This is a genomic window from Pseudonocardia sp. Ae717_Ps2 (assembly GCF_001932475.1).
Taxonomy (GTDB): Bacteria; Actinomycetota; Actinomycetes; order Mycobacteriales; family Pseudonocardiaceae; genus Pseudonocardia.
Genome location: NZ_MCIS01000007.1, coordinates 1 through 57671 on the forward strand (window position 1 = coordinate 1; position 57671 = coordinate 57671).

Genomic DNA, 57671 nt, shown 5'->3' on the forward strand with positions numbered 1-57671 from the left:
CCTGGCCATGATCTTCCGCGCGGCGGCGATCATGGTGCTGATCGCGACCATCCCCATCGCCGCAGCCTGCCTGATCTCCGACTCGACCGCGTCGATGTTCTGGCGGGTGGTGCGCTGGCTGCTGGCCGCGGTGCTGATGAAACCCGCCCTCGCCCTGGTCGTGGTGATCGGCGTGAACATCATGTCCCGCACCGAGGGAGTGGCCGGGCTGCTGGCCGGCACGGCGGTGCTGTTGATCAGCCTGTTCTGCCCGATGGTGCTCTACCGGCTGCTGGCCTTCGCCGACCCCGGCACCGGCGCCGGGATGGCCGTGCGCTCCGCCGGCGGATCACGTTCCGCGGGTGAGCCGGGTGGCGACAACGGCACCAGCGAGATGATCAACAACGCGCGGGCCACACAGAAGGCCTACGACGTCGGCAGCGGCGGCTCCGGCGGCAGTGCGGCGGGCGGCGAGCTCGGCGGCAGCACCGCCGCGACCGGAGGCGCCTCCAGCGGCGCAGGAGCCGGTGCAGGCGCGGGTGCGGGTGGTGGGGCTGGTGGCGGCGCGGCTGCGGGTGGTGGGGCTGGTGGCGGCGCGGCTGCGGGTGGCGGCGCTGCCAGTGGTGGAACGGCTGCGGCCGGTGCCGGGGTCGCCGGTGGTGCGGTCGCCGCGGCAGTGGTCGGCGGCTACCTGGCCACCAAGGCCGCCGGACAGGCGGCGGGTGGCTACGGGTCGTCGCAGATGGCCCAGACCGGCATCGGCCACCCCGGCCCCGCCCCCGCCGCCGGGGCCAGCAGCGGGCAGATCAGCTCCGCCGCCGGCGGCGCCTACAGCGCAACGTCGAACCGGATCGCCCAGAGCTCGGGCGACGACAGCGGCCCGGGCGAACCCGGCGAATCCGGTGGCGGTGGTGATGGCGGTGATGGTCCGGAGCCGCCGCCGGTCGATCCGGGACCGCCCGATTCCGGCCCACCCGGCGGTGGCGGCGGGCCGCAAGACCCTCCTGAGCCCCCTCCGGTCAACGCCGGCACGGACGGGGCCACCACCACTGCGCCGGCCCCCGACCCCGCAGGCGCGTCCGCCCCTGGCCCGGCGCCCGAGCCCGCGCGTCCGGCCCAGCCGGGCGCCGACCGAAAGGACGACCGCTGATGCCTACCAGCGTCGTCGTCGGCACGACGACTACGACTACCCATGCCCTCACACAGCCCGGCGGTGATCTCCGATGACCACCAGCCCGTCCCCCGGCCCGCGGGTGTATCGGGGCCTCAACCACAAGGAAGGCATCGGCTGGATCGCCGGGATGACCCCGGTCCAGGCGTTCCTGCTGATCGGGGTCTGCGCCCCCGCGCTGATCGCGATGTCACGCAACCAGTGGTCGGCGGCCCTGTCCTGGGCGGTGTTCGCCGCGATCGTCGCCGTGCTGATCCTCATCCCGATCCACGGCCGCCCCGCGTTCCGGTGGCTGGCTGACCTGGTCATGTTCCAGACAGGAGTGCTCATGCGCTGGTCCCCGTGGCAGTCGCGCGCCGCCGTCGGCCTGGCCGGTGACCGCACCGAGCCCGACCTGCCCGGTGTGCTGGCCCGGTTGGAGTTCCCTGACGGCCCGGAGTTCCACGGTTCGCGGATCTGCCTGATCCACGACACCGCCGAAGGACGCTGGGGCGCCACCGCGAAGCTCACCCACTCCGGGGTCGGGATGCTCTCCGACGACGAGTGCGAACGCCTCGCCGCCCGCCTCGGCTCGATGCTGGTCGGTCTCGGGCACCGCGAGGTCATCGACCGGGTCTCCCTGCTCGTGCGCACCGTCCCGGACGACGGCACCGAGTACACGGTGTGGCGCGACCGCCACCAACGCCCCGACGCCCCCGCCCTGGCCCGGCAGGTGACCGCCGAGATCGACCGCGACGTCGCCTCCGTCTCCGTGCGCACCGAGCTGTTCGTGACCGTGTCCGGGACCGAGGAAGCGCTGCGCCGCCCGGCCAAGGCCGCCGGTGGTGGGATCGCCGGACGGGCCTATGCCTTGTACCGGCTCCTGGAGGGCGTCGCTGACGGGTTGCGTGGGCTGGGGGTGCAGTCGGTGACCTGGCTGTCCTCCACCGGTGTGGCGGAGGCGATCAAGACCGGGTTCAACCCGGCTGCGGCCGCGGGGCTGTCGTTTCGGCATCTGACCAGCCCGGATCCCGACGGCACCGTCGGGCTGCCGATCTCCCAGGCCGGACCCGCTCTCGCCCCGACCCCGGCGGCGCGGGCGTATCACCACGACGGCTACAGCTCCGTGGCCTACGCGGTGCAGCCCCCCGAATCAGGGACGATCTTCGGCTCCCTCGGCCCCCTGCTCGCAGTCCGGACCGCCGGGGAACGGCGGACCCTGCAGATCCACTACGAGATCCTCTCCGCCGCCGCCGGCGCCCGGGTCGTGAAGAGCGACCGGTTCCGCAACAACGTGCTCGTCGACGCCAAGGCCCAGCGCGGGTTCAACACCACCGCGATCGACTCGCGGCGCCAGCGCGGCGCGCGAGATCAGGAAGCCGCCGTCGCCGCCGGACACGCCGTCGTCCGGTTCACCGTCGCCTCCTCGATCACCGTCCCCGCCGACTGGAACGTCGAGGACCACGCCGCCCGCTGGAAAACGACGGCCTCCGCAGGTTTCACCTGCTTCGCCTGGAGCTGGCGCAGGACTCGGCGTTCGTCGCGGCCGCCCTGCCGGTCCGGGATCGGGCTGCCCCGGGAGAAGAGGGCCTTCGCTCATGAGCCGACTGTTCAACCCCTTTAACGGCGGCCGTGTGCACGGCGGGCCGAGCCGCGCAGCACCGGCGAGCTGCTCAGCCAGTTCACCGACCTCCAAGGAATCCCACTCACCACCCCGCCGGCCCCCGACACCGGGGACGACGAGACCAGCACTGGCCGCGGACGGCAGCGGGTCAACCAGGCCACCGCACCCCGCAAGGCCCGCGCGAGCCCGGCCGGGGCTGGGCCGCGGTCGACGCGGCCCCGGCGGGCTCCGGTCTACAAGGCCACCACCGCCGAGGTCGGTGGGCTGTTCCCGCTGCTGGCCTCCAACGGCGTCCCGGCGATCGGGGCGCGGCTGGGCTATGACACGCAGTCCGGTGGGCGTTCTACGTCACCCCACCGAGTGGGTGCTGCGCGGCATGGTCACCAAACCCGAACCTGGTGGTGTTCGGCGAACCGGGCCGCGGCAAGTCCTCCACCGTGGTCGCGCTGATGCTGCGGATGATGCTCTTCGGTGTCCGCTCCCTGATCTCCGGGGATGTGAAGGGCGAGTACACGCCGCTGCTGCGCTCATTGGGCATCACGCCGATCGCGCTGGGCCGGGGTAGCCCGCACCGGCTTAACGCCCTGGACCTGGGCCCGCTGCGGGCCCGCTGGAGCACCTGGGGTGCCGAGCGGCAGAACGAAGAGCTCACCGGGATCCTGGCCCGCTGGACCCGGCTGCTCACCGCTCTGGCCGAAGCCCAGGGCTACTCGCCGACCGTGACCGACGAACTCGTCATCTCCACCGTCCTGCGCGCCTGGTCGGCGCCGCCGACGGCTACTCCGAGCTGCGGCCCATCACCATCCCGCAGGTCGTGGCCCAGCTCGCCGATCCCGACGACGACCTGTGGCAGGCCACGCGGTTTGCCTCCCACGGCAGTTCGTCGATCACACCCGCCAGATCACCGACGCCCTCTCGAACCTGGTCGTCGGTCCCCTGAGTGGCCTGTTCGACGAGCCCACCAACTTCGACCTCGACTGGGACGCGCCGGTCCAGTCGATGGACCTGTCGCTGCTGCGCTCGCGTGGGGATCAGGCGATCGCAGTGGCGCTGACCTGCCTCGGGTCCTGGTCGTCGATGATCACCGACCTCCAGGATGACGGCGACGTCCGCATCGTCGTGCGCGACGAGGTCTGGCGCCAGATGCGCCTCGGCCTACGGGCGGTCCAGGCCGTCGACTCCGACCTGCGCCTCTCCCGCGCGGAACGCAAGATCCAGCTCCTGGTCATGCACAAGCCCTCCGACCTGCTTTCGGTCGGCGCCGCAGGCTCCCAGGAGGTCTCCATCGCCAAGGACCTCCTCGCGCTGTGCAGCTCGCGGATCCTGCTCGGACAGTCCACGAGGGTCGGCGACGAGCTCGCCGAAGAACTCGGCCTGTCCGAACGGGAACAGGCGGTCATCACCGGGTGGGCGATGGAAGGCCCGGGCCGGGCGCTGTGGAAGATGGAGAACGCACCCGGGATGAAGATCCAGACGGTGCTGTCCGCGACCGAGAAGTCGATCTTCGACACCAACGCCGGGCTCCGCGGAACGACCGATCTGCCTGCGGAAACAGACCTCGGCAAGGGTAGCGGGGCCGCGCCGCGGCTGGTGTCGGTGCCCGGGGCATCGGGTCCGGCCGAGCAGGTTCGGGCGTCGGCTGTCAACGGCTCGGCTCCGCACCGGTGAGCTGAACGGTGGATCAGAATAAGGGCACCATCGCCCTCGCCGCGGCCGCGGTGGTGCTGACGTTCCTCGCCGCGGTACTCAGTATGGGCATCGCGATGTTCTCCGCCGTCACCGACGGCCCCCTGGCCGGGGGCTGTGGCGGCGACGGCGGCATCGGCGGCGGCTCGCAGAGCATCGGTGGCACCGACTGGAACGCCGAACAGACCGAGAACGCCGCCACCATCGTCAACCGCGTCGTCGAACGACAACTCCCCCGCCGCGCCGCGGTCATCGCGATCTCCACGACGATCGTGGAATCACGGCTGGTCAACGTCGGCTACGGCGACCGCGACTCCCTGGGCCTCTACCAGCAGCGCCCCTCGCAGGGCTGGGGCAGCCCGGCGCAGGTGCTCAATCCGGTCGGGGCCACCGACACGTTCCTCGACCGTCTCGTCGAGCTGCCCGGCTGGGCGACCATGGCACCGGGTGAGGCGGCCCAGGCTGTGCAGCGCTCGGCGTTCCCGGATCGCTATGGCCCCGAGGAGGCACCGGCCGCGGCGCTGGTCGACCAGTTCTGGGTCGGCCCCGACAACCCCGTCCCCGCCCCCGCCACCCCGGGCGGGCCGAACGTGCAGCTGGCCTCGTCCGTGTTCGCCTGTCCTGATCAGGGCGGAGCGGGTGTTCCCCTCGCCCCGTCGAACATCGACCCCAAGCAGTTGCCGCCCGGATTCACTCCGCCCGCTGATCCGGCCCAGCGGGCCGCAGTCACCTACGCCCTGGCCCAGCTCGGCAAACCCTACGTCTGGGGCGCGAAGGGCCCCGACGGATTCGACTGCTCCGGGCTCATGCTCGCCGCCTGGGCCTCAGCAGGAGTGCCGATCCCAGCCGGGACGGTCAACCAGAAGAACGCCGGCACACCCAGCTCACCGGCCGCGATCGCCCCCGGGGATCTGGTGTTCATTCCGGGCTCGCTCGGCTCGCCGGACAACCCGCGCCACGTGGGGATGTATGTCGGCCAGGGCCTGGTGGTCAACGCCTACGACTCCTCCACCGGTGTCGTGCTGCAGCCGCTGTCGGACTGGGCCGCCGAGATCACCCACGTCCGCCACATCGCCGGCCCCGCAGGCCAGCCCGCACCGGCCACCGCGCTCGCCGAGGCCGCCCCATGACCACCCCCACCAGCGGTCGCGGTGCCGACCTGTATGCGGTGCTCGGCGTCGGCCCGGACGCCGACCGGACCCAGGTTCGGCGCGCGTACCGCCGCCAGGCCCTGGCACTGCACCCCGACCGCAACCCCGAACCCGACGCCACAGCACGGTTCCGGGCCGTCGCCGAGGCCTATGCGATCCTCGCCGACCCGGTCCGTCGCGACGCCTACGACACCGCCCGCACTCCACCAGGGCCCGGCACGGGTGGGCCCGGCCCTGCCCGCCCCTTCACGCCGCCATCGCCGGCGAAGGGGCCCGCACACACCACCAGCGCCATCGCGGACTACACCCCGGCCGGGGAACCGGTCGCCCACACCGACTATGCCCCGACCAGCGGCTATGCGCCCCCTCCCCCGCCGCCCGGTTGCCAGGCTCCGAGACCGGCTCAGGGTGAGCTGCTGCCGGCCGGATGGCCGGTCGGGCGGATCGACCACCGCCGGCTGGTGGGACGGCTCCTGCTCGGGGTGTGGCGCCTGGCGCCACTCCCGGCGGGCCGGATCGCCGCCGGTGCGGTCGTGGCGGCGACCCTCGCTGCCGCGGCGCTCGCGGTGACTTCCCGCAACGAGATGCCGCTGGAATCGCGGGTGATCGGCTTCCTCGCCGTCCTCGCGCTGGCCTGCTGGACCGTCCGGGCCCTGACCTTCGCCGTCCTGCACCTCCACCGCCGAGCCGCCGATTGGACACGCCGATGAAGCTCCGCCCCCGCCGTACCGCCACACCCCCGCCAGCACCAGCCATCCCCGTTCTCGCGCCCGGGCAGCTGTGGTGCACCAAGGACAAACTCACGATGGCCGAGCTCGCCGGGCTCGCCGAGCGGCGCTCGGCAGCGCGTCCGATGTTGGTCACCGACGTGGCCGGGCAGCACACGAGCACGTCGGTGGTCCAGCCGGCCGAGGCCATCACCAGCACACCTCGCCGTAGCGCCGTCCTAGTCACTGCCGTTGCCGTTGCTGTTCCCGCCGCTGCGCTGGCCCAGCTCGCCCTCCGCCACTCCAGTAGCAGCCGCATCGTCGGGCGGAGGCCTCGCTGATGGGGTTCCTCGCCCGGCGCACCACTCCGCCCGTTCCCACCCCGTCGCCCGGGGCGTCCCTGCCTGCTCCGGCCACTCCGGACGCTGCGCAGCAGGCCGCACGGATCCGCTGGCACCAGTCCGAGCAGGTCGGCTGGAACAAGCTCCCCGAACCGGCCCGCGACGCCCTGACCCGCGCCGGGCACACCACCGGTGAGCCGCTCGCCGCCGGGACCTGGGCTCCGACCACCCGCCGCGACCCGGCCGGGCGGTACTGGCGCGACACCGACGCCTGGTGGATCGAAGCCACCCAACTACTGGTCGTCCGTGCCCGAGAGGCACTCGCCCACCGCGGCACCGGCCGCGACGGGCGGCCACGGCTACGACGCGGCCGCGGCGGGCACGTACAGGCCACGACGCATCAGCTGAGCGGGCCGGCACCTACTGGGCAGCGCTGGAGCCGCCCCCAGAGCCCGCCGGGTTCCGCCGGACCGAGCGATCCGCCTGGAGCGCGGCTCACCGAGCGCGTCATCGAGGTCCTGCCCCACGCCGTACAGGCCGAACTCGGGCCCCCGACCGGGCAGATCGCGATCCGCCACTACCCCGCCCACGGCGGATACCACGACCAGGTCCTGGCCTTCCGCCGCATCTCGCCCACCGAGCTGATCGCCGTCGCCGCCGTCCGCGAGGCCGGCGCCTACCCCGACCCCGACACAGCGATCGACGCCGCGGACTGGCACATCACCACCTACCGCCCCCAGATCGGGCCACCCACGTCCACCGAGCTGCAGATGTGACCGCGCCACGGAACCACCCCAGCGACCTCGCTCACCTGCCGATTCGGAGCTCATTGTGGGTATCACCCGGCGTTCGTTCCTCACCCGCACCAGCCAGACCGGGCTCGGCATCGCCCTGACCGGATCCCTGCAGAGCCTCCTCGGCGCACCCGCTGCCGCGGCCCAACCGCCCGCGGGATTCACCGGCTACGGCCCACTGGTCGATGACCCCAACGGCAGGCTCGCGCTCCCGGAAGGCTTCTCCTACCGCCTGGTCACCGAGGCCGGGAAGACCCGCCTCTACTCCAAGGACCCCTCCCCCGGGATCCACGACGGCGCCGCAGCCTTCGAAGCGCCCGACGGGAACGTCCTGGTGGTGCTCAACCACGAGGTGAGGGGCGGCCCGGACGACGCCGGGGCCGTCCCGCACCTGTCCGGCTACACCTACCGAGACGACGCCGGCGGGGGCTGCACCGTCATCAAGACCACCCCCGATGGCGAGCTGATCTGGGAGACCGTCGCCCTGGCTGGCACCTCCACCAACTGCGCCGGCGGCATCACCCCCTGGAACACCTGGCTGACCTGCGAAGAAACCGAAGACGACGGACACGGCTGGGTGTTCGAGGTCGACCCGGTCGACCTCAAGGCCAACCGGGACCCGACCCCGATCGCGGCGCTGGGCCGGTTCGTGCACGAAGCCTGCTGCATCGACCCCGACACCCTGGCCATCTACCTGACCGAGGACGCCACCGACCCCTACGGCACCGTCTACCGCTGGACCCCACCACGCGCCTTCCGCGGCGCCAGCGGCGCACTCAAACAGCTCGGCCCCAGCGCCGGAGAGCTCGCCGCGATGGCCTGCACCGACACCGAGGGCAACCTCGTAGACGACCTCGATCAGGCTGCCGAGCCCGACACCGCCTACACCGTCGATTGGGTCCCGGTCGGCGACCGCGCCGCCGAGAACGGATCGTTGCGTTCCCTCGCCGGCATCACCCGGGCGGCGAAGCTCGAGGGCGCCTGGTGGGCCGACGATGGCGCCTACCTGGTCAGCAGCTACGCCGACTCGCATCGCGGTCAGATCTGGCACTACGACCCGGCCGAGGCAACGCTGACCCTGACCACCGTGTTCGCCGTCGACGCCGACGGCGAGACCGTCGAAGCCCCCGACAACATCGTCGCCGCCCCCTACGGCGGGCTGATCGTGTCCACCGACGGCGACGGCGACAACCACCTCGCCGGCATCACCCCGGCCGGGACCGCCTACCCCCTCGCGCGTAGCCAGATGGGCTCGGAGTTCACCGGCCCGACCTTCTCCCCCGACGGCCGCGTGCTGTTCGCCGGGATCCAGAAACCCGGCGTGCTGTTCGCGATCACCGGCCCCTGGCGAGGGCCTGCAGCGACAGGCCGCCCGGACCAGCGATCGACCGCCGGCACGTCGGAGCGCTCCGAGGAGACCGGTTCGCCACGTCGTGGCGGTGCCTCTCAGTCCCCCACCCGTGAAGGAGTTGCTGGGTGATGACCCGTTCCCGTACTGATCGTTCCTGGGTCGAGGAGGTGGCTCTGCCGGCGACGGCGCTCGGCCTGGCTGTCGCCGCGGTCGTGGTCCTGGAGCTGGCCGCGGTGGCGACCGGGGCACTGTCCGGCGCCGGACGATTGCTGCTGGTCGGCTTCGCTGATCTGGCCGAGCTGCTCCGATCCTGGCTCGGCGCACCACTGCCCGCCGATAGCGCTGTCGGGCACCTGACTGAGCACTCGACTCTGTTCGTGACCTGTGTGATCGTCGCCGCGCTGGGGCTCGTCGGCCTCGCTGTGGTGGCTCGGGTGTGGTGGGCCAAACGCTGGGCTCCTCCTCCGCCTGGGCATGCCAGTTGGGAGCAGATCAGCGCGGAGCTCTCGGAGGCTGCGGTACGCCGCAGCGCGGAGCGCACGAGACCGTCGATGAGCAGCGCGGAGTTGCGTGGCGCTGCCACGACCGAGCTGGGCTTCCCGCTCTATCACTATCGCAACAGACCGCTATACGGGTCTTTCGTGAACCTGACCGGCACGCTGGCTCCGACCCAGTCCGGGAAGTCCCGCAAGGACCTGGTGCACAAGGTGCTCGATGCCCCCGGGGCGATGCTGTGCTCGACGACCAAGCTCGATCTGGTCGAGTTCGCGGCGCTGTCGCGGTCGCGCCGGGCGCTGGCCGGGCCCGTGATCGTCTACGACGCGACCGGTCGGCTGCGCTGGCCCGCGCCGCTGCGCTGGTCGCTGATCGAGGGTTGCCAAGACCAGCAAGAGGCCAGCCGCCGCGCATTCACCCTGGTAGAGGCTGCTGCCCTGCGTGTCGAGGCCGGTGGAGGGGGCGGCGCCGGCAACGACCGTGTGTTCCGCGAGCGCGCCGTTGTCGTGCTCACCGCCTACCTCGTGGCCGCCGCGGTCTCCGACTCGTCGGTCGACGCGATCCGTGCGTGGGCCACCGAGCCCCCGGAACCCGGCGCCCCGAGCGCGCCGCCGTCTGAGCCGGGTGGCCGCGCGACCCCACCACCACCTAGGCCGGGGCGGCGGCTGCCAGCCGATCCCCGGCCGGTCAAGATCTTGCAGGACGCGGGTCGCGCGGAGATGGCGGCGAACCTGCGCGCGGAGATGGATCTGGACCCCCGGACCGCGTCAGCGGTATGGATGTCGGTACGCCGGGTCGTAGGCGCCTGGACCGATCCGCGAGTGCGGGACCTGCTGAGCCCGGCCCGCGGGCGTGGCCTGGATGTGCGCCGGTTCATCGGCCAGGGCGGCTCGCTCTTTCTGATCGCCGACCAGCAGCAAGCCGCGGAAGCCGTCCCTGTGCTAACCGCGCTGGCCGAGCACTTCCTGCGCACCGCGCAGGACATGGCCATGGACTACCCGGCACGACGGGCCGACCCGCCGGTCACCGTGGTGTTCGACGAGCTGGCCAACGGCACCCCGGTCCCGCGCCTGGCCGAGGTCATCTCCGACGCCGCCGGCCGAGGAGTCGTGATCCACTGGGCCGCTCAGTCCCTCGCCCAGCTCGAACGGCTCTTCGGGTCCGTCGGCGAGCGCGAGGTCCGCGACAACACCACCACCATCACTGCCTGGGGCGGGATCAAGGACGACCGCACCCTTCAGTGGCTCTCAGACATCTGCGGTACCTACGAACGCACCCGACGTCAGAGCCAGGCCGACGGGCTGTTCGGCCGCGAACGCCACAGCTACAGCACCGAAACCGTCCCGGTGATGCGCCCCGGACAGATCCGCGAGCTGCCCGCCGGGCAGGTGCTGGCGCTCCACCGCGGCGTTCGCTGCTTCGTCGCCGACGCCGTCGACGTCACCAAACGCCCTGATAGCGCCCAGATCGACGCCGACGTCGCCGCCCTGCGGGACGGCACCGCGATCCCGATCGACGACCGCGGCTACCGCACCGGGGCCCCGCACAGCGAGCGAAGGACCTAAGCCATGGTCATCCGCCAGCAGCAGCCCGCGGCAGGTCGAGGCCGACGCCGCTCGGCCGTGGGGCGGGCGTGCAGTGCCGCGTTACTGGCCACTGCCGTGCTCTGCACACCCTCCATCCACCCCGCTGCCGTACCCCCTGCGGCGATCGAGCGCACCGCGGGCTGGACGGTCCCGGCAGCACCGAGCCAAGACGACGACGATTCCACCTCCGAGAGCACACAGACCCCGAACCCGCTTGTCCTCGACAGCGGCGGACAGGTCGAGGACGTGCAGAGCTGGGAGCAGCAACGACGTCCCGAGCTGTTGGAGGCATTCCAGGAACACGTCTACGGCCAGAGCCTGCCCACACCAGAGGAAGTGACCTTCGACGATGGTGGAGCCAGCGGTGAGTCCGCGAAGACGGTCACCATCAGCGTGACCGGCCCCGCCGGCACGGCGAGCTTCACCCTGCGGCTGTTCGTGCCCGAGACCGGTACCCCGACGGGCACCTTCCTACTGATCGATCACCGAGGCTCGGTCGGCGACGATGCAGACTCGTCGTCGGGCTATGCGCCGACGGCGAAGATCCTCGACGCGGGCTACGCCTTCGCTGCCCTCAACGCCGAGGAGGTCGCGCCCGACGACGCCGGAAGCTATCGCGATGGCGTGATCAACGCCTTCTACCCCGCCGGCCAGGACTTGCCCTCCGACGCCGGGCGCACGATCAGCGCCTGGGCTTGGGGCGCCAGCCGAGCAATGGACTACCTCGAGACCGACCCCGACATCGACCCCAGCAAGGTCGCGGTCATCGGGCACTCACGCGGCGGCAAGGCCGCCCTCTGGGCCGGCGCCCAGGACACCCGCTTCCCCGTGGTCATCTCCAACAACTCAGGCTCCACCGGCGCCAAGCTGGCCCGACGCGACGACAGCGGCGAGTCAATCGCCGCGATCACCGAGCAGTTTCCTCACTGGTTCCCCGACACCTACAGCCGCTACGCCGGCAACGCCGGGTCGCTCCCGGTCGATCAGAACCAGCTCCTCGCTCTGATCGCGCCCGGCCGGGTCGTGGTCGGTAGCGCCACCGACGACGGCAACGCCGATCCCCAGGGCGAGTTCTTGTCCTACCTAGGTGCAGCACCGGCCTACGAGCTCTACGGCCTCGGCGACACCGGACTGACCTCAGATAGCTGGCCGCCCACCGAGAACGAAGCCTTCAGAGGCCCGGGAATGAGCTACCACCTCCGGGCGGGCAGCCACGGCCTCGAGGAGACCGACTGGGATATGTACCTCGCGGGCGAGCTCTTCGAGCGGTAGCTCTCGGCCAAACCGTACGGAACCGAACCGGGTCGGAGCTAGTGAGCTCTTGCCAACCTGGTGTTCGGGCAGGTCAGCGGGTGCGGCGTGGCCGTGACCTCGGATGGGTGAAGCTCCTGGTAGACGGGCGATTGCCTAGATCAATCCGTCCAACCAGGAGCTTCAAGTGTTGTCCTACCCGTCCGGGATGACCGTGTCCAGCCGCGCCGTCGGCGTGCTCTCGGATGCGCTGCGAGCGCACCGGAGCTCCCGCCGGACCCGGTGGCGCAAGCTGTCGGCCGGCCGAAGGGCCCTGCTCGTGCTCGCCTACCTGCGCAAGGGCGAGACCTACGCCGACCTGGCCTGTGGGTTCAGGGTCGGCACGTCGACGGTGTACCGCTACATCCGCGAGGCCCTCGACCTGCTCGCCGCCATGACCCCGACCTTCGAGCAGGCGATCGAGGTCGCGAAACGGAAGGCATTCGTGATCCTCGACGGCACCCTGCTGCGCATCGACCGCGTCGGCATGACCTCGGGATACGACCGCGCCTTCTACAGCGGCAAGCACAAGGCCCACGGCCTGAACGCGGGAGGTCATCGCCGATCCCATCGGCAGGCTGGTCTGGATCTCCCCGCCGCTGCCCGGCGCCCGCCACGACATGGGCGCAGCCCGCGACCACGGCATCATCGACGCGTTCATCATCGACGCGTTCATCACCCACGAGATTCCCGCCGCAGCCGACACCGCCTACCAGGGCGCCGGACCGACGGTCGCGGTCCCGCAGCGGCGGCGACGCAAGGACCCCGACACCGGCCGGTTCCGGAAGCTCTCCCAGTCCCAGAAGGACGTGAACACCGCACACGCCCGCCGCCGCAGACCCGGTGAACGAGCGAACGCCGAGCTGAAGAACTGGCGCATCCTGCGGAAAATCCGGTCCAGCCCGAACACCGCGGACAAGCTCATCGCCGCAGTTCAGACCCTCATGATCGCCAACGCTTGATCAGGTTGGCAAAGCCTCAGTGAACGGATCAACTGGTTGCAGCTTCCGACAGGCCACCACTCGATTGGCCCGGCTGGAGACGGTTCGGCCAGTTTCTACGACTGTCTATACGCAATGGGCCGCGGTAGAGCCTCAACAACCTTACTTCGGGAGGATCCACCACGGCGTCGAGTGCCTCCCCTATAGCGATCCCGGCCGCCGCGCGGCTGCGCTTATACCGCACGGTATAGACCCTCGAACGACCACCCGCAGACGGATCACGATGGGGCTTGACACCGGAGTCACGATCGACGTACCTTCACGTCATAAGCTCCGGCCAACACGTCCCCTTGGCCGACACGAACAGACCAACTGCTGCGATCCACGCTCGATGAGGAGATGAAGCACCCGAGCGTCGAGCACGACCAACGTGCTGCCGTCTCGAATTTGTACGCAGGTCGCTGGCAGCCTGTTGGACTGGCCGTCAAGTCGAGTCATCACAGCTGGATTCAGATTCGACTACTCGCGAATGAAGCTGGCCAACTCGGACCCGAGCACTTCCAGGACAAACTAGTTTTCGTATTGCTGCAACCTCCCAGGCGTCGCGTAGCAAAGGAGCTAGCATGGCCGAATCCTCGACACGGCTCGGATCTGGCGTCGAATCGCGTGGCGCAAACGGACTGGTCCTGCGCAGCGCCTTGGTCGCAGCACTGGGAGGGCTGCTATTCGGCTTCGACACCGCTGTCATTTCCGGGACGACCGGTGCCCTGCAACGAGTTTTTGACCTAGGGGGATTTGGCCTCGGGTTTACCGCGGCCACGGCTCTCATCGGAACGATTGTAGGCGCACTTTTCGCCGGGTACCCATCGAATCGCTTCGGCCGAAAGAAGACGCTCTTCGCAATCGGAATCTTATACTTCGCGTCCGCAATCGGCAGCGGAATCGCGACTGAGGATACCGGCGGGTGGATCTTCTTTATGGTCGCACGGTTCGTCGGTGGTATTGGCGTCGGCGCTGCTAGTGTGGTTGCTCCGATCTACACCACCGAAATTGCGCCAGCGCGCCTGCGGGGCCGCCTGGTCGGGCTGGTCCAGTTCAACGTGGTATTAGGGGTGCTGACCGCATATCTCTCCAACTGGGTCTTGGCTTCGCTCGTCGCTGACAGCGTAGCCTGGCGATGGATGTTCCTTGTGGAAGCAGCTCCTGCACTACTGTTCTTCTTGCTCGTATTCACGGTCCCGGAAAGTCCCCGTTGGCTATACGGTAAAGGATTCACGGACCACGCATACCACGTTCTTTCCCGGCTCACCAAATCGCCTCAAGAGCTGCGCGATGAGTTCGCGGAGATCGAAGAAGCGGCTGCGCTCGACCGGAGTTGGCGCAAGACCAGCCTGTTCTCAGCACGCTACCGCAAGATCGTGCTTTTGGCTGTCGGGATTGCCGCCTTCAACCAGCTCTCGGGAATCAATGCCGTCACCTATTACGCGCCATCCATATTTGAGATGGCGGGAGCCAGTGGGGATACGGCTCTTCTGCAGGCGGTCGCCATGGGCGTAGTAAACCTTATCGCCACGATGGCTGCGCTCTCCGTGATCGACCGCTTCGGTCGCCGCAAACTGATGATCATCGGCTCCGTCGGGTACTTGATCTCACTGGGGGTTGTCGCTTCGATCTTCCTGACGAGCGGACCTGACGCGGGATTCACCTCCACTTCGTCTGTACTGGTGCTACTCGGACTACTGGTGTTCATCGCCGCTCATGCGTTCGGCCAGGGCTCTGTGATCTGGGTATTTATCGCGGAGATTTTCCCGAACAAGGTACGCGCTCAAGGACAGGCGCTCGGTAGTTTCGTCCACTGGACGTTTGCAGCGATAACTACCTGGACATTTCCTGGGATCGCTGCCGGACTCGGGGGCGGTATCGCCTTCCTCATTTTCTTCCTGTGCATGGTGGGGCAATTGATCTGGGTGCTGACTAAGATGCCTGAGACGAAACAGGTACCGCTCGAAGAGATGAGCGACACCCTAGGCCTACCTAAGAGCGAGTTCACCGAATCGAAATGATGAAAGAATGAATTGCACACTGGTTACGGGTGCCGCGCGGGCGCCGCCCTGTCAGGTGGTTCCTCACCTCTGCCAATCAGGCTAAGAGGTCGTCTATCGTCCGTCCCTCAGCGGCGCCTGAACACACCGGACGTCATCGTCGTCAGCACGAGTACTGCCAGCTTCGGCTGGAGAACCAAGGGGCGAGGCCGACGAAGGCGGTGATGCCCCCCAATCCAACGCTGCGTTACCGCACAACTGCTGATCTTGGGAGGATGACGATGACACACCTCAGCAACAACACGTTGGCATCCCTGGCCACCATCGCCACCCCGACCTACGACCGCTCGCGACTGCGCCCGGGGATCGCCCACTTCGGCGTCGGCAATTTTCACCGTGCGCATCAGGCTGTCTACATCGACCGCTATCTCTCCCGACCCGGTTCGGAGGGTTGGGGGATTGTCGGTATCGGGGTTAGCGACGGCGACAGCTCACGCGCGAAAGCACAGAAGTTCGCAGAACAGGACTGCCTCTACACGCTTACCGAGTTTGATCCCTCTGGCACAGCGGAGTCTCGGGTCATCGGGTCCATCATCGACTATCTGCATGCACCCTCCGAACCGACCGCAGTCCTTGATGCCCTTAGCGACCCCGAACTGCGTATAGTCACCCTTACGATCACTGAGGGCGGATACTTTACTGACGAATCGACCGGTGGATTCGCCGCTGAAGCCGACGACATTCGCCATGATGCCAACAGCGATGTGCCCCGAACAGTTTTCGGGTTCCTGGTTCGGGCCCTTGCCCGTAGGCGGGATGTCGGCGTCGCTCCGTTCACAGTTGTCTCGTGCGACAATCTTCCGGGCAACGGAGATGCCGCCCGACGTGCCGTCGTCGGCTTGGCACAAATGATCGACGAAACCCTTGCCAAATGGATCGACGGGAACGCCGGTTTCCCGAACTCCATGGTCGATCGAGTGGCCCCATACGTGCCGGACACCGACATCGCCTGGCTTTCGGAACGGACCGGGATCCAGGACCAGATGCCGGTGACAACCGAGAGTTACCTGCAGTGGGTCATCGAGGACGACTTCCCGACAGGCCGTCCGGACCTGGCGTCGGTCGGCGTGGAGTTCACTGAAGACGTCCGGCCGTACGAGGAAGTCAAGCTTCGCCTCCTCAACGCATCCCATGTCTTGCTGGCCTACCCGTCGCTGCTAGCAGGGTATCGAGTCGTTCATCAGGCCATGAATGATCCCGTGATCAATACTCTCTTGGAGACTTTCATGACGCGAGACGCGATCCCGGTGCTGGAAGGAACAACCGATATCGATCTTGCAGCTTACTCGCACAGCGTGCGCCGGCGGTTCGGGAATCCGGCAATCGGCGATCAGCTGCTGCGGATTGCGACCGACGGGGCAGCGAAGATTCCCACCTTCCACACTCCGCTGGTCACCCACCAGCTCGCCACCGGAGCGGATTACCGCCGTGAGGCGTTCTTGCTCGCATGTTATCAGCGGTATCTTGGTGGAGTAGACGACAATGGCGAGCTATTCGACGTATCCGAACCGACACTCAGCGCTGCTGAGCGCGCGATCGCCGACGACGTCAGCTGTGGCGCGCTCCGCATCGGTGCCTTTGGTGAGCTTGGGCTGACCGATAACGCCGCGTTCCTCGAGGAGTTCCGCAGGATGGCCCGATCATTGCGCGAGAACGGCGCGCTGCAGACGATCCGACTGCACGTCATCGGGTGAGGGGAGCGAATTCGGCCGAGCAGCCAGCGCGCGATCACGGGAAGGTGGGGACGGCGACCGCGCAAGACTCACGTTCGACCAGGCTGACCTCGAGGATCGTACGTCGGTCGAATCGCCCGTCGGGCTCGTCGAGGCGTTCGATCACCCGCTCCGCGGCGAGACACCCAACCCGCGCAGGATCCTGGTCTATCACAGTGAGTGACGGCCGCAGCTCGCTAGCCATCGGAAAATCTCCGAAGGAGACTAGGCCGATCGCGATTTCGCGCAATGCAGGGACGAGGCGCATCGTCGCGCCAGCATTCGACGAGAAGATTGCGGTAGGTGGCTCCGGTAGGGCGAGCAGCTCCCCGACGACTGTGTGTCCACCGCTGGTGTCAGTGACGCCGAGACCGACATACTCCTCGACGTACGGTAAGCCGTGCAGCTCGAGTGCCTGTCGGTAGCCGAGAAGGCGTCCCCGGGTCGTGGGGAGGCTCAGACGGTCGCTGACGAATGCAATCCGGCGATGCCCATGGCCGATCAGGTGCTCCGTGGCCAGGCGTCCGCCGCTGACGTCATCGTGGGTGAAGCTGTCCCCGACGACGTCAGTCGGTCCGCGATCCACAAAGATGATCGGCAGTTTCTCGGTCCATCTCTGCAGATAATTTTGCTCGTCCCGGGTCGAGGCTAGGATGAGACCACTCAGTGAACGCCGCAGCAGCGATTCAACCAACTCGTCCTCGCGGTCCGGATCGTCGGCGAGGCTGGTCACGAGCGTCGACATGTTGCGGGTGGCTGCGACCTCGCCCACAGACCTCACGATGGCAGCAAAGAATGGGTCGACGATGTCAGGGACCGCGATACCGATAACGGGAGATCGACCGGCCCGGAACATCGTGGCCAGCGAGTTCGGGGTGTAGCGGAGCTCGCGGAGCGCTTGGAGCACCTTCTCCCGAGTAGCGGGCGTGACATGCCGGTCCTCGTTGAAGACACGAGACACGGTCTTCTGGCTCACGCCAGCGTGAGCGGCGACTTCTCGCATGGTCGCCATTCCAGCTCCTTCGTCAATCTCGCAGCCCGGGTAAGCGAAGTATATCGGGCTCCCTCGGATCGGTCGCCCGCGGCCGGTGACCCCTCGGCGCCCAGGCGCGTCCGATCGTCGGACGGGAACATCGACCGCTGATCATCGACATACATCCGTTCGCTAAGCTGAACCATAATCGCAGCACTCCTGGCCCAACGGTTTCTGGGCAAGGACGGTATCTCGACTTCGGGACCGCCCGTGTCCGTGGCTGATCTGGGAAATGTCAACGACCGTCAAGCTGACGCTGTTGACCCGGATGCCCAACCCGAACCAGAGCCCGGGTAGCGCGGGTCATGTTGTCGATCGACCGGCCGTGGGAGAAGTCGTCGGCGATATGCTCCACCCCCTGGAGATCGGAGATCGACGAGCGAGGCATGGCTGGCGGCCGTGCGTCCGCGGCTCTGGCCGAAAATATTCGACATTGGGGGTGACGTCGGAGGCAGGTTTGGTCCGGTGGTATTTGGCCATGCGTTGACTCCGGAGTCAAGAAGGATCTATGCTCGCGTCCGAGCGCCCATAGATTACAACGGTGCCTGCCATTGGTGCTTAATGAGACGTGAGCCTCCCCTGAACCGCAACCCATGGAAGGACATCTAGGATGGCCTCGACGCTAATCGACGCCCCAGCTCACCAGCACTGGCTGCGGGCCGAGGAAATTCGGCTCGCGGAGTTCGCACGTCATGTGGTCAGGCCTGATGGACTCGGGGCCTGGCTCGACGATGACGGGCGCCCTGATCCACGACTAGGCGGACACACCTACATCACCGCCCGGATGGCCTACGTGAGCTACCTTGCTGCACTGAGGGGTATCCCCGGAGCCCGGAAGCGCGCGGACCAGCTGCTGCGGGGACTCGACACCACAGCGCGCGATCACGTCCACGGCGGCTGGCGGGAACACGACGGCGAGGCATCCGACAAGTCGGCGTACACGCACGCCCTCGTCGTCCTCGCAGCCGCCACGGCCACCATGGCCGGCGCCCCGATCGCACCTCGACCACTCGCGGAGGCCCTCGAAGTACTTGACCAGCGATTCTGGGAACCGAGGTCCGGCATGTTCGCGGACTCCTGGACCGCCGACTGGTCGCAATGCCGCCCCTATCGAGGCGTCAATTCCAACATGCATCTCGTCGAGGCGATGCTCGCGGCCCATGACGCGACCGCTGACACCACGTGGGCCGAGAGGGCCGTCAGCATCTGCGACTTCGTGATCGAGCAGGCCTCGGCGAACGAGTGGAGAATCCCCGAGCACTACGACCAGTCGTGGCGTGCTGATCTCGATCATAATCGCGAGCGACCGTACGATCAGTTCACCCCGTACGGAGCCACAGTCGGCCATGCATTCGAGTGGTCCCGGCTCATCGTGTCGACCGCACCGATCTGCGAAGACCGAAGTCGATACATCTCCGCAGCCTCCGAGCTCTACGAACGCGCCTCCGCCGACGGTTGGGCACGCAACGGACACGACGGCTTCGTCTACACCACCGACTGGACTGGTACACCCGTTGTCAACACGCGCTTACACTGGGTGGTCGCAGAGGCCATCGGTGCCGCCGGAACGCTCGCGCGCGTCACGGGGGAATCACGTTTCGTCGAGGACTACATGCGCTGGTGGGGATACGCAGATGACGTTCTCATCGACCGAACACGGGGATCATGGCTGCACGAGCTATCCGAGTCCAACAAACCAGCAGCCACGATCTGGTCAGGCAAGCCGGACCTCTACCACGCATTCCAAGCAACTCTTGTCGGGCAACTACCCCTTCGGACGAGCTTTGCCGCCGCAATTCGTGACAATGTCTCGATACCAGCGGTCGCTCCAAGAGCATAAACCGATCACTACACCGTATGAGGGTCGACGCCTCACGCCGCGCGGGTGGGCGCTCCTACAGCGTCAGCTGCGAGAGCCGCTGTGACGACGAGACCGCGATGCGGGCCGCCGCTCGATACTGGTCGAGCCATCGGTCTGATGCCCGGTCCGAACCCGTCGACACGTGTTCACTCGATGTCGATTCGAGGTCCCGGGCCTGGGCGAGGACACCTCCATGGTGTGCGGCCATCCCCAGCATGGCGGCGCCGACGGCTGTAGCGTCGGGGGCGTCGAGCATGTGGAGTGGTCTGCCAAGCGCTTCAACGCGGGCAGAGCGCCACGGCTCCGCGGCCGCCCCACGACCGGAGATCCGGATGTCCTCGACGCATCGGCCGCTTCGCGTCTCCGCGGTGGACAGGACGTCGCGCTCGCTGAGGCAGACGCCGCTGACCACCGATCTGGCCAGGGCGGCGGCGTCGTCTTCGATCGAGAGGCCCAGAAACACACCACGGGCGTCGGGGCGCCATACCGGTGCACGCTCGCCGGCAAGGTAGGGTACGAACAGCGGCAGTGAGGCGTTGTGGGGGTGGCGAGCAGCCATCTCAAGGACCTCTCGCGGCTCGCGTTGCAGGACTCCGGCCAACCAGTCGACCGATGCCCCGGCCGACTGGGTCGGGCCGTAGCAGACGGTCATGGGCGCGCAACTGCTGGGAATGACCAGCAGCTCGCTGGCCTCGGGGGCAGGGTCGTTGGTCGATAACCCGACGATGCTCGAGGTCCCGGCCAGCACGAATCCGCTTGGCTTGTCGAAGGCGCCGGCGGCCAGCATGGTCGCCATCGCGTCCGACCAGCCGACCGACACCAGCGTGCCGGCGCGGAGGCCGAGGCGTCGGCGTGCGTCGTGGCTGACCTCGCCGCGGGCTTGTCCACCGTCCGCGGCGGGGGGAACCACCTCGGCAGGCCATCCGACTGCGCCGAGGACGGATGTGGCCGGGTCGCCGGTGAGGGTGTTCCGTAGGCCTTTCAACGACCATGGATCGGACACGGGCGATCCCGTGAGCGTTAGGCCCACGAAATCCTTGGGCTGCAGCACCCATCGCGTCCGGCGGACCACGTCGGGCTCGTGACGGGACAGCCAGAGCAGTTTCGCCGGCTCGAAGGCGGGTGACCAGGGGAGTGCCGTGCCGAGCAGCTCGGCCGATGGCCCGAGCTTGTCGGCGAGGAGGGCCGCCTCGGCAACGGCTCTGCGGTCTTGCCAGGTCATGGCGGGTCGGACCGGTGTGCCTGCGGAGTCCACGAGGACTGTTGTCGGGGTCTGGCCGGTCAGGCCGATCCCCTTGACGCGCTCGCCACCACAGCGATCGATCGCCGCTTCCACGGCGTCGAGGTAGCGCGACGGATCCTGCTCGACCCCGCCCTCAGCTGTCTCCCAGGACGGGTAGGCCTCGGTATGGCGGAACTGAATCTTTCCTGCGTCGTCGATCCCGACTGCCTTGAGTGACGAGGTGCCCAGGTCGAGGCCGAGCCACAGAGCCCCGGTCACGGCTGGACTACCGTGGTTCGTGCTTGCCCGACCTGTCGTGCGGTGTCGGCGGCGAGGGCTGTGATGCGGTCGAATGCTCGTCCGGCGAGCAGGTCAGGCTTGACCAGCCAGCTACCACCACATGCCGCGACTGCCGGGATACGGAGGTAGTCGGGGAGCAATGCCGGTGTGATGCTTCCGGACGGGACGAAGGACAGGTCCGGGTACACGTCCGCGAGGATGGTGAGGGTGCGGGCACCGCCCAGTGCTTCTGCGGGGAAGAACTTCACTGCCTGCAGCCCCAGGCTTCGTGCGGTCTGGATCTCGGTCGGGGTGGCGACCCCGGGAAGAACCTCGATCCCCCGTGCGTGACTCTGTTCCACCAGGGCCGGGTCCAAGCCGGGGGTCACCACGAGGTCTACGCCGGCGTCCGCGACGGCGGCGAGTTGGTCGATGGTGAGCACCGTCCCGGCTGCGAGGAGAATGTCGGGCCGGGCCTGCCTGACGGCACGGAGCGCCTCGATCGCGCTCGGGGTCCGGAGTGTGATCTCCATACACGGGATGGAGCCGGCGCTCAGTGCCGCGGCGAGCGGGACTGCGTCCGCGGCGTCGTGGAGGGTGATGATCGGTACGGCACCGATCTGGCGCGCGCGTCCAACCGCGCTGCCTGTGTCTTGCGCGCCGTCGCCGGAGCGGATCTCGGTCTGGTTCGTCATAGGGTCTAGACCTCCGCGTGCCGCAGCCAGCCGCCGTCCACCCGGAGGGTCTCCCCGGTGATGAACGAGCTGTCCTCGGAGAGCAGGAACAGGGCGGCTCGGGTGATGTCGTCGACCTCGCCGAGTCGGCCGAGCGGGGTGCGCCGTTCCAGCGACGCTCCGTCGAGTGCACCCCGCGCGATCATGTCGGTCGAGGCTTGTGTGGCGATGAATCCAGGGGCGATGCAGTTGACCCTGATCCGGGGGGCCAGCTCCACGGCGGCCACAGCGGTGAGCTGTTCGACCGCGGCTTTGGCCGCGGCGTATGCGGTGCGGCCTGGTGCGGCAGCCCTGGCGTGGATCGATGCCATGTTGACCACGGCGCCGGGTCCCCGGGAGTGGCGCGCGAAGCCTCGCAGTGCCAGATAGGTGCTGAACAGGCTCGACTGCACACAGTCGTGCCAGACGGCCGGGTCCGAATCTGTCAGCGGGGCGTTGTTCCGGACCCCCGCGAAGTTCACGAGCAGGGCCCGGTTGCGGAGGTCGTCGCTGCGGTCCTGGAAGAACGCTTCGACCTGGGCGGGGTCGGTCGCGTCGCAGCCCACCTGCTCCCAGGGGGTCGGCTCGGGGCTCCCGGCGCGCGAGAGCGCCACGGTACGGACGCCGGACTGGTGCAGTGCCGCTGCGACTGCGGCGCCCAGCCCGCGAGACCCTCCCACCACCACAGCGAACGCCCCATCGAGGCCGCTCATGCGTCGAACTCCACGAGCACCTTGAGCGCCCCGCTGCCCGGGCGGGCGAGCTCGTCGTAGGCAGCCTCGACCTGATCGGGAGCGAAGCGGTGGGTGACCAGCTCTGCGAGGACGTCCGGGCGCGCGGCCAGCGTCTCGATCGCCAGGGGGAAGGTACCGGCGCTGTTCCTGCTGCCGGTCAGTGTCAGTTCTTTGCGCGTCATCTCGATGACCGGGACGGTGAAGTCGCCGGCGCCCTGCCCGACCACCACGATCCGGCCACCGAATCGGGCAAGACCATGAGCACCGCTCAGTACCGACGGGATACCGGTCGCCTCGAAGACAACGTCTGCTCCAGACGGTGCTGCACCGGCGAGCGCGGCGTCGCGGTCCTCGGGGGCGACCGCCATGCCGAGCCCGAGACGGTCGACACGTGCTCGTCGTTCGACCGAGGGCTCGACCAGGATCACCGACTGTGGGTGGCGACGTTGCAAGCATAGTGCGATCGCCAGCCCGATGACGCCGGCACCGAGGACGACGACGGTGTCACCGGCGACGGTTCCCGATCGTTCCACCGCGTGCGCTGCGACCGCGACCGGCTCGGCCAGTGCCCAGGCGGCTGGGCTCTCGGTGTGCGGGACCGGGTGCACTTTGCACGTTCGGGCCACGACGTATCCCGCCAGCGATCCCGCCTTCTGCACGCCGAGTACCTGGAGGTTCTCGCACCGGTTGTAGGCCCCGCGGAGGCACTCACCGCAACGTCGGCACTCCGCCGTCGGTTCGACCGCCACGAGTGACCCGACAAGCCCCTCGGCTTCCCCGGGCCCGACCTGCTCGATCCGGCCGACAGTCTCGTGCCCTTGAACGAGTGGGTAGTTCGAGTACGGATGGTCACCGTGGAACAGGTGCACATCCGATCCACAGATTCCGGTAGCCACCGTACGGACGAGGACCTCGCCCGCCGCGGGCTCGGGTACCTGCCGCTCCTGGAGCGCGATCACGCGCGGCGCGGTCGTCACCACGGCACGTGCGGTTGTACTGGCCGTCAGCATTGGCGTCCGTTCCCCGGCCGACGACGTCTGCATCCCAGTGTTGCCAGGTGTCCATCGTCGGCCGGCATTCGTAGTCTCCCGGCGGCGGTCCCGCGCCGGAGTGTGCCCAGACCCTGAGCACCGACCTCCCACTCCGAGGAAGCTCCCGAGCTCGGCCCAGGTCGGCCTCGCCGAGCGCATCAGCAGGCCGGCCGTCATTGATTCCACGCTCGACAGCATGCATACTAGCACTGCACGTCACGTATGTATATCACTGAGGAGGTGTGGCCGAGGACGTCCTTCCCGCCATCGCCTTCGGCGTCGGCTCTGCCAGCACGTGTGGGCGTGCTTGTCGTTTCCGGTCGAGGCCGGCACCAGGCTTGTCGTGCACGCCATCGCTAGAGTTCGAGGCCTCCTGCCGCGACAGCGGTGCATGGGCTGGGGCTCTTCTAAGCTCGCGCTGTGCGGGATTCCCGGTAGACCGCGTCACGCTGCTCTCGGCGCAGACTCGGCAGGCATCCGATCCGCTCGAGGGACCGCACTGCCGAAGATCAGGCGCCTGTCCGCAATCGCAGTCGCCACGATGACCGGAACGACTCGAGTCAACACCGGCGCCCGGCGCGCTGGACGTTCGAGGCATCATCTGTCACTGCTCGCCAACCACTCAGAGGAGCCAACGTGGCCTCTTCGTCAGACTCGACCGAAGCTGTCTCCGGTTCCGACCGGTCATCGCTGTTCGGGCCCGAGAACCCGTATGTTCTCAATCCGGCCAATGTCCGAACCCCACCGCGTGGCTGGCGTCCCAGCCTGCGCTTTCTCGGGCCGGGGATGGTCACCAGCGCCGCCGTCGTCGGTTCCGGTGAACTGATCACTGCCACCACGCTCGGCGCCCAGGTCGGCTTTATCCTACTGTGGCTGGTGATCGTCTCCACTTTTGTCAAGGTCGCCGTTCAGATCGAGATCGCTCGCTGGTCCATCTCGACCGGCCGGCCGGCCATCGACGGCTACGACCAGGTACCGCCGCGCATCTTCGGTAGGGGTTGGATTTCGTACCTCTCGGTGCTGATGTTCTTGCAGGTCATCACCAGCCAGGCTGGAGTCATCAGTGCGGCCGGACTGGCGCTGTCGATTCTGATGCCCATCGACGGTGATCCGACGTCGATGGTGTCGATCGGATTCTGGGCGGCCGTCATGGTTATCGTCGCCATCGTCATCCACATCGCGAACAGGTACGACATCGTCGAGCGCTTCTCAACAGCCCTCGTCGGGCTCGTCACGGTGTCTGCGATCGCCCTGGTTTTCGCGCTCCAGGCTACCCCGTTTGCCTGGAGCGGCGCGGACATGGCTGGGGGCATGCAGTTCCAGATTGCCGCTGGGGCGATGGGGGTCGCGCTGGCGATGTTCGGCTTGACCGGAGTCGGAGCGGGAGAAGTCACGGCCTACAGCTACTGGTGCGTCGAGAAGGGGTACGCCAGCTGGACTGGGCCGAATGACGGCTCCGACGAGTGGGCCGAGCGCGCGCGTGGCTGGGTCTCGGTCATGAAAAAGGATGCGTGGGTCTCGTGGGTGATGTACACGCTGGCGACGGCGGCGTTCTACGTCCTCGGGGCGGCCGTCCTCAACCCGCAGGGCCTGGTCCCGAGCGGCACCGACGTTCTCACGACGATCTCCCGCATCTTCTCCGACACGGTCGGGGCGTGGGCGGGAACACTGTTCCTGGTGTTCGCGGCGGTGACCCTGTTCAAGACCATCCTCGCCAACATGCCGGCCACGAGCCGGCAGATCACCAACGCGGCCGCGGTTCTCGGGCTGCTCGACTGGTACGACCCCGTCGCGCGTGACCGCTGGATCCGCACTCTGCTCATCGCTCTTCCGGTCACCTGGATGGCGCTCGGGGTGATCGTGAGCTCACCGCTCGCGCTGGTCATCATCGGCGGGATCCTCAACGCGCTCTACCTGCTCGCCGTCGGGATCGCCGCGCTCTACCTCCGATTCCGAGTGACCGATCGTCGCATCGTGGACGGGCCGGTGTCCACGGGCTATCTCGTGATCTCGGCTGCGGCAATCGTCGCGGTCGGCCTAATCTCGCTCATCAGCGGATGACAATACCGCGACGCGAATACACCTCGGGGGCAACAACCCGGAACCGATCTGTTCCAAATACGACAAGGAGTGGCAGCACGTGAAACACAGCTGGCGTTGGTTCGGTCCGAGCGACCCCGTGACACTCGCCGAAATTCGTCAGACCGGAGCGACCGATATTGTCTCAGCCCTCCACCATCTCCCGAACGGCGAGGTGTGGCCGGTCGAAGAGATCGCGGCTCGTCGGTCGGAGATCGAGGCCGCCGGTCTGACCTGGAGTGTCGTCGAGAGCGTGCCGATCCACGAAGAGATCAAACGCGGAGGACCTCTCCGAGACAAATACATCGACGCCTACACGCAGACACTCAGGAATCTCGCCGAGTGTCACCTACAGGTGGTCTGCTACAATTTCCTGCCGATCCTGGACTGGGTACGGACCGACCTCGGCTTCGAGCTGACGGATGGCAGTTGGGCACTTCGTTACACGCATGCAGAGTTCGTTGCGTTCGACATCTTCATCCTTCAACGTCCGGACGCCGAGAAGGACTACGCGGCGGACGACGTTGCCAGCGCGCGCGAGTTCTTCGCCAACGCTGATGAGGGCAGAGTCGCCGAGTTGGAGCGCACGATCCTCGGGGGACTCCCGGGCTCCGAAGAGACCTACTCACTCGAATCTCTACGCGATACAATTGAAACGTACAAGGGTATCGACGACTCGATCTATCGGCAGAATCTCAGCTACTTCCTTCACCGCGTAGTGCCCGTGGCGGAGCAGGTCGATATTCGACTGGGTATGCATGCAGACGATCCGCCGTGGCCCCTGCTCGGGCTGCCGCGCATCGTCTCGTCCCGCGATGACATCGCCTGGCTGCTCGCCGAGGTACCGAGCCCGGCCAACGGTCTCACGTTCTGTGCAGGATCGATCGGTGAACGACTCGACAACGATGTGGTGGCGATGGCGCGCGAATTCGCGGATCGCGTCCACTTCGCGCACCTCAGATCAACTAGCCGCTGGGAGGGATCCGGCCCCTATGATTTCTACGAGGCCGATCATATTAGTGGTGGCACCGACATCGTCGGGGTCGTGAGGGAGCTCGTCGCTGAGGAGTACCAGCGAGAGTCCCGAGGCGGGTCGGAAATCTTCGTACGCCCGGACCACGGCCACCAGATTCTTGACGACAAGGGACGGGTGACCCGGCCCGGCTACCCGCTCATCGGTCGCCTCAAGGGACTGTCGGAGCTGCGCGGCGTCGAAGCGGGAGTTCGTGCCATGCTGGGAACTCGCAGCGACGAGTCGTCCCGGGCGGCGTCCGCATGACCTGATGGGGCACCTGGGGCTCGGCGGGCAGGCCGGCAGCGCCGCCGAGCCCTGGGCGTGTGCGTACGTGCGCCTCGATCTGTCGACGATCCCGTGTCAGTCCCACACCGCAACAACGCGTCGCGTAGGGGTGGCATTCACGCCGTTGGTGAAGAAGTCGGGGAAGGTCTCGCGGAGCCGGTCGATCTGATCATAGATCCCCCTCAGATGTGCCCGGAGACGGTCTCGCGCCTCCCCCAGATCATGAGCGACGACCGCGTCGAAGATCTCCTGGTGCTCACGGGCGATGCTGGCGATCGGTTTCGCTTCCGGAAGCCCAAGCCGTCTCGCCCGGTCGAGGTGCCCCTTGGCCGCGGCCACTGTCGGCCACACCGCGCCGCGCCCCGCCAGGGCGAGCAGGCCCTGATGGAAATCCTCGTCGAGCCGGAAGGATTCGTCAGGACTATCTGTGCCGTGCTGTTGCTCCAGGTTCCACTGCAGGAGTTGCACGAGCTCAACATCGAGGGTATCAGGAATCTCCTGCAGGGACGCCAGTTCCACGGCCTCTCTCACGAACTGCGCGTCACCAACTTTGCGCGGATCGATTCGAGAAACGAACGACCCGATCTTGGGATAGATCGATGCCAAGCCCTCGTCGACAAGCAGGATCAGACCCTCCCGGACCGGCGTCCTGCTAACACCCAGACTTGCGGCGATCTCCTTCTCCGAGATCGCTTCGCCTGGTTTCAGTTTCAACGAGATGATCTGCTGGCGAAGTGAGTCGTAGACCTTGTCCCGACCGCTTCGGCGAATTGACTCTGACACCACACGACAAGGATAGTCGACGCAGGGCGCGCGCGTCTGCGGGTGAGCGCCCGACGATCTGCGACGCTGGCACCCATCGTTCCCTGTGAGCCGAATGCGGGCCAGGGGATTCGCCGCGGCGTGAGGGATGAGCGGGTGAGGTGCAGGCACGGCACGGGCAACATCCCCTCGGGCGGACTCGGCAATGAGCCTTTGCCAACCTGATCATGCGCTGGCGATCATGAGGGTCTGAACTGCGGCGATGAGCTGCCCCGCGGTGTTGGGGCTGGTTCGGATCTTGCGCAGGATCCTCCAGTTCTTCAGCTCGGCGTTGACTCGCTCGCCCGGGTCGCGGTGGCGGGCGTGGGCTGCGTTCACGTCCTCCCGGTTCCGCGACAGGCATCGATAGCGGCCGGTGTCGGGGTCCTTGCGGCGGCGGCGCTGCGGGACCGTGGCGGTGAATCCGGTGCCTTGGTAGGCGGTATCGGCGGCTGCGGGGCGCAGGCCATACCGACCCAGTCGATGAGCAGCAGGGTTCCGTCGAGGATCACGAACGCCCTCTGGCGAGCGACCTCGATCGCCTGTTCCAGGGTGGGTGCCTTCGCGGCGAGGAGATCGGGCCATAACTTTCTGCAGGGTCGGGGCAAGGGCGGCGAGCAGCTCGGTGGCTTCGGTGACGTAGCGGAACACACCGTGGTCGTGCCGATGTCGCACCCGGCGGCGAGCTCGGCGTAGGTCTCGGCTTTGCGCAGGTGGGCGAGCACTAGCATCGCCTGCTCGATCACCGGCGGACAGCCGCCGCCAGCGGTTCCGACCTTGGCCCGGCGGCTGCGGAGCCCGTCGGCGAGGGTGATGGGGGCGTGCAACCGAATCACCTGGTCAGGCGTGTCGGTCTAGTCAATCGCCCGTCTACCACGAGCTTCACTCATTCAGGTCACGCCACGCCGCAACACGCCGTGCCCCCGCCTGACCAGGTGGAAGGGCTGTACAGCTCATCCCGCGATGGCGCGCACTGCGGCGACGAGCGCGGACCGGTGGCTGGCGATCCGTGCAGCTGAGCCGTCGGGTTCAGCCGCAAGGCCCCGGAGGGCCGGAGAAGCGTTCGCCCACGACGTCGCGATCGAGACGGTAAACGCCAGCACGTCGGCGGCGTCGCAGATGTTGCCGATCACCCCGACCTCCTGCGCCGCGGCGACCGCGGCGACCTTGGGGCGGTACTCCTCGATCTCTTCGCTCCCGACCTCGGATCGCTCGAGCTGCGCCCAGACCGTCAGACGCAGCGTCTGCGGATGGTCGAGGAGGTAGTCGAACATGCGTCCTGCGTAGTCGCCGAGGTCGTCGGCGGTGAAAGGGACGGCGGCGACCAGCTCTCGAAGGGCGTAGGCGACGACGATGTCGAAGAGTTCCTCCTTGTTGCCGAAGTGGGAGTAGATGGAGCGCTTGTTCGCCGACGCCGAGTCGGCGATCCGGTCGACCCGCGCGCCGGCGAGGCCGTGCTGGGCGAATTCGAGCACGCCCGCGTCGAGGATGCGGGCTTTTGTGGCGCTCGCGTCGGGTGGCATACCACGAGTCTATCGGAGAAGGTAACTATCCAGTTGTTGACGGACGGAGTGTCGTCAACTAGCGTGAAACGAACCAGATAGTTACATACGAGGGTCCGGCACGCCGAACCCGAGACAGGAGGTGCGCCATGAAGGCGATCGTGATGACGGGAGCGAACAAGCCCTGGGAGGTCCAGGAGGTCCCAACACCCGCGGCCGAGCCGGGGCAGGTGCTGGTCAAAGTCCACGCATCGGGGATGTGCTACACCGACGTGTGGGCCACCCAGGGCGCTGGCGGGGACATCTACCCCCAGACCCCGGGCCACGAGGTCGTCGGTGAGATCGTCGAGGTGGGTGCCGGCGTGCACGGCCGCGAGATCGGCGACCGGGTCGGCACCACCTGGGTGCAGCAGGCGTGCGGCCGCTGCGACTACTGCCGCCAGTACCTGCCACTGACCGGCCAGACTGCGATGAACTGTCCCACCGCGCGCACCACAGGCTTCGCGGCACAGGGCGGTCACGCGGAGTACATCGCGATCGCAGCCGAGGGCACGGTGCTGCTGCCCGATGGGCTCGACTACGTCGACGCCGCCCCGATGATGTGCGCCGGTTACACCACGTGGAGCGGCATCCGCGACGCGAACCTGCAGCCGGGCGAGCGGATCGCCGTCATCGGCATCGGCGGACTGGGACACGTTGCTATTCAGCTGGCCAAGGCGTCAGGCTTCGAGACCGTCGCGATCACGCATTCGCCCGACAAGCACGACCTGACCAAGGAGCTGGGGGCCGATCATGTGGTCTCCAACGGCCAGGAGCTTGCCGACCTGGGCGGTGCCGACGTTCTGCTGGTCACCACCAACGCCTTCGACGCCGCAGAAGAGGCGATGGTTGGTCTGCGGCCGAGCGGGCGGGTGGTCCTGAGCGGGCTGGACTTCACCCAGCCGTTCGAGATCTCGTCGGAGGGCGTGCCGTTCCACATGATGCGCCAGCAGGTCATCGGGTCCACTCACGGCGGCCAGCACTACCTGAGCGAGGTCTTGGACCTTGCCGGCAAGGGCAGGGTCAAGCCGATCGCCGAGACCTTCACTCTCGACCAGGCCAAGGAGGCCTTCGGCCGGCTCTCCACGGGCAAGATGCGCTTCCGCGGCGTGTTCACTCCCCAGAAGGCCTGATCACCGGGATCACGCGCGGCTGCGCCAGCCCGTCAATGTCGGCGGGCCGGGGCAGCGTGGCCAGTGCGAGATCCCCGGGGTCCTTCCTCCACACCCCTCCCGCCCGATCGCGCCACACGCACTTCAGGGACAGGAACGCCATGTTCGAGTCGCAGCATCTCTGCATCGATGCCCTCCGAGAGGCGAACGTGAAGGTCGTTGCGGACAACGGCTACCGCGGATCGGGGTGCGAGGTCCCGCGACGTCGGCGCCCGAAGGATCCCGAGACCGGCGAACGGCGCAAGCTCTCCGGCAACCAGAAGGCGGTCAACTCCGCGCACGCCCGTCAGCGTGGTCCGGCGCGCGAGCCAACGCCCAGCTCAAAGCCTGGCGCGTGCTCCGCAAGATCTGCTGCACGCCCGCCGCCGAGCGACCGACCTGGTCAAAGCCGTCTTGGTGCTCGTCCACGCCGGTTGAGGCCAAGTGGAAAGAGCTCAATGCTGGCGTGGTCCCGGCGCGCTGTGCGTCGTCTCGCATCGGGTCGATGCGGGACGGACTGGCCCTCGGGGAGGGCACCCGGCGGGGAGCACTGGGCCGCTCGGCCTGAGCGGGTCAGACGATGGCGTCCGGCTCCACTCCCCCGGGCCGCCACAGCACGTCGCCGTCCGGGTTTGCCAGGCGCCCGAGGATGAACAGCAGGTCCGAGAGCCGGTTGAGGTACTGGGCGGTGAGCGGGTTGGTGTGTTCGGGATCGAGGTCCAGCAGCGCCCACACCGATCGCTCCGCGCGACGGGTAACGGTCCGCGCGACGTGCAGGTACGCTGCTCCGGCCGTCCCGCCGGGCAGGACGAAGGAGCCCAGCTTGGGTAACCGCGGGTTGAACCCGTCGCACCAGCCCTCCAGGCGCATCACATAGGATTCCGTGACACGCAGGGGCGGGTACTCCGGCTCGGGGACGACCGGGGTGCACAGGTCGGCGCCGACGTCGAAGAGATCGTTCTGGATCTGACGTAGCGGGGTGGCCACGTCCTCGGCGAGCCCGCCGAGGGTGACCGCGACACCCACCGCGGAGTTGGCCTCGTCGGTGTCCGCGTAGGCGGCCAGCCGTGGGTCGGTCTTGCCTACCCGGCTGAAGTCGCCCAAAGCCGTCGTACCAGAATCACCGGTCTTCGTGCAAATCCGTGTCAGGTGGACTGCCATGAGCGGACGATACGAATCGTGTCGAGCCACCGGGTCGAGCCACCGGTGAGCGGGACTCGTCGTCCGGACAGCTGACGTTTCGGGGGGCCTCTGGGATGACCAAGCCGCGGTGAGTTCGGATCGGGCCGGTGACAATGAGGCAGGGCAAAGCCGAGGCTTGACAAGCCCTCAGCGTCTCCGGGCCAAGCTCATCATGATCCCTGCTGTGGCCATGTTGATTCCGGTCGAGGCATCGGTAGATCAAGTTGCCAAGCAGGGTGCTGAAGGCCTCCGGAGGCTCGATGCTGCCGCTCGATCGTGAGTGCTCGTTTCCTTGCTGCTCGCCCAGTCGGAGGAGGAGATGGCTGCAGGCAGATGCGTCGGTCGGTCAGTCTCCGGTCTGCGCTCCGGGCATGATCGCGCTGGCGCGGGGCAGCGCGCGGGCCTGATCTCGATACCTCGTGTAGCGGACGCTGTAGATTTCGGAGTTCGTTGATTCCGGCTCGACGGCTGGAGCCACCGGTGCTGAGTGCCGCTCCCGACCTGCCGCTCCGTGGGCGGTCTCGGCCGCTTGCGCCGCCAGTATCGCCGCGCCCAGCCCGGAGGCCGCTGCGACATCGACGGGATGGAGCGGGCGGGCGACCGCGTCAGCCAGCATCTGGCGCCACCTTGGATCGGTTGTACCGCCTCCGGCCAACCACAGCTCTGACAGCGGAGGGCCCGTGGCCAGGATGGCGTCGAGGATGTCGCGTGCGGCGAAGCCGACCCCTTCGAGGGCTGCGCGCAGGAGGTGTTCCCGGTCGTGCTGGGGAGCGAGACCGATCCAGGCTCCGCGCATATCTGGGTCGAGATGAGGCGTGCGCTCGCCGTGCAGGTGGGGCAGAAAGTACGGGTCGTGTTCCCGAGGTGGTCGTGCCGCTACGTCGTAGAGCTCCTGCCATGACGCGTTGAGCGTGCGGCAGACCCAGGCAAGGGTGGAGCCGCCGTTGAGACCGGCGCCCATCGCGTACCAGCCCTTCGGCGTCGCCGCTCGGAACAGGTGCGTGTTCGGTGTGACGGGCAGGTGCTCCGGCAGGGCCGGAACGGACCGAACGACCTGCACGCCCGTCCCGATGGTCAGCTGAACGGCACTCGAGTGCGCGAGTCCGGAGCCGAGCGCGGCGGCGGCGGTGTCGGCGGCTCCTGCGACGACCGGGAGCCCGGGTGGCAGTTCCAGTAGGTGGGCAGCGTCCGAGGTCAATTCGCCGGCGGGATGTGCCGAGTCGGGGAGCACCGGGGGCAACCTGGCAGGATCCAGTCCCAATGCTTCCACGATCTCTGTCGACCAGTCGTCTGCCGGGATGTTGTAGAGCAAAGTGGCCGAGGCATCGCTGGGTTCGGTGGCGAACCGGCCGGTGAGCTGGGCGCGCAGCCAGTCTTTGGGCTGCAGCGCCCAGCGGGTCGCGGAGAGCGCATCGGGTTCGTGGGTGTTGAGCCAGGCCAACATCGGGCCGGGCATTCCGGGACTGAGCGGGTTCGCCAACTGCGCTCGGACACGCTCGGGCAGGTTCCGGTAGGTGGCCAGTTCCCGCACAGCGCGCGCATCGGACCAGAGCATCGCGTGACGGATCGGTCGTCCGTCGGCCTTGGCAAGCACGAGTCCGTGCATCTGCCCCGAGAGTCCGATCGCCACCGGCCGGGCACCCACTTCCGCGACCGCCGTGCGGACCGCCGCCGCTGTAGCCGACAGCCACGCCTCGGGGTCGGTCTCCGACCAGCCCGGGCGGGGGGCCAGCACCGGATAGGGAACGGCTGCATGGCCGATGACCGTTCCGTCCAGGCCTGTGACGATCGCCTTGACGGAGCTGGTGCCCAGGTCGATGCCGAGCGAAGCCGGCTGGCCCGAACCCGTCGATCGCACCATGGTGTCCCCTCCTGCTGTCCTGTTGGTCAGTCAATGCGCATGGCTGTCGGTCGGCTGCGCCTCGGGCCGGATGGAGCTCGTCCCGGGGTGATCACGATCTTGTGTGCGACAGAGTCGGCTCTGCGCGCCTTGGGTCCGTCGACGTGAACATGGTGGCGCCGACACGGGTCAGCGGAATGCACATCTGCCTTACGGCGACAGATTCGGTGGCCTCGATTACCGTGCCGTAGCCGTCGCCGCGCGGGCAGGCCGGCCTTCATGTCTCTCCTCCGGAGCGATCACGGAGGCGACCGCGACGCCGACATCACCACTGTCCACGGTGACAGACGGGCTCGGGCGCCTCGCCGTATCGCAGCACCGTAGAGCATTCCGGATCTCATGTCACCGCTGTCACGAGGCCGCGCCTGGACCGTTCTGTCACCGGTGACACTCGCGTCGATCCCGGCCCGACTGTGCGGCGATCACCGACCGGCGCCCCTTCTCCTCGACTTGTCCGAGGGCGCGAGGACGCGTCGTGCAGCCAAGGCATCCCCGGCGGCCGCCACCGGACGGCGTGGGATCGTGCCCGCGTATGTCACCGGAAGACATACCGCGACTCTGACACCGGTGACAACTCGCCGGTCCACGGCTACGCTGATCGAGCTCACCCATCCGCCACGGAGCAGATCGACCGTTGCCCTTTTGATCGCACGGTGCCTGCTCGGTGGGACCTGTCATCTCGACGAGGAGAAGCACCGTGTACGACCTCACCGGACGGACGATCCTGGTCACGGGGGCCAGCGGCGGCATCGGCGGCACCACAGTGCGCCATCTAGCCAAGACTGGCGCCGATGTCATTGCGAGCGGCCGGTCACAGGAGGCGCTCGACGAGCTCGCGGCTGAGACCGGCGCACGCACGCTCACCTTCGACCTGACCTCCGAGGACAGCGTTCGTGCGGCTCTGGGCGACCTCGACCTGTGGGGAGTGGTGAACTGCGGCGGTTTCGGCGGTGAGATCGCCACCCCGCAGGAGACCGACATCTCGGTGTTCGACCAGGTGATCAGCATCAATGCCCGTGGGGCGCTGCTGGTCACGAAGTACGCGGCGCGCACGATGGAACGTCTCGGCCAGGGCGGCTCGATTGTCAACGTGTCCAGCCAGGCCGGTCTGGTGGCCCTGCACGGCCACGTGTCCTACGGGTCCTCCAAGGCTGCGCTCGACAACATCACGCGCGTGTCGGCACTCGAACTGGGCAAGCTCGGGGTACGCGTCAACAGCGTGAACCCGACCGTGGTGATGACGCCGATGTCGGCCTGGTACTGGGGGCGGCCCGACGTCGAGGGCCCGTTCCTGGAGGCCATGCCGCTGGGCCGGTGGGCCACCGAGGACGAGATCGCCGCGCCGATCGTGTTCCTGCTCAGCGATGCGGCGTCGATGATCAGTGGTGTGTCGCTGCCCATCGACGGCGGCTACAGCTGCCGCTGACGCCGTGTACTCTTCGCGCCGCTTCGGGAAGCGACCCCACCTGCGTCGCTCGAACGATCGCCCTTGTCCTCGCGCGCACGCCAGCCGGGGTGTCACCGATGACATCGGTGTGCTGTGCGGCTTACAGTTGCAGCGATAGCAGCAGCGCAGGGCCTCGGCGGTGCCAGGTGCTTCGCCGCAGAGATCGTGCTGGAGGAGCTCGTGAGCATGCTGAAGGGGCGTCGAATCCTGGTGACCGGGGCCGGCGGCGGCATCGGTGGAGCCACCGTGCGCCTGCTGGCAGAGGCCGGGGCCGAGGTCGTCGCCGCGGACCGCACAGACCAGAGCGTGGCCTGTGCAGTGACCGACTTCGGCGCCGAAGCGTTGACGTTCGATCTCGGTAGTGAGGAGTCCGTGCGCGGGGCGGTGGGTGATCTCGAGCTGGACGGCCTGGTCAACTGTGCCGGCTACGGCGGGGAGATCTCCGAGCTCGTCACGTCTGACATCACGGCCTTCGATCGGGCGGTCAGCGTGAACGCCCGGGGAGCGTTGCTCGTGACAAAGCACGCTGCCGGGTCGATGATCCGCCGCGGCGGGGGCGCCGTGGTCAATGTGTCCAGCCAGGCCTCGCTGGTCGCTCTGCACGGTCACGTCACCTACGCACCCTCCAAGTCGGCTCTCGACGCGATCACCCGGATCGCGGCACTCGAGCTCGGCCCCCACGGGATCCGGGTCAACAGTGTTCATCCGACCGTGGTGATGACCGAGATGTCGGCGTCGTACTGGGGGCGCCCGGAAATAGGCGGTCCGTATCTGGCCGACATGCCGTTGGGTCGCTGGGCCACCGTTGATGACATCGCCGGGCCGATCGTGTTCCTGCTCGGCGACGGCGCCTCCATGATCAGTGGTGTCTGCCTGCCCGTGGACGGGGGCTACACCGCACGGTGAGCCATGCTGGGTCAACCGGGCGCCATGCACGCCCTGTAGCTTTCGTCGGAAGGTCAGGCTAGCCCCCATGACGACCATGCGAGACGTCGCCGCCCGTGCCCGGGTCAGCGCGAAGACGGTCTCCCGCGTGTTCAACGGCGAAGTGCACGTCCTGCCCGAGACGCGGGCCCGTGTCGAGGCGGCCATGCGTGAGCTCGACTACGTGCCGAACTCGGTCGCGACGACCTTTCGCAACGGCCGTGCCCCCGTGATCGGGGTGGTCGTGCCCGATCTGCTCGATCCGTTCTTCGCGGCAGTGGCCGAGTCGGTGAACCGGGTAGCGATGGAGAACCGGATGTCCACGGTCGTGACCAGCGTGGGCGACCAAGCCGAGCATGAACGCGACGTCGTCGAACGCCTGCTGGGGAACTCGTTGAGCGGCCTGGTGATCACACCGGTGGCGACCGACAACTCCTACCTGACGCGCTGGCGCCATCGGCTGCCGATCGTGTTCGTCGACCGGGGCCCCTCTGGGGTGAGCGCCGACTCGTTCATCGAGGACGACGAGGGCGGCACGCGCACGGCCGTGGAGCACCTGATCGAGCACGGCCACGACCGGATCGCGTTCCTCGGGGACGAAGCTGCCATCCCGACCAGCCGCAACCGGCTCATCGGCTATCGGGGGGTACTGACCGAACACGGACTACCCGAACCCGAGGGATATGTGGTGTTGGGCGTCGTGGACCAGGACGGTGCGGCTTCTGCCCTTGCCGGCCTCGACGCACTCGACGAGCCGCCGACGGCGATCGTCTCCTCCAACGCTCGGATCACCATGTCGCTGGTCCCGTCTCTACGAGACCAGCGGTTCGCCGTCGTGGGGTTCGGAGATTTCCCGATGGCAGACATGGTGACCCCGGCGATCACCGTCATCGACCAGGATCCGGCACTGCTCGGCGAGCACGCCGCGCGCCGGGTGTTCGATCGCCTGGCCCATCCACGGCGACGATTCCGCCGGCGAACCGTGTTGCCGGTAGGGCTGATCGAGCGCGACTCCTGCCGGCGCCCGGGCTGATCCCGGGGCCCTTCGGCGCGCCGAGGCGCCTCAGCGCGATGGCTGCGTCCGCGGCTCTGCTGGGGAGAGGTGCAATCCGGCACTGGTGCTCGTGATCTGGATCCGGTCTAGGCCGTCCACGATCAGGTCCGCCGCGGCCAGCGCGTCGGGTTCCACCGTGCCGAGGACACCGATGACGCTGCAGCCGGCGGCCCGGGCAGCAGCCACCCCGGCCGGTGCGTCCTCCACGACCAGACAGCGAGCGGGATCGACGTCGAGCCTGGCGGCAGCGCAGAGATAGGGTTCCGGATCCGGCTTACCCCGCCTCACGTCGTCGGCAGTGACCAACACCGCAGGGACGTCGATTCTCACAGCAGAGAGTCGGGCGGCGGCGATCCGACGGGTCCCCGAGGTGACGACGGCTCGGCGCTGCGCGGGCAGACCGGCGACGAACTCGCGCGCACCGGGTACCGGCTCGACCCCCGTGGCGTCGGCGACCTCGATGTCCTCGATCCGCTGCAACGCGGCCGCGACCCGATCCGGGGCAAGCAACCGCTCGACCAGAGCCCGCGCCGGGCGGCCGTGGTTGCTCTCCACCGCTGCCGCAGAGATGCCCAGTTCCTCGGCGAAACGACCCCAGCACCGCAGCACCGACGCCGTGGAATCGGCGAGCACGCCGTCCAGGTCACAGAGCACCGCGTCGAAGTTCCGGCCGAGGACGGTCGAGCCCGGATCGATCTCGTTACGCCTGCCCAACGCGCGCAGGACGCGAAACCCCTGCTGGGCAGGGGTAAGTTCGGCGTCGATCGGGACATGCTGCACTGCTGGCGGGACCGGGCGCCCGGTATCGGTGCGATGAGCATCGCGGGCCTGCCCGCGGTGTGCTCGGCGCCGGGCGAACAGCTCAGGGTCACCTCGAAGATAGATCATCTCCAGCTCGACGGGGCTCACCGCCCTCACCAGGTCCGCCCACGCCGAGCCTCCGGCGAGCTCGGCCGTGAACGGGGCGACGAGCACTGCGCCGCCGGCGGTCGCGACCACCTCCGCCGCGGTCGCGTACAGGGCCGCGTAGCGCGCGGTCCGGACGACGCCGTCGTGGGGCGGGGCCAGCCAGTGATTCTCGAAGACCGTTTCCCGTAGCTGGTCGAGCAGGGGCACGGTCAGAGTGTCGAGGTCGAGCATCGGCAGAGCGAGCTCCTCGGCCACGTGTCTGGCCAGGGTGCTCTTGCCACTTCCAGCCTCACCGGAGACTGCTATCGCGAGCCGCTCTGCTTGACAACGCGATGTCATGGACTCAACGATAGCCCAGTAAGTCACCGGTGTCATGCAGCTCCATGACACCGGCGTCATCAGTGGTGATGCGGGGAGGGATCCGGGCGATGAGTGACCGGCTGGTGGCGGGGATCGATCTGGGCAGCACGGCGATCAAACTGCTCGTCCTCGACGAGGACGGGAACGAGATCGTCCTGGAAGAGATCCCGACGCCCTGGAGGTCCGGCCCCGGAGGCAGCAGTGATCTCCCCGTCGAGGGGTTGATCGACGTTCTGAACCGCCTGGTGGCTGGTGCCACCCGTCGCCTGGCCGCGATCACCGACCGAGCGATCGAGGCGATCGCCATCTCCGGGATGGGCGAGAGCGGCGTGCTGCTCGACCCCGACCGCGTCCCGGTCGCCCCGGTCTTTGCGTGGTTCGACCCGCGGGGCGGCGAGCAGGCCGCTGCCTTTCCCTCCGAGATCCGAACGTCGTTCGCCGGGCGGACCGGGCTGCCGCTCAGTGCACAGGTGACGGTGGCCAAGCTGGCGCACCTGCGCGACGGAGGGGTCGCACTGGCGGGACACCGTTGGCTGAACCTTCCCGAGTTCGTCGCGACGCTGCTGGGCGCCCGGCAGACCGCCGAGCTCTCGTTGACCTCCCGGACCGGCCTGCTCGACCAGGACACCGGCCAAGCCTGGGACGCGATGCTCGACGAGATCGGGGCCGACCGGGACCTGCTGGCGCCTCTGGAACCGGCCGGCATCGACCTCGGGGTGGTCGCCGCCACGTTCGGAAGCGGGATCGCCGGCGCCCGGATCGCTGTCGCCGGGCACGATCACCTGGTCGCAGCCGAAGCCGGCGGCGCGCTGGCCCCCGACCACTACTACGTCTCGATGGGCACCGCCGAGGTGCTGCTGCGGGTCGTGGATGCACCGCTGGGTTACGCCGCGCGGACCCGGCTGGCCGACTACCTGATCAACGAGGTGCGTCACGTGGTGCCCGGAAAGCACGTGCTCGTCGCCGGGGTCAAGACCGGCCTGTTGTTGCGCCGGGTCCTGCAGACCTGCGGGATCACCGACCGGGACGGAAGGGACCGGCTCGACGCCTCGGTCTGCGAGCGGCCCCCCGAGGGCACGTTGCCTGCGGGTGGGCTGACCGTCTCCGGGGCCCGCAACGACGACGGAGCACTCGCCCTCACCGTCCAGACCGACGGCGTCGACCCCGCCGAGCTGTTCAGCGCGGTCCTGCGTCACAGCAACGACGAGATCGAACGACTCATCGCCGCCCTCGATGCCGAGCTCCCCCCGGCCCGCTCGACCACCCTCACCGGCGGGTGGGCCGGGATGAACAGCGTCCGCAGGGCCCGGGCACTGATCCTGCCCGCACTCACGGTCTCCCCACATGCCCAGGAGACCGCCTTCGGGGCTGCACGCACTGCGGCCCGCCTGCTGCCCGCACCGGCTCGCTGAGCCCCGTGACGACCCACTCGACCACCAGACCAGGAGGATCCTCTGTGAACGACCTGAGCACACCGGAGCGCCGCGGCCTATCCACCATCTCCACCCCGGGCGGGCGCATGCTGATCGTCGCCGCCGACCAGCGCAACGGGATGAAGGCGGTCATGACCGACGCCCCACACGGCACGGAGAACATCAGCCGCGAGGAACTCGCCGACGCGAAGGCCGACCTCGTCCGGTTCCTCGCCAACCAGGCTCCGGCGATCCTGCTCGACCCCGAGGTCGCCCTGCCGGGCGTCGTCGACGACGGTGTCCTGGCCCGCGACACCGCGCTCGTGGTCGGGATGGACGCGTCAGGATTCCGGACCGACGAGGGCCTGCGCTACACCCAGTTCGTACCGGGTGTCACCGCACGTCGGGTCCGCGAGCTCGGCGGTGATGTCGCGAAGATGCTGTTCTACACCCGCCCCGACAAGCAGGGACCGGACTCCGATGTCGCCGAGCAGATCCGCGACGTGGTGCGCGAGTGCTCCGAGGAGGGTCTGCTGCTGATCGTCGAGCTGCTGACCTACCGGCTCGACGAGGAGTCCGAGCACGACTACGCCGCCGCGTTTCCGACGCTGGTCGCCGACGGCGCCAAGCTCGCCGTCGACTGCGGCGCGAAGGTTCTCAAGCTGCAGTATCCGGGCTCGGCCGAGGCCTGCGCAGTGGTGACCGAGGCCACCGGCGGTGTGCCGTGGGCGGTGCTCTCGGCCGGGGTCGACCACGAGACCTTCGTCGGGCAGGTGGCCACGGCCGTGGCCAACGGGGCGCGGGGCGCGATGGCGGGACGGTCGCTGTGGAAGGACAGCCTGTCGATCTCGACCGAGGTCCGGGAGAAGCTCCTGACCAGCCGTGCGCTGCCGCGCCTGCGTGAGCTCGAGGCCGTCGTCGACGGCTGACCTTGACAGAACTTGCGGCGCGGCGCCGGGTTCGACCCTGGCCGTTCGTTCAACCAAGTCTTGACGTCACCGGTGTCATGGGTCGACGATGACACCGGCGTCATACTCCGTCGCCGATCGACCGGCTCTTCCTCACCGTGGAGGATTCCTGTGCTTGTTCCAGGCCCCTCGTCCCGCTCTGTGCATCGGGCCGGTCCGATCATCGCCCTGGTCGCGGTGCTCGCACTCGTGCTCTCCGGGTGCGCCGGTGCCGGGACACTCGGTCTTCCCGCCGACGCCCGCGTGGTGACGATCGCGATCGTCTCCAACCCCCAGATGCAGGACGCGATCCGACTAAGAGGTCGCGCGGATTGATCACAGCTGGGTCGCGGCCGGGTGTCGATGGTGAGGGGCGGGCACGGGCCTGTCGATCATGAAGTTGTTGACTCTTCGTGATCGTCTGGAGGCCGCGTGCCCGCCCTGCCATCATGGTTGACCGAGCCGTTGTGGGACCAGTTCGCCGCGCTGCTGCCGCCCCGGGTCGAGTTCGATCCCACTCATCCGTGGGGCTGTCACCGCCGCCGGATCGCGGATCGGGTCGTGTTCGACAAGCTCCTGCAGGTGCTGCGGTTCGGCTGCCCGTATCAGGGCGTCTCCGACAGCACCTGCTCGGCGACCACCATCCGCGATCGCCGTGACGAGTGGATCCGGCTCGGGGTCTTCGCCCAGCTACGCCGGATCGCCCTGGACGCCTACGACCGCATCGTCGGCCTGCTGCTTGACGACGTTGCCGTCGACGGCGCCATCACCAAGGCCCCCGGCGGCGGTGAGGTCGCCGGACCGTCACCGGTTGACCGGCGTAAACAGGGCATGAAGCGATCGGTGCTCGTCGAGGGCCATGGCATCCCACTGGGCCGGGTCCTGGCCGGGGCACACCGCCACGACTCCCCGCTACTGGGCCCCACTCTCGACCACCTCGACGCTCTCGGCCCGCTGCCCGACGACATCACCGTGCACCTCGACGCCGGCTATGACTCCGGTAAGACCCGCGACACACTCACCGAACGGGGCCTGCACAGCGAGATCGCGCGCAAGGGCGAGAAAGCACCGATCCAGGCCACCCAACGCTGGCACATCGAGCGCACCAACGCCTGGCACAACAGCTTCAACCGGCTGCAGCGCTGCTACGAACGCCGCGAAACCGTCGTCGACGCGTTCTTCGACCTCGCCGACACCATCATCACACTCCGTAGCCTGATCCGGCAGGCCTGGACCACGCACCGCTGGGACAGCCGACCACACCGCCGCCCATGATCATCCATCAATCCGCGCGACCTCTAAGCCCCCGCTTCGAGGCGGAGAATCCGGGCATCAAGCTGCGGTTCGTCAGCCTCTCGGAGAACGAGGCGCGCGCGAAGATCACCGCCTCGGTCGCCACCGGTGGCGACGAGTTCGACGCGGTCATGATCTCGAACTACGAGACGCCCCAGTGGGCGGAGAACGGCTGGCTGGTCGACCTCGATCCGTTGATCGCGCAAACGCCGGGCTACGATCAGGACGACTTCATCCCCTCCGTGCGCGATGCCCTCTCGGGCCCGAACGGGCACCTGTACTCGGTACCGTTCTACGGCGAGTCGTCGTTCCTGATGTACCGCACGGACCTGTTCGAGCAGGCCGGGCTGACGATGCCGGCGCAGCCGACCTGGGAACAGATCGCCTACTTCGCGCAGCAGCTGACCGACCGTGAGCGCAATCTGGCCGGGATCTGTCTGCGCGGCAAGCCCGGCTGGGGCGAGGGCCTCGGCCCGATGAACACCGTGGTCAACTCCTTCGGCGGCCGCTGGTATGACGAGAACTGGAATGCGCAGCTGACCTCCCCCGAGGTTCGCCAGGCCTTCGGCTTCTACGTCGACCTGCTGCGCGACTACGGCCAGCCGGGCGGCGCGGTATCCGGGTTCTCCGAGTGCGCGACCCAGTTCAGCCAGGGCAACACGGCAATGTGGTACGACGCGACCAGCGCTGCGAACACCGTGGAGAACCCCGATGAGTCGCGTGTGGTCGGCCAGGTCGGCTACGCCCCGGCCCCGACCGGCGCAGCAGGCCGGCCCTCGGACTGGCTCTACACCTGGTCGCTCGGAATCCCGCAGACCACCGCGGACAAGGGCCCCGAGCAGCTCGACGCCACATGGAAGTTCCTGTCCTGGATGACGTCGAAGCCCTACCAGCAGCTCGTCGGAAACGAGCTGGGCTGGTCGCAGGTCCCCCCGGGCAGTCGCCGCTCGCTCTATGAGACCCCGCAGTACCTGCAGGCGTCGGAGGCGTTCGCGCAGAAGTCCCTGGACGCGATCAGCCGGACCGACCAGAACCACCCCACCCGTGATCCCGCGCCCTATGTCGGGCTGCAGTTCCTCTCGATCCCCGAGTGGCAGGACCTCGGCACCCGGGTCAGCCAGCAGATCTCGGCGGCCGTCGCCGGCCAGCAGAGCACCGACGAGGCCCTCGAGCAGGCCCAGCAGTACGCCCAGACCGTCGGGGACAGCTACCAGCGAGCCGGAGAAGGCCAGTGACGACAACGGCCGCACGCCCGAAGCCCCCGACACTGTCTCGGCCAACCGCCGGCCCCGGCTCGCGTACCGATGGCTGGATCCGCCGGGCGCCGCTGCTGCCCGCGCTGATCTTCACCATCATCGTCACGCAGCTGCCGTTCCTGGTGACCATCTGGTACTCACTGCAGTCCTGGAACCTGGTCAACCCGGGCAGCCAGCAGTTCGTCGGCTTCGACAACTACGTGACCGTCTTCACCGACTCGCAGTTCCGGGGCGTCGCACTCAACTCGGTGCTGCTCACCCTGGGCGCGGTCGCGGTCGCGATGGTCCTGGGCCTGGCGATCGCGCTGCTGCTGAACCGGGCGTTCGTCGGCCGCGGCATCGTCCGGACCCTGATCATCACGCCGTTCCTGATCACCCCGGTGGCCGGCGCGCTGCTGTGGAAGACGGTGCTGTTCGACCCGACCTACGGCCTGGTCAACTTCGTGCTCGGCCCGTTCGGCGCCGGCCAGACGGACTGGGTGTCGACGTTCCCGCGGACCGCGGTGATCATCGCGCTGGTCTGGCAGTGGACGCCGTTCATGATGCTGCTGATCCTCGCCGGGCTCGGCTCGCAGCCGCCGGAGGTCCTGGAGGCCGCCCGGATGGACGGCGCCACCGGCTTCGCCGTGTTCCGCGAGGTGACGCTGCCGCACCTGCGCCGCTTCATCGAGCTGGGCGTGGTGCTCGGGGCGATCTACCTGGTCAACACGTTCGACACGATCTACATGATGACCCAGGGCGGGCCCGGCACGGCGTCGGCGAACCTGCCCTTCTACATCTACCAGCGGGCGTTCCTGGGCTTCGACATCGGCGAGTCCGCCGCGATGGGCGTGGTCACCGTGGTCGCGACGATCATCATCGCCACCCTGGCCCTGCGCCTGATCTTCCGCAGCTTCTCCGCCGCCGAGGAGGCGTGATGACCGCCGTCGCCGACAAGACCACCTCGGCACCGCCGACGAGCCCGGCCCGCCCGGGGAAGGGCCGGGGCACCGGTGCGCTGCTGACGGTGCTGGCCTGGATCGTCGGCATCGGGTTCTTCTTCCCGGTGCTGTGGATGGTCATGACCGCGTTCAAGACCGAGGCGCAGGCCTACACGGTCCCGCCGACGGTCTTCTTCGCCCCGACGCTGGACAACTTCGCCGAGGTCTTCTCCGGCGGGGTCGGCCCGTACCTGCTGAACTCCGTGTTCGCGACCGTCGTGTCCACGCTGCTGGTGCTGGTGCTCGGCACCCCGGCCGCGTTCGCGCTGTCGCTGCGCCCGGTGAAGAAGACGCAGGACGTCCTGTTCTTCTTCATCTCCACGAAGATGCTGCCGGTCGTCGCCGCGATCGTGCCGATCTACGTCGTCGTGAACTACATGGGCGCGCTCGACAACATCTGGACCCTCATCGTGCTCTACACCGCGATGAACCTGCCGATCGCGGTCTGGATGATGCGGTCGTTCTTCCTGGAGGTCCCGAAGGAGCTCCTGGAGGCGGCGAGCATGGACGGCGCCTCGCTGTGGCGCTCGCTGCGCGAGGTCGTCCTGCCGATCATCTCCCCCGGGATGGCGGCGACCGCGCTGATCTGCATGATCTTCGCCTGGAACGAGTTCTTCTTCGCGGTGAACCTCACCGCGTCGCGGGCGGCGACCGTGCCGGTCTACCTGGTCGGGTTCATCACCTCCGAGGGCCTGTACTTCGCCAGCCTCTGTGCCGCCGCGACCGTGGCCGCGCTGCCCGTCGTCATCGCCGGCTGGATCGCCCAGAACAAGCTGGTCCAGGGCCTGTCCTTCGGCGCCGTCAAGTGAGCCGCAGCATGAGCCGCCGGCACGTGATCACCATCGAGAAGGAGGCCCGCCGTGGCTGACGTCGTGTTCGACCAGGCGAGCCGGATCTACACCCCGGGTTCCAAGCCCGCGGTCGACCGGCTGGACCTGACCATCGAGGACGGCGAGTTCGTCGTCCTGGTCGGGCCGTCGGGTTCCGGGAAGTCGACGGCGCTGCGGATGCTCGCCGGACTCGAGGACATCGACGGCGGCTCCATCCGCATCGACGGCGAGAACATGGTCGGTGTGCCCTCGCGCGACCGCGACATCGCGATGGTCTTCCAGAACTACGCGCTCTACCCGAACAAGTCCGTCGGCGAGAACATGGCGTTCCCGCTGAAGATGGCCGGGGTGGAGAAGTCGGCCCGTGCGCAGAAGGTCAAGGAGGCCGCCGAGATCCTCGGGCTGACCGACTACCTCGACCGCAGGCCCAAGGCGCTGTCCGGTGGTCAGCGCCAGCGGGTCGCGATGGGCCGGGCGATCGTCCGGGAGCCGCGGGTGTTCCTCATGGACGAGCCGCTGTCGAACCTCGACGCCAAGATGCGGGTCTCGACCCGTACCGAGATCGCCTCGCTGCAGCGGCGCCTCGGCGTCACCACCGTCTACGTCACCCACGACCAGGTCGAGGCCATGACGATGGGCGACCGGGTCGCGCTGCTCGCCGACGGCAAGCTCCAGCAGTTCGCCACCCCGGCCGACCTGTACGACCGGCCGCAGAACGCGTTCGTCGCCGGGTTCATCGGCTCCCCCGCCATGAACCTGTTCACCCTGCCGGTCACCGAACGCGGCACGACGCTGGCCGGGTACGAGATCGCGCTGCCACACGAGGTCCGCTCCACCATCGAAGCCCAGCAGCTCACCACCGTGATCGTGGGTCTGCGCCCCGACCGATGGACCGTGGGGGCCCCGGGCAGCGACGGTATCCCCGCCCGGGTCGACGTGGTCGAGGAGCTGGGCAGCGACGCCTATCTGCACGGGACGCTGGCCGCGTCGTCCGCGGACCTGGCTGAGACCGCCGTGCTGAACGGCTCGCGCGAGGACGCCGTGGTCGTGCGCACCGGCGGGCGCGCCGGTGCCCGTCGCGGGGACCGGATCGTGCTCACACCCGCCGTCGAGGGCCTGCACCTGTTCCACCCGGACACCGGCGAACGGCTCTGACCGGACCGATACAGTTCTCATCCTAAGGAGCATCATGACCGAGATCCCCACCACGATGCGCAGCGTCCACGTCGGCACCGATCACCAGGTCCGCGTCGAGAACAGCCCGGTGCCCAACCCGGCCCCCGGAGAAGTGCTCATCCGTTCCTCACGCATCGGCGTGTGCGGGTCCGATGTACACGCCGCCCACGGCCGGCACCCGTTCATCGACCTCCCCTACGCCCCCGGCCACGAAGTCGTCGGTATCGTTGCTGCCCTCGGCGATCCTGACGCCCCGGTGACGACCCGGGACAGCGTCCCCGTCACCCCAGGACTCAGAGTCGTGGTCGAGCCCACGCTCCCCTGCTGGCGTTGCAAGCAGTGCCAGCGCGGCGAGGAGAACCTCTGCGAGAACCTTCGCTTCTTCGGATGTGTCCACCATCAAGGCGGGATGGCCGACTGGTTCACCGTGCCGGCGAATCGGCTCCACGTGGTGCCCGAGGAATTCGACGACGACCAGGCAGTCCTCATCGAGCCCCTCGCGACCCCGGTGCACGCCGTACGGATCAGCGGCATGCAGCCCGGCGCAGCCGTCGCGATCCTCGGCGCCGGAACGATTGGCCTGATGACCCTGGCCGCGGCACGCCGAGCCGGAGCCGGACGGATCGTCGTCACCGACGTACTCGAGAGCAAGCGACGCACAGCGCTCGAACTCGGCGCCGACGCAGCCGTCGACGCGGCCGGCCCCGACGTAGCCACCGCGATCCGCACCGAACTCGGCGAAAGCGCCGACGTGGTATTCGACTGCGTGGCTGTCCAACCGACCGTCGACACCGCCGTCTCCGCGGCACAGAAAAACGGAACCGTCGTGATCGTCGGAGTGCCCGCAGCCCCGGTCACCGTCCCGCTCCCGATCGTCCAGGACCAGCAGATCCGCATCCAAGGCTCAGCGACCTACCTCCCCGCCGACTACGCGATCTCGACCGACATGATCCGGCGCGGACAAGTACGCCCAAGCGACTTCGTGACCGGGGTCTTCACCCTCGACAACGTAGCCGAGGCCTTCGAAGCAGCAACGAGAGGCGAACACGTCAAGGTCGTCGTCACGACCTGACCGCATGTCAACGCCGCTCGAAAATTGACCCCCCTTGTCGCCCGGTTGAAAATTGACCGGGTCTGTCCGATCAACGGCGTATCTGGCGTTGATCGTTAGTTGGTGGTGTTCGGGACGATACGGCCCTCGAACGCGATGGCGAAGGCGTTCAAGGCTGGCTTCCAGCGCATCGTCCACCGTGCCCGTCCCTTCCCGGTCGGGTCCTGCGGGCGAGTGACCAGGTAGAGGCATTTCAACGCCGCCTGCTCGGTCGGGAAGTGAACGCGGGCCCGGACCGCCCGCCGGTAGCGGGCGTTGAGCGACCCAGATCGCGTTCGTCAAGCAGATGACCTTGCGGATCTCCACGTCGCACGTAGTCGAGGAACGGAACGAACTCCGACCACGCGTTCTGCCAGAGCGCGATGATCGCCGGATACTGCCCGCCCCAGCGTTCGGTGAACTCGGCGATCCGCGCCTTGGCGGCGGCCTCGGTCGCCGCGGTGTAAAACGGGCGCAGATCCTTGGCGATCTGATCCCAGTACTTGCGGGAGGCGTAGCGGAAGCTGTTACAGATCTTGTGGAACTTATGCCGACGTCGGCATAAGTTCCACAAGATCGCCAACATCCTCGGCGCGCTCCCGAAGTCCGCCCATCCCGGGGCCAGGGACTGTTTCAAGATCGGTGTTTTCGGCTCCGCCTGGGGGAACGATGACCGGCGGGCCGGTTTGATCCAGCGCGTCGTGATCGGCGTGGGCCGGGCCCGCCCGGGGCGGTCTGGTGTTCGCGCACGCCGCTGTGACGCTCACCTGAGCAGATCGTGTGCCTTCCGGATGAATGTCGTCGCAGTACCAGGAGTCGGCGCACCGCCCGCGGTCGCCGGGAAGGTCGACCGCCATGCACGGGAACCACATCGGCGACCGCTATCGCCGCTACCTCGACTGCCTCAACGCGAAACGCTTCGGCGATCTCGCCGAGTTCGTGCACGACCCGGTGGTCCACAACGACCGTCGGCTGGGGGTCTCCGAGTTCAGGACCTCCTGCGCCGCGACGCCGCGGAGATCCCGGATCTGCACTACGCGATCGAGAGGCTGGTGGTCGACGGTGACGAGGTCGCCTGTCGCATCCGCTTCGACTGCACCCCGATCGCGTTCCGGGGCCTGCCGGCGGCCCGGGCGCTGATCTCGTTCGTCGAGCACGCCTGCTACCGGTACGACGACGGCCGGATCGCCCAGATCTGGTCGCTGGTCGACATGGACGCCCTCCGGGACCAGCTGGAGGCCACCCGCTGAGCGCCCGGCCGGGCCGGTTCAGCCCTGGACCGGTCCCCCGGTGTGTCCGGCGAGCTGCCGGGCCGAGGCCGTCCCGTCGGCTCGCAGGGGGAACGTCACCCCGGTGAGCTCCTCGGAGACGGTCCACAGGCGCTGCTGGACGGCCTGGTCGTAGGAGTCACCACTGGAGGTGACCGGCTTCGGGTAGCCCCGGATCTCACCCCGGCCGCCGGGGCCGTAGTACTGGCCGCCGAGGACGGCCGGGTCGGTGGCGGCGCGCAGGGTGGGCAGGGCGCCCATCTCGGCCTTCTGGGTGAGCAGCGGCGCGAGCAGGGAGACGGGCGCCCGGACCACGGCGGGTGTGTTGCGGGTGAGCTCGGTGTCGGAGACGCCGGGATGGGCGGCCACCGCGACGGTGGTGCCGTGCGGTGCGAGCCTGCGCTGCAGGTCGTAGGTGAACATCAGGTTGGCGAGTTTGGACTGGCCGTATGCGGCGGCGCGGCTGTACGAGCGCTCCCACTGCAGGTCGTCCAGGTGGATCGCGGCCCGGATACGGTGGCCGGTACTGCTGACCGTGACGACACGGGAGCCGGGGACGGGCAGCAGCCGATCCAGCAGCAGGCCGGTGAGGGCGAAGTGGCCGAGGTGGTTGGTGCCAAACTGCAGCTCGAAGCCGTCGGCGGTGGTCCGCTTCGGGGTGTACATCACGCCGGCGTTGTTGATCAGCAGGTCGATCCTCTGGTGCGCGGCGCGCACGTCGGCCGCCGCGGACCGGATCGAGTCCAGTGAGGTCAGGTCGAGAGCCTGGACGGAGACGTCGCCGGTGATGCGGCCGGCGGCCTGCTTGCCCTTCTCGACGTCGCGGACGGCCAGCACCACCTCGGCCCCCCGTTCGGCGAGCATTCGGGCGGTCTCGAAGCCGAGTCCGGTGTTGGCGCCGGTCACGATCGCCACCCGGCCGTGCTGGTCGGGGATGTGCTGCTCGGTCCAGATGCCGCTCATGACGCGCTCCTTAAAGAACACCGGTCTGTTGTGTCGCCGACCATAAGAGACCGCCGGTCTCCTGTCAAGGGACCGTCGGTCTCTAAGCTAGGCTGCGCAGCGTGACGTTCCAGCGAGCACGCAACGACGAGCAACGCGAGATCCGCCGCCGGACGATCCTGGACACGGCGGCGGCGATGCTCGACGAGATGCCCGTGGCCGAGGTGAGCCTCAACGAGCTCAGCCGGCGGGTGGGGTTGGCCAAGTCAAACGTCCTGCGGTACTTCGAGTCGCGCGAGGCGGTGCTGCTCGAGCTCCTGGACGACTTCCTGGGAACCTGGCTCGACGAACTGGCGAAGGAGCTGGACGCGGGCATCGAGCCGGGTGCGGCACCCGACGTACGGGCCGAGCAGCTGGCCGAGCTCCTCAGCCGGTCGCTGGCTCGCCGGGTGGTGCTGTGCGACCTCTTCGGCGCGCAGGCCGGCGTTCTGGAGCACAACGTCTCCGTCGAGGTGATCAAGCGACACAAGCGGGCCTCGCTCGCCAGGCTCGCGGTGATGTCCGAGCTCGTGCGCCGTCATCTGCCCGAGCTCGGTGACGATGCACATCTGTTCTGCCTGATGAGCCTCGTCTCGGCGGGCGCCCTGTCGGCCTTCGTCCCGCCCCCGCCGAGCCTGCTCGCCGCCTATGCGGAGGAGCCCGCCCTGGGCGTGCTCCACCTGGAGCTGGGTGGTGCGCTCCGGGCCGCCTTCACCTCGACGCTCGTGGGCGTGTTGCCACGGGCCTGAACCGTGTTGCCTCAACAGTAAGGTGACGATGAGGGGCTACGGTGGTCACTGGTTGTCCCTGGTTGAGTAGGGCGAGGATTCGGTCGTTGAGGGCGTCGGCGTCGTCGGCGATGTCGTCGAGGAGGGTGAGGGCCTCCTCGAGGCTCGGCGTCTCCCGACCTGCAGTGGCAGGCGCGGCCGCGCCGAGCGCCGGTGCGTGTGGGGTCGGCGTGGCCGGCTCGTGCTGTTGTGTTGCGCGGGTGGCGGCGAGGGCGAGGCGGGTGCGGATGGTGCGGGTGGTGATGGGTTGGTAGTCGTCGTGCCAGCCGTGGCGGTCGATGGCCGGTAGCAGGGTGGCGGCGGCGCGCCACCGCTGCGGGCCCCGGCACTCGTGGCGGTGCGGGTCAGTCGTGGCGGCGGCGTGGGCTCCGGTGAGGTCCATGCGAGCCGATCCGCGGCCGAGCCCGTCGAGGACACCGAGGATCTCCAGCCAGCGCACGACCGCACAGGCCGGGCAGCGCCGCGGGTCGACCTCGGCGGGCACCGCCTGGGCACCGACCAGCACCCCGTCGGAGGCGAGAGTGACCTCGGCGGGAACCAGCCCCCGGACGCGGGCCTGCGGCAGGTTCAGGACCAGGGCGGTGACGATCAGGAACGCGTCGCGGCGGCCGTGCAGTCCGTGCGGCCAGCCGCGGGTGGCGCAGGCGGCGATCATCTCGACCGGATCGACTCCACCGGTGCGGGCTGCCCGGAGCCGGAGTGTCGCGCCCGGTAGCGCCGCGGGTCCGTTCTGCGGGCGGGCCAGGAGGTGCCCGGCCCAGCGGTGTGCGGCGGCGATCGCGCGTACCCGCCGTACCTGGGTGGCCGGGCGTGCCGGGAGCGCCGCGAAGAACCCGACCAGGGTGGCCACGGTGGTCGGCAGTGCCGGCTGCCCGGTGGCGGTGGCGTAGTCGCAGAACAACACCCACTCCCGGCGGTAGCCGGCCCCGGCGGCATCCCGCGATGGCTCCCCGTGAACCGCCGGGCCTGCGTGATCGACGATCGGTCGAGCAGTGTCGGGGGCGGCGGTCATCGGGTGCTCACAACCCGAGCCGTGTGACGGCGTTGCCCAGCAGTGGGGCGTGGTCGCGGTCGTAGGTTTCGATCATGGTGTCGCTGGAGTGGCGGGTCTGGCGGCGCACCGAGCGGTGATCGGCGCCGTTGCGGCGGGCGGTGGTGACGAACCCGGCGCGCAGCGAGTGGAACCCGACCGGGCCCGGCAGGCCCGCGGCGTGGGCGCGGCGGCGGACCATGGCGTGCAGCGCGTCCCCGGTCAGCGGGGTGTCGGTCAGGGTGCCGCTGCGGCGGATCGCCCGCAGCAGCGGCACGTCACCGGCCAGCACGGGCACCGGTGCACGCAATGACAGGGATGCCTGTGCGGTGGCGGCTTCGGCGGGTGCGGACGTGTCGACGGCGGCGGTGGCGGTGGCGTCGGTGGGACCGGGGTGGCTGAACAGGTGGGCCAGGTCGGGCCAGGCCGGGGTTGTGAGGACAGTGCGCATCAGGGCGGGGCGCCCGTGCGAGGCGGCGGCGAGGAGCTGGAGCCAGCGCAGCACCGCGCAGGGCGGGCAGGTCCCGGCCCGGGTGCCGTAGGGCAGCACCACTGTGGCGCCGCGGCCGGTCTGGTCGGTCTTGGACCTGGCGATGTGCACGTGCAGCCCGTCGACCGGGTGGAACACCAGGTCGGCGGCGGTGAGGGCGGCGAGTTCGCTGCGGCGCAGGGCGCCAGCAAATCCGATCAGTAGTGCGGCGGCGTCACGGGCGGCGATCAGCCCGGCCGGCCAGCTCCCGAACCCCAGCCCGGCCAGGACGGTGCGCAGGTCGTCGAGCAGCAGCGGGCGCATCTGGTGCCTGGTATGGGCGCGGGCCCGTTTGATCCCGGTCAGGACCGAACCGACCGCCGGGTCCCGGGTCGGGGACCAGTGACCGGCGTCGTGGTGGGCGGCGGCGATCGCGGCCAGGCGCCGGCCCATCGTGGCCGGCGAGAACACCGCCTGCCCGGTCGGGGTGCGGGTGGCCTCGAGGTCGGCCAGATATAGCCGCACGGTGTCCACCGCCGCCGGTAGGGAAGCCAGCCCCGCGGCGGTGCACCAGCGTGCGAAGTGCGCCCAGTCCCCGGCGTAGGCGTGTCGGGTGCTCGGTGCCCGCGCGGCGACCGCGTGGGCGTCGGCACGGGCGGCCAGCGCGGCGAGGGAGGCCGCCCGGGCCGCGGCGGCCGCGACCCCACCGGCCAGCACCGCGGTATCGAGCTCGGTGGCGGGCTGGGTGTCGGGCTCGGTCGAGGCGCCCGCAACCGGGCCCAGTTCGGTGCCCAGGCGGGCGTCGACGGCCTTCTCCACACTCATCCGGCCCCCTTCCCTGGACATGGACCTGCGCCCGCGGCCGCGGGATAGGTCAGATAACCGGAGATTATCGTAGGTCTCAATCCACGGGGCGGAAGCGACCAGGGTGCGACCTTGCCGGGGGCCTTCGGTGGAAACTAGGCGGGCTAAGGTGGAGCGCTGACAGCGTTCTGACCTGCGACTTCAACAGAAAATGGGGTGCCGAGACACTGACGTCCGCCGCGGCGCCACTCTCATTGCGGTGGCGGTAGCGTGTCGCGCTGTCACGTACGGGCGTCAACGCGCCCGCACCCGCCTCGCCCGACCGGGCGTCGACCGATTCGACAGACGGGGCGCAGCGCTCCAGCCTGCGTGGCGTGACCCTGCAAATTGGTTCGGTCCTGCTCGGCCCCCTCTCCCAGGATGTCGGGCGCACGATCCGGTTCTGGAGCACAGCCCTGGACTACCAGTTACGCCGAGGGGCTCGAGCCCGACAACTGGGCTGTACTCACCCCGGCGGCCGGCGACCGCGGCCCCTGCAGGCTACGGCTATCGGCTGCCGAGCATGATCGCTGATCGGAGGTCGAAGCGACGACAGCCGAAGTGACCGGACGGAGTCAAACCCACCGGATCTGGCCACCTGCGGAGCTAAGGCGTGGGGCGGTACGACTCCGTGCATACTGTCATAATCCTAGCCTGGTTATCCCGTGATGCGACGCCTCGCTGTGACGGGCGACGGCCCGTCGCCCGTCCACAAACTCGTAGCCGCCACGACGCGCCATCCCTCGGCAGGCGCGTATACCGGGTATACGGCGCCGACTGCTCGCCTCGCCCATCGCACAGGCGCAAGGCCATCGCGGCTACAGCTCGCGCAGCCCCGCTAGGGCAGACTCCATATGCTGCTCAACTTCGCGCAACGTGTGCAGGACGGACTCGTCTCCTGCGGAGGATCTCGCTTGCTGGACCTCCCCGAGCACGATGCTGACGCTCTTCGCGAGCGCAGCGAGTCGCACGTTCTCTGCTCCCTCAGAGCTGGCGCCTCCCTCCGCTGTTCCGTCTTTAGCAGGCTGTTCCCTGGAGCGACGACTCGGCGAGGTTGCGCTGGGGGACGGCGTCTTCGCTTCGGCGCCCGGCGGGACTGCCGTGGCTTCTCCACGGCCGCGCAGCTGGTCCGAGTCGGTGGGCTTGTCCGCTGCGCCGCCAGGCTCGCTGACCTGCGCGGGCGCACCGGTGCTCTGTGGATTGCCCGAGGCGATCGACCACGGCGGGCCGCTCCGATAGATAGCAGCCTGTTCCTCCGCGGTGAGTGGATACAGACCTCTGGCGCTCTTGAAGCTCAGCTCCCCCTGCTGAAGGAGGTCTTGTAGCTCAGGGATCAGATGTAGCAGCCCCACCCGCTGCTGAACGTAGCCCAGCGACTTCCCGATCTCGGCTGCTAGCTTGCGCAAGCTCTGTCCACGGTTCACCTGTCGCTGGAGGAACTCGGCCTCCTTGAGCAGCGGAAGATCGGAGCGTTGCAAGTTTTCGATCAGTACCCGACTCTCGATTTCCTCCGGCGTCCCGATCCCCTCAGGAGCTCGCACATCGAGGGTGTCGAGACCAGCTAGCCCAGCGGCCAACAGTCGTCGGTTTCCGATGAAGACCACCCACGGCGCTGGGGTCAGCTCTTCGGCTGTGTCGGGGAAAGCTCGCAGGAAGTCCTCGCGCGCGATGACCTGAGCTTGCTGTAGCTGGCCGTGTCGACGCATCGTCTCTGCCAGCTCTTCGATGCCTTCGTCGCGACTGTGGTCGCGCGGGTTCAACGGGTTCGCCTGGAGCTGATCAAGAGGCAGCTTGCTCGGCGGCGTGGCGAGGCGGGTTCGCATCGCATCGCGTGCCATCGCTGCGCCGGGGCCGGCCACCCGGCCGCGCTCCATCTCGCCGAAGTCCTTCTTCTTCGCCACGTCTACCTCTCCCCCGCACTCATGGTGGCTGTCTCCGGGGTGACCGTTTCCAACGGTGGCAACGCTGCGAGCTCGTCACTCCCTGCGAGGCCGGCGGCGAGGTCCAGGTGCAGCGCGATGCGCCGGTATGCGTCGGCGATCGGCGCGCTGGGCTGATAGTCGGTCAGCGTCTGCCCGCTAAGCCATGCTTCCTCGACGGCCGCGGCCAAGGGCAGATGCGCCAGGATCGGCAAGGGCGGCACGTCACCGTCTCCGACCCCGTACTCCTCGAGCTCCGCCATCTTGTAGCGCGCGATCCCGGACAACGGACGTCGATACACCCCGGGCACCATTCCGTGAAGCTCCCGTCGAGGAAGCTCCAGTTCATCTTCGATGACAGCGACCTGCTCGATCAGTAGTCGAAGAGCTCGGAGCGACGTGTTGCTCGGCTGCACCGGAATCAGCAGCCCGTCCGCTGCGACGAGCGCAGTGTCGGTTAGGACGTCGAGCGACGGGGGGCAGTCGATCAACACATGGTCGTACATGTCGGCGAGTTGCTGAAGGACGCGGGTCAGCCGGTGTTCGGGGGAGCGGGCCGCGTGCAGCTTGCGCACCACCAGGAACATCGACACACAGTGCGGAAGGACATCGAGACAGCCGCCCGATGCAGACTGTGAGTGCCTGACGACGAGCTCACTGGTGGGACCTGGGAACTCTCCGGTCAGCGCGGCGGCCAGGTTCGGCTTGCTCGGGTCCGCCTCATTCAACCCGAGAGCTTCGGTTGTGAGGTGCCCCTGTGGGTCTAGGTCGATGAGAAGAGTCCGCCGACCCCGCTCGCACAGGGCGCCACCGGCACCGGCTGTGAGGCCAGTCTTTCCGACGCCGCCCTTCTGATTGAGGACGGCGGTGATGCGGGGGAGTGTCAGTGCTGCATGGGCCGGGGCAGTCTTGGAGGGCACGACAGGATTCGACCTCACTGCGAGTCGTCGGTGAAGATGCCGTTACTGAGGAGCCAGGCACGCCAGTAGGCGACCCGGTCGGGATCGGCGCTGAAACCGGGTGGCCAGCCGTCCGTGACGATGAGGCGGAGAACCTCACGCACTCTGCTGCGTCCAACTCGTGAACGAGCGTTGAGCTTCCGAAGATGCGGGTCGATGACCGCGTTCATCGCTCGCGCCGTTTGGTCGAGGGTGAACTGAACGGGCCTGTAGGCAAGCAGTACCTGCTCACCGTTCTCGTTAGGTCGCGCGACCATGGAGCTTTCCCGCATGTTCCCCTGCGATCGGCTAGTTGGGGCGGACCTCGGAACTGTACCGACTGCATGTGGTCAGGCTGCGAGGGCACGCCGGACAGGAACAACGGGATTGATGTCACTCGCGCAGGCGCTACATCGCCCGGAGGATCACAGCGATGCGTGTATACCGGGTATACGCCTGCCAGACCCAACCCTGCGCAACCAGACCGCGAGGCCCTCGCCCGGCCCACCTCGATGGGCGACGTGCCGAGGGCTGGCGCCTTGCCAGGCACACCGCCATCAGGAGACTCAGGCGTATACCCGGTATACGCCTGAGCCGGTCTTCGTCAACAACTGGCTGTCGCGGTGGCTGGTTCACCTCCCCTGAGACTGATCGGAGAACCATCGTGTCCATGCTGCGCCCGACCGTAGGCGCCTACCGGGTATACGGCCGCTTCGCCGCCATCCACCGACGAAGCGCCTCCGCGGACGTGACCCTAAGGCTCGAGGCGGGCGGGGCGTAGGTACGACAGATTCAGCCGCCACTCGCGCAGGCCCGACATCGTCCGGAGACTCACAGCGGTGGGTGTATACCGGGTATACGGCCGCCAAGGGCGACCCTGCGCAACCTGGTCCGCAACCAGCCAGCGGACTCGTCGTCAGGCCCAACTCGATGGGCGCCGAGACCGCCAGGAACACCGCCATCAGAGCGCTCAGGCGTATACCCGGTATACGCCTGAGCCGGTCTGGACAGCAGCGGACTGGCAGCAGGCGGTTGGCGCGCCTCACTGGAGACGAAGACCGGACAACTATCGAGCCCACGCTGCGGCCGACCGTAGGCGTATACCGGGTAACGGCCGCTTCGCCGCCATCCACCGATGAACCGCCTCCGCGGACGCGACCCTGAGGCTCGAGGCGGGCGGGGCGTAGGTACGACAGATTCAGGCGACTGGAGGTTGCACCTGCACTAGGATCGCGGGCAGGTCACTGAGTAGTTGCAGTTGCACGTGGGAAGGAGCCGGCGATGATTCGGGGCCGTTTTGGCGATACACATGTCGCCCCGGCGCCGCTCTTCGACGTCAGCGATTCCCTAGCCTCTCCGCCGTTCGACGCGCACGAGGTCCAGTTCCGCATCCCGCTGTCGCTCTCGGCGCTGCTGGACGGCATGGCCACAGCTGGTTTGGATGAGGACGTGACGGCGTGGGGGAGTGCCTACACGCAGCTGGTGCAGGATCAGGTTCTGCGTCGGGTGCAGGAGGCGTGTGGCTACGCGACGGATCCGGCGAGCCCCGATGTCGGGCGACCGGCGCGTCTGGAGTTGGCCGCGGTGGTGGAGGCTGCGGTGCCGGGGATCGACGCGGCGCGGTGGCACTGTCACGTCTATATCGGGTCGACAGCGTGTGTGCTGGCCACGGGGGAGCGGCTCCCTGTCTCTGTATCCCAGATCGAGCAGGGTGTCTTCGGCCTTGCCCACAGTTTCCACAACGCTGATGTCCGAGAGCTCGCGGAGCGCGAGTTCGGTGTCACGTGGGGCGATCCAGGTCCGACGGCCACGATCGAGGAGATCGTGGATCCGCCGTGGCACGAGCACGTCGATCCTTCGGCTGTACGTGGTGTGTGTCCCGGGCCGTGGGATGTCCAGGGAGTGCGGGTCGTGGCCGACGAGGAGAGCCTGCGTGTTGCTGCGGAGCGGGCGGTTTTCCTGCGCGCGGAGCTGGAGCGGCGGGAGACCGAGCCCGAGCCGTCGCCGCCGTCGCTGATGGA

47 protein-coding genes and 3 pseudogenes (1 of these 50 running past the window's edge) are annotated in these 57671 nt (G+C 68.4%); 32 read left to right on the plus strand and 18 right to left on the minus strand.

Translation table 11 applies throughout. The annotated features are described in order from the left end of the window. The 13 genes and pseudogenes from Ae717Ps2_RS37590 to Ae717Ps2_RS30810 form a co-directional block, all read left to right on the plus strand. Positions 1 to 1129, plus strand: a pseudogene (locus Ae717Ps2_RS37590) (type IV secretion system protein); the annotation flags it as partial. 73 nt (positions 1130 to 1202) lie between these two features. Continuing rightward, positions 1203 to 2753 (plus strand): SCO6880 family protein, encoded by a 1551-nt coding sequence (locus Ae717Ps2_RS30755; protein ID WP_233147845.1) that lies wholly within the window; start codon positions 1203 to 1205, stop codon positions 2751 to 2753. Positions 2754 to 3599: 846 nt separating this feature from the next. Further along, a complete protein-coding gene (locus Ae717Ps2_RS39560; protein ID WP_233147846.1) occupies positions 3600 to 4421 on the plus strand; it encodes a hypothetical protein in 822 nt (273 codons plus the stop codon). 8 nt (positions 4422 to 4429) lie between these two features. Beyond that, a complete protein-coding gene (locus Ae717Ps2_RS30765) occupies positions 4430 to 5569 on the plus strand; it encodes a C40 family peptidase (protein WP_075334534.1) in 1140 nt (379 codons plus the stop codon). Further along, positions 5566 to 6300, plus strand: coding sequence for a J domain-containing protein (locus Ae717Ps2_RS30770; protein ID WP_075334535.1), 735 nt, complete (start codon positions 5566 to 5568; stop codon positions 6298 to 6300). The genes Ae717Ps2_RS30765 and Ae717Ps2_RS30770 overlap by 4 nt, the downstream gene beginning before the upstream one ends. Positions 6301 to 6395: 95 nt before the next feature. Next, positions 6396 to 6638, plus strand: coding sequence for a hypothetical protein (locus tag Ae717Ps2_RS30775; RefSeq protein WP_075334536.1), 243 nt, complete (start codon positions 6396 to 6398; stop codon positions 6636 to 6638). Continuing rightward, the gene (locus Ae717Ps2_RS30780) at positions 6638 to 7414 is read left to right on the plus strand and encodes a hypothetical protein (RefSeq protein ID WP_075334537.1); all 777 of its coding nucleotides are present in this window, start codon (positions 6638 to 6640) and stop codon (positions 7412 to 7414) included. The genes Ae717Ps2_RS30775 and Ae717Ps2_RS30780 overlap by 1 nt, the downstream gene beginning before the upstream one ends. Before the next feature lie 55 nt (positions 7415 to 7469). After that, positions 7470 to 8912, plus strand: coding sequence for an alkaline phosphatase PhoX (locus Ae717Ps2_RS30785; RefSeq protein ID WP_075334538.1), 1443 nt, complete (start codon positions 7470 to 7472; stop codon positions 8910 to 8912). After that, complete coding sequence (locus Ae717Ps2_RS30790) at positions 8912 to 10843, plus strand: type IV secretory system conjugative DNA transfer family protein (RefSeq protein WP_075334539.1); 1932 nt, start codon at positions 8912 to 8914, stop codon at positions 10841 to 10843. The genes Ae717Ps2_RS30785 and Ae717Ps2_RS30790 overlap by 1 nt, the downstream gene beginning before the upstream one ends. A gap of 3 nt (positions 10844 to 10846) precedes the next feature. Then, positions 10847 to 12136 (plus strand): acetylxylan esterase, encoded by a 1290-nt coding sequence (locus tag Ae717Ps2_RS30795; RefSeq protein WP_233147847.1) that lies wholly within the window; start codon positions 10847 to 10849, stop codon positions 12134 to 12136. 166 nt (positions 12137 to 12302) lie between these two features. Beyond that, positions 12303 to 13116: pseudogene (locus Ae717Ps2_RS30800) on the plus strand (transposase family protein). Positions 13117 to 13718: 602 nt separating this feature from the next. Continuing rightward, positions 13719 to 15158: a sugar porter family MFS transporter gene (locus tag Ae717Ps2_RS30805; protein WP_075334540.1), complete on the plus strand. Its 1440-nt coding sequence runs from the start codon at positions 13719 to 13721 to the stop codon at positions 15156 to 15158. A gap of 254 nt (positions 15159 to 15412) precedes the next feature. Then, positions 15413 to 16891, plus strand: a complete 1479-nt coding sequence (locus tag Ae717Ps2_RS30810) for a mannitol dehydrogenase family protein (protein ID WP_083702656.1) — start codon at positions 15413 to 15415, stop codon at positions 16889 to 16891. Positions 16892 to 16925: 34 nt separating this feature from the next. Here Ae717Ps2_RS30810 and Ae717Ps2_RS30815 read toward each other — a convergent pair whose 3' ends face one another. Continuing rightward, the gene (locus Ae717Ps2_RS30815) at positions 16926 to 17921 is read right to left on the minus strand and encodes a LacI family DNA-binding transcriptional regulator (protein WP_075334542.1); all 996 of its coding nucleotides are present in this window, start codon (positions 17919 to 17921) and stop codon (positions 16926 to 16928) included. Positions 17922 to 18552: 631 nt separating this feature from the next. On the opposite strand from Ae717Ps2_RS30815, the gene Ae717Ps2_RS30820 reads away from it, so the two are divergent. Continuing rightward, positions 18553 to 19782, plus strand: coding sequence for an AGE family epimerase/isomerase (locus Ae717Ps2_RS30820; RefSeq protein WP_233147848.1), 1230 nt, complete (start codon positions 18553 to 18555; stop codon positions 19780 to 19782). 55 nt (positions 19783 to 19837) lie between these two features. Here Ae717Ps2_RS30820 and Ae717Ps2_RS30825 read toward each other — a convergent pair whose 3' ends face one another. Genes Ae717Ps2_RS30825 through Ae717Ps2_RS30840 form a run of 4 tightly spaced genes read right to left on the minus strand, consistent with a single transcriptional unit; the run spans position 19838 to position 23728 of the window. Beyond that, on the minus strand, positions 19838 to 21304 hold the full coding sequence (locus Ae717Ps2_RS30825) for an FGGY-family carbohydrate kinase (protein WP_075334543.1): 1467 nt from the start codon (positions 21302 to 21304) through the stop codon (positions 19838 to 19840). Further along, positions 21301 to 21999, minus strand: a complete 699-nt coding sequence (gene eda, locus Ae717Ps2_RS30830) for a bifunctional 4-hydroxy-2-oxoglutarate aldolase/2-dehydro-3-deoxy-phosphogluconate aldolase (protein ID WP_083702657.1) — start codon at positions 21997 to 21999, stop codon at positions 21301 to 21303. The genes Ae717Ps2_RS30825 and eda overlap by 4 nt, the downstream gene beginning before the upstream one ends. Before the next feature lie 5 nt (positions 22000 to 22004). Next, positions 22005 to 22730, minus strand: coding sequence for an SDR family NAD(P)-dependent oxidoreductase (locus tag Ae717Ps2_RS30835; RefSeq protein ID WP_083702658.1), 726 nt, complete (start codon positions 22728 to 22730; stop codon positions 22005 to 22007). Continuing rightward, positions 22727 to 23728 (minus strand): zinc-binding dehydrogenase, encoded by a 1002-nt coding sequence (locus Ae717Ps2_RS30840; protein ID WP_158071585.1) that lies wholly within the window; start codon positions 23726 to 23728, stop codon positions 22727 to 22729. The genes Ae717Ps2_RS30835 and Ae717Ps2_RS30840 overlap by 4 nt, the downstream gene beginning before the upstream one ends. 690 nt (positions 23729 to 24418) lie before the next feature. Between Ae717Ps2_RS30840 and Ae717Ps2_RS30845 the strand changes: the two genes are divergently transcribed. Beyond that, complete coding sequence (locus Ae717Ps2_RS30845) at positions 24419 to 25843, plus strand: Nramp family divalent metal transporter (RefSeq protein WP_075334546.1); 1425 nt, start codon at positions 24419 to 24421, stop codon at positions 25841 to 25843. 79 nt (positions 25844 to 25922) lie between these two features. After that, positions 25923 to 27140, plus strand: coding sequence for a mannonate dehydratase (gene uxuA / locus Ae717Ps2_RS30850; RefSeq protein WP_075334547.1), 1218 nt, complete (start codon positions 25923 to 25925; stop codon positions 27138 to 27140). A gap of 96 nt (positions 27141 to 27236) precedes the next feature. On the opposite strand, the gene Ae717Ps2_RS30855 is transcribed toward uxuA, so the two are convergent. The 3 genes from Ae717Ps2_RS30855 to Ae717Ps2_RS30865 form a co-directional block, all read right to left on the minus strand. After that, positions 27237 to 27947 (minus strand): GntR family transcriptional regulator, encoded by a 711-nt coding sequence (locus tag Ae717Ps2_RS30855; RefSeq protein ID WP_233147849.1) that lies wholly within the window; start codon positions 27945 to 27947, stop codon positions 27237 to 27239. Positions 27948 to 28148: 201 nt separating this feature from the next. Beyond that, the gene (locus Ae717Ps2_RS35650) at positions 28149 to 28613 is read right to left on the minus strand and encodes a transposase family protein (RefSeq protein WP_233147850.1); all 465 of its coding nucleotides are present in this window, start codon (positions 28611 to 28613) and stop codon (positions 28149 to 28151) included. 302 nt (positions 28614 to 28915) lie between these two features. Next, on the minus strand, positions 28916 to 29485 hold the full coding sequence (locus Ae717Ps2_RS30865) for a TetR family transcriptional regulator (protein WP_075334548.1): 570 nt from the start codon (positions 29483 to 29485) through the stop codon (positions 28916 to 28918). A gap of 128 nt (positions 29486 to 29613) precedes the next feature. Here Ae717Ps2_RS30865 and Ae717Ps2_RS30870 point away from each other — a divergent pair, with 128 nt between their 5' ends. Further along, complete coding sequence (locus Ae717Ps2_RS30870; protein WP_075334549.1) at positions 29614 to 30636, plus strand: alcohol dehydrogenase catalytic domain-containing protein; 1023 nt, start codon at positions 29614 to 29616, stop codon at positions 30634 to 30636. Positions 30637 to 31227: 591 nt separating this feature from the next. Here Ae717Ps2_RS30870 and Ae717Ps2_RS30885 read toward each other — a convergent pair. Both Ae717Ps2_RS30885 and Ae717Ps2_RS30890 read right to left on the minus strand, forming a co-directional pair. Further along, positions 31228 to 31815: a cob(I)yrinic acid a,c-diamide adenosyltransferase gene (locus tag Ae717Ps2_RS30885; RefSeq protein ID WP_075334552.1), complete on the minus strand. Its 588-nt coding sequence runs from the start codon at positions 31813 to 31815 to the stop codon at positions 31228 to 31230. 367 nt (positions 31816 to 32182) lie between these two features. Beyond that, positions 32183 to 33697 (minus strand): xylulokinase, encoded by a 1515-nt coding sequence (locus Ae717Ps2_RS30890; protein ID WP_075334553.1) that lies wholly within the window; start codon positions 33695 to 33697, stop codon positions 32183 to 32185. 736 nt (positions 33698 to 34433) lie between these two features. Between Ae717Ps2_RS30890 and Ae717Ps2_RS30895 the strand changes: the two genes are divergently transcribed. From Ae717Ps2_RS30895 to Ae717Ps2_RS30905, 3 genes are all read left to right on the plus strand, one after another. Further along, on the plus strand, positions 34434 to 35162 hold the full coding sequence (locus Ae717Ps2_RS30895; RefSeq protein ID WP_075334554.1) for an SDR family oxidoreductase: 729 nt from the start codon (positions 34434 to 34436) through the stop codon (positions 35160 to 35162). A gap of 207 nt (positions 35163 to 35369) precedes the next feature. Continuing rightward, complete coding sequence (locus Ae717Ps2_RS30900; RefSeq protein WP_075334639.1) at positions 35370 to 36089, plus strand: SDR family oxidoreductase; 720 nt, start codon at positions 35370 to 35372, stop codon at positions 36087 to 36089. Between the two features lie 67 nt (positions 36090 to 36156). Continuing rightward, positions 36157 to 37140, plus strand: a complete 984-nt coding sequence (locus Ae717Ps2_RS30905) for a LacI family DNA-binding transcriptional regulator (RefSeq protein ID WP_075334555.1) — start codon at positions 36157 to 36159, stop codon at positions 37138 to 37140. 30 nt (positions 37141 to 37170) lie between these two features. Here Ae717Ps2_RS30905 and Ae717Ps2_RS30910 read toward each other — a convergent pair whose 3' ends face one another. After that, positions 37171 to 38469 carry an HAD-IA family hydrolase gene (locus Ae717Ps2_RS30910; protein WP_369804890.1) on the minus strand — a complete coding sequence of 433 codons (1299 nt, stop codon included), beginning with the start codon at positions 38467 to 38469 and terminating at the stop codon, positions 37171 to 37173. A gap of 29 nt (positions 38470 to 38498) precedes the next feature. Between Ae717Ps2_RS30910 and Ae717Ps2_RS30920 the strand changes: the two genes are divergently transcribed. From Ae717Ps2_RS30920 to Ae717Ps2_RS30955, 9 genes are all read left to right on the plus strand, one after another. Continuing rightward, positions 38499 to 39842: an L-fuculokinase gene (locus Ae717Ps2_RS30920; protein WP_075334556.1), complete on the plus strand. Its 1344-nt coding sequence runs from the start codon at positions 38499 to 38501 to the stop codon at positions 39840 to 39842. 44 nt (positions 39843 to 39886) lie between these two features. Further along, entirely contained in the window at positions 39887 to 40771 is an 885-nt protein-coding gene (locus Ae717Ps2_RS30925; protein ID WP_075334557.1) for a tagatose-bisphosphate aldolase, read from the plus strand. A 180-nt stretch (positions 40772 to 40951) separates the two neighbouring features. After that, positions 40952 to 41125, plus strand: a complete 174-nt coding sequence (locus Ae717Ps2_RS37595) for a hypothetical protein (RefSeq protein WP_158071586.1) — start codon at positions 40952 to 40954, stop codon at positions 41123 to 41125. A 96-nt stretch (positions 41126 to 41221) separates the two neighbouring features. Beyond that, the gene (locus Ae717Ps2_RS30930) at positions 41222 to 42064 is read left to right on the plus strand and encodes an IS5 family transposase (protein WP_075329730.1); all 843 of its coding nucleotides are present in this window, start codon (positions 41222 to 41224) and stop codon (positions 42062 to 42064) included. Continuing rightward, positions 42061 to 43317, plus strand: coding sequence for a sugar ABC transporter substrate-binding protein (locus tag Ae717Ps2_RS30935; RefSeq protein WP_075334558.1), 1257 nt, complete (start codon positions 42061 to 42063; stop codon positions 43315 to 43317). The genes Ae717Ps2_RS30930 and Ae717Ps2_RS30935 overlap by 4 nt, the downstream gene beginning before the upstream one ends. Further along, a complete protein-coding gene (locus tag Ae717Ps2_RS30940) occupies positions 43314 to 44255 on the plus strand; it encodes a carbohydrate ABC transporter permease (protein WP_369804891.1) in 942 nt (313 codons plus the stop codon). Before Ae717Ps2_RS30935 ends, Ae717Ps2_RS30940 begins: the two co-directional genes overlap by 4 nt. Continuing rightward, complete coding sequence (locus tag Ae717Ps2_RS30945) at positions 44255 to 45127, plus strand: carbohydrate ABC transporter permease (RefSeq protein WP_033200371.1); 873 nt, start codon at positions 44255 to 44257, stop codon at positions 45125 to 45127. Before Ae717Ps2_RS30940 ends, Ae717Ps2_RS30945 begins: the two co-directional genes overlap by 1 nt. 51 nt (positions 45128 to 45178) lie before the next feature. Further along, positions 45179 to 46303 carry an ABC transporter ATP-binding protein gene (locus Ae717Ps2_RS30950; protein WP_075334559.1) on the plus strand — a complete coding sequence of 375 codons (1125 nt, stop codon included), beginning with the start codon at positions 45179 to 45181 and terminating at the stop codon, positions 46301 to 46303. Between the two features lie 34 nt (positions 46304 to 46337). Next, complete coding sequence (locus Ae717Ps2_RS30955) at positions 46338 to 47396, plus strand: zinc-binding dehydrogenase (RefSeq protein ID WP_075334560.1); 1059 nt, start codon at positions 46338 to 46340, stop codon at positions 47394 to 47396. A gap of 95 nt (positions 47397 to 47491) precedes the next feature. Here Ae717Ps2_RS30955 and Ae717Ps2_RS30960 read toward each other — a convergent pair. Further along, a pseudogene (locus Ae717Ps2_RS30960) lies at positions 47492 to 47955 on the minus strand (transposase); the annotation flags it as partial. Positions 47956 to 48205: 250 nt separating this feature from the next. Here Ae717Ps2_RS30960 and Ae717Ps2_RS30965 point away from each other — a divergent pair. Then, positions 48206 to 48664 carry an ester cyclase gene (locus Ae717Ps2_RS30965; protein ID WP_083702660.1) on the plus strand — a complete coding sequence of 153 codons (459 nt, stop codon included), beginning with the start codon at positions 48206 to 48208 and terminating at the stop codon, positions 48662 to 48664. 18 nt (positions 48665 to 48682) lie between these two features. On the opposite strand, the gene Ae717Ps2_RS30970 is transcribed toward Ae717Ps2_RS30965, so the two are convergent. Beyond that, a complete protein-coding gene (locus Ae717Ps2_RS30970) occupies positions 48683 to 49645 on the minus strand; it encodes an SDR family NAD(P)-dependent oxidoreductase (RefSeq protein WP_083702661.1) in 963 nt (320 codons plus the stop codon). Between the two features lie 101 nt (positions 49646 to 49746). Here Ae717Ps2_RS30970 and Ae717Ps2_RS30975 point away from each other — a divergent pair, with 101 nt between their 5' ends. Continuing rightward, positions 49747 to 50412, plus strand: coding sequence for a TetR/AcrR family transcriptional regulator (locus Ae717Ps2_RS30975; protein ID WP_075334561.1), 666 nt, complete (start codon positions 49747 to 49749; stop codon positions 50410 to 50412). On the opposite strand, the gene Ae717Ps2_RS36710 is transcribed toward Ae717Ps2_RS30975, so the two are convergent. The 5 genes from Ae717Ps2_RS36710 to Ae717Ps2_RS36715 form a co-directional block, all read right to left on the minus strand. Next, positions 50375 to 51355, minus strand: coding sequence for a hypothetical protein (locus tag Ae717Ps2_RS36710; protein WP_143510710.1), 981 nt, complete (start codon positions 51353 to 51355; stop codon positions 50375 to 50377). The genes Ae717Ps2_RS30975 and Ae717Ps2_RS36710 overlap by 38 nt on opposite strands. Before the next feature lie 115 nt (positions 51356 to 51470). Then, positions 51471 to 52775, minus strand: coding sequence for a tyrosine-type recombinase/integrase (locus tag Ae717Ps2_RS30985; RefSeq protein ID WP_143510712.1), 1305 nt, complete (start codon positions 52773 to 52775; stop codon positions 51471 to 51473). An 836-nt stretch (positions 52776 to 53611) separates the two neighbouring features. Continuing rightward, positions 53612 to 54694 carry a ParB/RepB/Spo0J family partition protein gene (locus Ae717Ps2_RS30990; protein WP_075334563.1) on the minus strand — a complete coding sequence of 361 codons (1083 nt, stop codon included), beginning with the start codon at positions 54692 to 54694 and terminating at the stop codon, positions 53612 to 53614. A gap of 2 nt (positions 54695 to 54696) precedes the next feature. After that, positions 54697 to 55650 carry a ParA family protein gene (locus tag Ae717Ps2_RS30995; protein WP_083702665.1) on the minus strand — a complete coding sequence of 318 codons (954 nt, stop codon included), beginning with the start codon at positions 55648 to 55650 and terminating at the stop codon, positions 54697 to 54699. Next, positions 55647 to 55928, minus strand: a complete 282-nt coding sequence (locus tag Ae717Ps2_RS36715) for a hypothetical protein (RefSeq protein WP_143510714.1) — start codon at positions 55926 to 55928, stop codon at positions 55647 to 55649. The genes Ae717Ps2_RS30995 and Ae717Ps2_RS36715 overlap by 4 nt, the downstream gene beginning before the upstream one ends. 1003 nt (positions 55929 to 56931) lie before the next feature. Here Ae717Ps2_RS36715 and Ae717Ps2_RS31000 point away from each other — a divergent pair. After that, positions 56932 to 57671: the 5' portion of a hypothetical protein gene (locus Ae717Ps2_RS31000; protein WP_075334565.1), read on the plus strand. The gene runs 52 nt beyond the window's last position; 740 of the gene's 792 nt are visible here — the first part of the coding sequence; the start codon lies at positions 56932 to 56934; its stop codon lies off the right edge, out of view.

What these genes read in the sequence shown, in the direction of transcription:
- Ae717Ps2_RS30755 (WP_233147845.1), top strand. Translation starts at nt 1,203, where the DNA reads ATGACCACCAGCCCGTCCCCCGGCCCGCGGGTGTATCGGGGCCTCAAC.
- Ae717Ps2_RS30770 (WP_075334535.1), top strand. Translation starts at nt 5,566, where the DNA reads ATGACCACCCCCACCAGCGGTCGCGGTGCCGACCTGTATGCGGTGCTC.
- Ae717Ps2_RS30775 (WP_075334536.1), top strand. Translation starts at nt 6,396, where the DNA reads ATGGCCGAGCTCGCCGGGCTCGCCGAGCGGCGCTCGGCAGCGCGTCCG.
- Ae717Ps2_RS30780 (WP_075334537.1), top strand. Translation starts at nt 6,638, where the DNA reads ATGGGGTTCCTCGCCCGGCGCACCACTCCGCCCGTTCCCACCCCGTCG.
- Ae717Ps2_RS30790 (WP_075334539.1), top strand. Translation starts at nt 8,912, where the DNA reads ATGACCCGTTCCCGTACTGATCGTTCCTGGGTCGAGGAGGTGGCTCTG.
- Ae717Ps2_RS30795 (WP_233147847.1), top strand. Translation starts at nt 10,847, where the DNA reads ATGGTCATCCGCCAGCAGCAGCCCGCGGCAGGTCGAGGCCGACGCCGC.
- Ae717Ps2_RS30805 (WP_075334540.1), top strand. Translation starts at nt 13,719, where the DNA reads ATGGCCGAATCCTCGACACGGCTCGGATCTGGCGTCGAATCGCGTGGC.
- Ae717Ps2_RS30810 (WP_083702656.1), top strand. Translation starts at nt 15,413, where the DNA reads ATGACGATGACACACCTCAGCAACAACACGTTGGCATCCCTGGCCACC.
- Ae717Ps2_RS30815 (WP_075334542.1), bottom strand. Translation starts at nt 17,921, where the DNA reads ATGGCGACCATGCGAGAAGTCGCCGCTCACGCTGGCGTGAGCCAGAAG.
- Ae717Ps2_RS30820 (WP_233147848.1), top strand. Translation starts at nt 18,553, where the DNA reads ATGGCCTCGACGCTAATCGACGCCCCAGCTCACCAGCACTGGCTGCGG.
- eda (WP_083702657.1), bottom strand. Translation starts at nt 21,999, where the DNA reads ATGACGAACCAGACCGAGATCCGCTCCGGCGACGGCGCGCAAGACACA.
- Ae717Ps2_RS30835 (WP_083702658.1), bottom strand. Translation starts at nt 22,730, where the DNA reads ATGAGCGGCCTCGATGGGGCGTTCGCTGTGGTGGTGGGAGGGTCTCGC.
- Ae717Ps2_RS30865 (WP_075334548.1), bottom strand. Translation starts at nt 29,485, where the DNA reads ATGCCACCCGACGCGAGCGCCACAAAAGCCCGCATCCTCGACGCGGGC.
- Ae717Ps2_RS30870 (WP_075334549.1), top strand. Translation starts at nt 29,614, where the DNA reads ATGAAGGCGATCGTGATGACGGGAGCGAACAAGCCCTGGGAGGTCCAG.
- Ae717Ps2_RS30885 (WP_075334552.1), bottom strand. Translation starts at nt 31,815, where the DNA reads ATGGCAGTCCACCTGACACGGATTTGCACGAAGACCGGTGATTCTGGT.
- Ae717Ps2_RS30890 (WP_075334553.1), bottom strand. Translation starts at nt 33,697, where the DNA reads ATGGTGCGATCGACGGGTTCGGGCCAGCCGGCTTCGCTCGGCATCGAC.
- Ae717Ps2_RS30900 (WP_075334639.1), top strand. Translation starts at nt 35,370, where the DNA reads ATGCTGAAGGGGCGTCGAATCCTGGTGACCGGGGCCGGCGGCGGCATC.
- Ae717Ps2_RS30905 (WP_075334555.1), top strand. Translation starts at nt 36,157, where the DNA reads ATGACGACCATGCGAGACGTCGCCGCCCGTGCCCGGGTCAGCGCGAAG.
- Ae717Ps2_RS30910 (WP_369804890.1), bottom strand. Translation starts at nt 38,469, where the DNA reads ATGACGCCGGTGTCATGGAGCTGCATGACACCGGTGACTTACTGGGCT.
- Ae717Ps2_RS30920 (WP_075334556.1), top strand. Translation starts at nt 38,499, where the DNA reads ATGAGTGACCGGCTGGTGGCGGGGATCGATCTGGGCAGCACGGCGATC.
- Ae717Ps2_RS30935 (WP_075334558.1), top strand. Translation starts at nt 42,061, where the DNA reads ATGATCATCCATCAATCCGCGCGACCTCTAAGCCCCCGCTTCGAGGCG.
- Ae717Ps2_RS30945 (WP_033200371.1), top strand. Translation starts at nt 44,255, where the DNA reads ATGACCGCCGTCGCCGACAAGACCACCTCGGCACCGCCGACGAGCCCG.
- Ae717Ps2_RS30955 (WP_075334560.1), top strand. Translation starts at nt 46,338, where the DNA reads ATGACCGAGATCCCCACCACGATGCGCAGCGTCCACGTCGGCACCGAT.
- Ae717Ps2_RS30965 (WP_083702660.1), top strand. Translation starts at nt 48,206, where the DNA reads ATGAATGTCGTCGCAGTACCAGGAGTCGGCGCACCGCCCGCGGTCGCC.
- Ae717Ps2_RS30970 (WP_083702661.1), bottom strand. Translation starts at nt 49,645, where the DNA reads ATGAGCGGCATCTGGACCGAGCAGCACATCCCCGACCAGCACGGCCGG.
- Ae717Ps2_RS30985 (WP_143510712.1), bottom strand. Translation starts at nt 52,775, where the DNA reads ATGAGTGTGGAGAAGGCCGTCGACGCCCGCCTGGGCACCGAACTGGGC.
- Ae717Ps2_RS36715 (WP_143510714.1), bottom strand. Translation starts at nt 55,928, where the DNA reads ATGGTCGCGCGACCTAACGAGAACGGTGAGCAGGTACTGCTTGCCTAC.